The following is a 41,783-nucleotide window of genomic DNA, read 5'->3' as shown; positions in this document are numbered from 1 at the left end:
CCCGCCACAGCGGCTCGCCGCGCGCGTGGCGGGCCAGCGCCTCCAGGCCGAGCCGGTGCTCGCGCAGCGCCAGCCCGTTCTTGCGGCCGAGCCGGCGGTCGCGCAGCGCCGCGATCCGGTCGGGCTCGGTGTAGTCGGGCCCGTACACCAGCCGCAGGTACTCGCGACCCCGGACCTTGAGGCCGGGTTGGGCCAGGCCGCGCCGCGCCTCGGCCAGCGGGCCCGCCAGCGGCTTGACCACCATGCCCTCGCCGCCCGCCGCGACCAGCCCCTCCCACCAGCGGACGGCCGCCGCGGTGCCGTCCGGGTCGGTGGCGTCGACCACCAGGTAGCGGGTGGTGCGGACCAGGGGGCACACCTCGGCCAGCCGCTCGGCCACGCCCATGTGCCACAGGTGGTCGCGGCCGGAGAACTCGGCGCCCTCGGCCGCCAGCACCGTGAACGGGGCGAACCGCAGCCCGGCGGCGCCGTCGGTCGGCCAGGTGTAGCGCCGGTAGACCCGGCTGAACGCCGCGACGCCGGCGTCGAGCCGGGCGACGCGGTCGGCGAGCCCGGCGACGTCCAGCCCCCGGCCGGCCGCAGCCGCGAGCGCGGACGCGGCCTCGGGCAGCGCCGCGCGGGCGGCGGCGCCCACCGACGCGTACTGCTCGCGGATGAGCCCCCCGGCCTTGGCCGACCACGGCAGCAGCTCGCCGTCGAACGCCACCCAGTCGGTGCCGAGCCGCTCCCACAGGCCCGCCGCCCCGACGCCCGCCCGCAGCGCCGCCAGCACCTCCGCCTCGACCTCGGGGTCGGCGAAGAACGGGCGGCCGGTGCGGGTGTAGACCGCGCCGAGCGCACCGGGGGCGAACCGGCGTTCGGCGGCCTCGGCGTCGCGGCACACCACCGCGACGGCCCGCGACCCCATGTGCTTCTCCTGGCACACGACCTCGCCCACCCCGGCGCCCAGGTAGTGGGCGAACGCCTCGCCCGGGTGCTCCAGCAGCCCGGGGTCGGCCGAGGTGGGCGCGGGCGCCATGGTGGGCGGCAGGTAGAGCAGCCACCGGGGGTCGACGGCGAACCGGCTCATGACCTCCAGCGCGGCCCGCGCGTGGTCGGCCGGCACCTGCACCGGGCCGTGCGCGGTCTCGACGCGCAGGTGCGGCCGGCCGTCGGCGGGCAGCACGTCGCCGATGGCGGGCGAGGTGCGGCCGCCCGCCGGGGCGGGCGCGGGGCCGGCCGGGAACGGGCGCGGCGACGCGTGCCAGACCGCGCGCGCCGGCACGTCCACGACCTCGCGTTCGGGGTAGCGCAGCGCGGTGAGCCGGCCGCCGAACACGCACCCGGTGTCGAGGCAGAGGGTGTTGTTCACCCACCGCGCCTCGGGCACGGGGGTGTGGCCGTAGACGACGGCCGCCCGGCCCCGGTAGTCGTCGGCCCACGGCAGCCGCTCGGGCAGGCCGTACTCGTCGGTCTCCCCGGTGGTGGGCCCGTACAGGGCGAAGGCCCGCACCCGGCCGGAGGCGCGCCCGTGGAACTCCTCCTTGAGGCCGGCGTGCGCGACGACGAGGTTCCCGCCGTCGAGCACGTAGTGGCTGATGAGGCCGTCGCAGAAGGCGAGCACGCGGTCCCGGAACGCGCCGTCCTCGGCGCCGAGCTGCTCCAGCGACTCGGCCAGGCCGTGGGCGGTGCGCACCCGGCGGCCCTTGAGCGCCCGCACCAGCCGGTCCTCGTGGTTGCCCGCGACGCACAGCGCGTCGCCGTCGGCCGCCATGCCCATGACCAGCCGGAGCACCCCGGGGGTGTCGGGGCCGCGGTCGACGAGGTCGCCGACGAACACGGCGGTGCGGCCCTCGGGGTGGCGGGCGCCCACGGCCCGCCCCTCGGCGTCGCGGCGCAGGTCGTAGCCGAGCGCGCCGAGCAGCTCCTCCAGCTCCGCCCGGCACCCGTGGACGTCGCCGATCAGGTCGAACGGGCCGGTGAGGTCGCGCCGGTCGCACCACGCCCGGTCGAGCCGGACGGTGGCGGCCTCGGCGGCCTCGGGGCCGTCGAGGACGTGCACGGCGCGGAACCCCTCGCGGCGCATCCGGGAGAGGTGGCGGCGCAGGTCGCGGCGCTGCCGCGGCACGACGTGCGGCGGCAGGTCGCGGTCGGTCCGGGCGCGGTTGCGCGCGGCCGCCACGCGTTCGGGCACGTCGAGGACGACGGCCACCGCCGGCAGGTCGTGCTCCTTGGCGATCGCCACGAGCGGACGTCGGGACTCGGGGCGCACGTTGGTGGCGTCGACCACGGTGAGCAGGCCGCGCCGCAGCCGGACGCCGACGATGTGGTTCAGCAGGGCGAACGCGTCGGCGCTGGCGCCCTGGTCGTCGGGGTCGTCGCTGACGACGCCCCGGCAGTGGTCGGACGAGATCACCTGGGTGGGGCGGAAGTGGCGGGCGGCGAACGTGGACTTGCCCGAGCCGGACACGCCCACGAGCAGCACCAGGCCGGCCTCGGGCAGGCCGAGGACGGGCGCGGTCGCGGTATCGGCGGTCATCGGGTGAACACCCCCATCTGCGTGGCGGGCCCCAGGTCGGGGTCGTCGGCCCCCACGGGCAGGTACCGCACCCGGTAGCCGTGCGCGGCGGCGGCGCGCTCGGCCCAGGCGCGGAACTGCGCGCGGGTCCACTCGAAGCGGTGGTCGGCGTGCCGGGTGCGCCCGGCCAGGCCGTAGTGGACGTTGTACTCGGCGTTGGGCGTGGTCACGACCACCGTGCGGGGCCGGGCGCCGCCGAACACGACCTCCTCCAGCGCGGGCAGGCGGTGCGGGTCGACGTGCTCGACCACCTCCATGAGCACGGCGGCGTCGAACCCGGCGAAGCGCGGGTCGTGGTACACGGCGGAGCCGGTGAACAGGTCGACGCGGGCCCGCGCGGCGTCGGACATGCGGTCGACGCGCAGCCGCCGCCGGGCCTGCTCGACGGCCGCGGCGGACACGTCGGCGCCGGCGACGCGCTCGACGCGGCGGTCGTCCAGCAGCCGGGCGACCAGTCGGCCCGACCCGCAGCCGAGGTCGAGCACGGTGCGCGCGCCCTCGGCGGCGAGCACCGCCAGGACGGCGCCCGCCCGCTGCTCGGCCAGCGGCGGCGGCCGGTCGGCCGGGTCGGCGGGATCGGCCGCGCCGTCCGGGCGGGCCGGGCCGGGCACGCCGGCGGCGGCCTCCTCGTGCACCGGGTCGGCGGGCCGGTGGAGGACGGCCGGGTCGTCCGGCTCGTCGGCGCCGGCGAGGTCGTCGACCTCGTCCAGCCGGGCGGTGGCCGCCCGCACGAGCCGGTCGCGCCGGGCCAGGTAGCGGCGGGTGATCCAGGCGCGCTCGGGGTGGCCGGGCAGCCAGGACTCGGCGGCCCGCAGCAGCTTGTCGACCTCGTCGTCGGCCACCCAGTAGTGCTTGGCGCCGTCCATGGCCGGCAGCAGCACGTACAGGTGGCTCAGCGCGTCGGCCACCCGCGCCATCCCGCGCAGGGTCAGCCGCACGTACCGGGAGTCGCCCCACTCCGGCAGGTCGGGGTCGAGCGGGACGGGTTCGGCGTCGACCTCCCAGCCGAGCGGGGCGAACAGCGCGCGCACCCGGTCGGGGCCGCCCCGGCACGGCACGGCGGGCAGCCGCAGGGTGAGCGGCAGCGGTGTACCGGCCAGCCCGGGGCGGGCGTCGCAGCGGCCCCGCAGGGCGGTGCGGAACACCGCCCCCAGAGCCACGGCGAACAGCGACGACGCGGCGAAGGGGCGGTCGTTGACGTACTGCGCCAGCGCGAAGTCGGGGGTGCCCCCGGGGCGGCGGGCGCGGGCGAGCGCCCGGGGGTCGACCTCCAGCAGCAGCGCCGCCGTGCACGCGTCCTCGCCCGCCTCGGGGTAGAACACGTGCGCCGTCCCGTGGGCCTGGGAGAACGCCTGCACCCGGTCGGGGTGCTTGTGCAGCAGGAAGCCGAGGTCGGTGGCGGGCCGGCGGGTGGTGGAGATCGTCAGGAGCACGCCCACAGTGTGCGCCACCCGGGCCGCGCGTTTCGACCGGTTTTCCGGCGGCGGGGGCGGCCGGGCAGGCCGCCCCCGCGCGGCGTCAGCGCCGCCCGGCGGTCACCCGGGCCTCGGGGACGATGTCGGGGGCGCCGTGCTGCACGGCGTCGGCCTCGTTGTCGCTGTCCTGCTCCTGGGCGGCGCGCTCGGCCTCGATGCGCTTGCGGTAGTACTCGACCTCGCGCGCGACCTGCTCCTCGCTCCAGCCCAGCGGCCCGGCCATGAGCGCGGCGGCCTCCTCGGCGACGGCGATGCCCCGGTCCCAGGTCTCGAACGACACGCGGGTGCGGCGCGACAGCACGTCGTCGAGATGGCGGGCGCCCTCGTGCTCGACCGCGTAGACCACCTCGGCGCGCAGGTAGTCGTCGGCGCCGGTCAGCGGCTCCTTCAGGTCCTCGCGGTCGTCCATGTAGGCGAGCACGTCGTGGATCATCGACCCGTAGCGGCGCAGCAGGTGGACCACCCGCGACGGGTGCAGGCCGGCCTCGGCCGCGATGCGGCGCCGCTGGTTCCACAGCGCCGCGTAGCCGTCGGCGCCCACCAGCGGCACCCGGTCGGTCACCGACTCGGGGATGCGGCCGTCCAGGCCGTGGGCGACGGCGTCGACCGCGTCCTTGGCCATAACCCGGTAGGTGGTGTACTTGCCGCCCGCGATGAGCACCAGGCCGGGCACCGGGTGGGCGACCGTGTGCTCGCGCGACAGCTTGGAGGTCTCGTCGGACTCCCCCGACAGCAGCGGGCGCAGCCCCGCGTAGACGCCCTCGACGTCGTCGCGGGTCAGCGGCACCCGCAGCACGTGGTTGACGTGGTCGAGGATGTAGTCGATGTCGCTGCGGCTGGCCGCCGGGTGCGCCTTGTCGAGGTCCCACTCGGTGTCGGTGGTGCCGACGATCCAGTGCCGCCCCCACGGGATGACGAACAGCACGCTCTTCTCGGTACGCAGGATCAGCCCCGACGACGCCTGGATGCGGTCGCGCGGCACCACCAGGTGGATGCCCTTGGACGCGCGCACGTGGATCTGGCCGCGCCCGCCCACCATCTCCTGGATGTCGTCGGTCCACACCCCGGCGGCGTTGACGACCTGCTTGGCGCGGATCTCGACGTCCCGGCCGGTCTCCAGGTCGCGGGCGCGCGCCCCGGTGACGTGCTCGCCCTCGCGCAGGAAGCCCACCGCCTGGACCCGCGAGGCGATGCGCGCCCCGTAGGCGGCGGCCGTGCGCAGCACGGTCAGCACGTAGCGGGCGTCGTCGACCTGGGCGTCCCAGTACTGGACCGCCCCCACCAGCGCGTCGCGCTTGAGCGCCGGGAACACGCGCAGGGCGCCCGTGCGGGTGAGGTGGCGGTGGTGCGGCAGGCCGCGCGCCGTGCCCATGGTCGTGGCGAGGGTGTCGTACAGCGCCACGCCCGCCCCGATGTAGGGGCGCTCCCAGTGGCGGGTGAACGGGAACAGGAACGGCACCGGGCGCACCAGGTGCGGGGCGATGCGGTGCAGCAGCAGGCCGCGCTCGGTCAGCGCCTCGCGCACCAGCTCGAAGTCGAGCTGCTCCAGGTAGCGCAGGCCGCCGTGGATGAGCTTGCTCGACCGGCTGGAGGTGCCGGCGGCGAAGTCGCGGGCCTCGATCAGCCCGACCGACAGCCCGCGGGTGACCGCGTCGAGCGCCACCCCCGCGCCGACGATGCCGCCGCCCACCACGAGGACGTCGAGTTCGCCGCCCGCCATGGACGCGAGCGCCTCGGCTCGCTCGTCCGGACCCATCCGCGCTACCGCCATGTTCCGCCCTTTCCCCGACTGTGTCGCGCCCGGTTCGCCCCAACTATCCCCAGGCTAACCTGACGCCGCGTGAGCGGGCGGTCGACACGGCGGCGCCCGGCGGCCGCCCGGCGGGGCGGGCTGGGGTCAGCCGGCGTCGGCGACGAGGCGCGCGGCGACGTCCAGGACGTCGTTGGCGTACTCCTCGGACTCGTTGTAGGTGAGCACGGCGTCCCACCAGCCGTCGTCGTCGGTGAGGTCGCGGCCCTCGGCGCACAGGTAGCGGGCCGCCGTGTACGCGGCGTCGTCCATGTCGTGCGGGTCGGCCTCGCCGTCGCCGTCGGCGTCGGCGCCCCACTTGGTCCACGTCTTGGGGATGAACTGCATGGGGCCGACCGCGCGGTCCCACTCGGTGTCGCCGTCGTAGTCGCCGCCGTCGGTGTCGCGGATGGCCGCCGTGTTGTTGGTGCCGTCCAGCGGGATGCCGATGATGTCCTCGGTCGTGCGGCCGTCGGGGCCGAGTTCGCCGCCGGTGTAGGTGCCGTGGTGCGACTCGATCTCGCCGATGCCGGCCAGCGTGGGCCAGGAGACGCGGCACTCGGGCCGGTCCACCATCAGCAGCAGCTGCGCGGTGGCGTAGGCCTCCAGCGCCCGGCGGGGCACGCCGGTGGCCGCCGAGGTGGAGTCGAGCCACTCGGGGCTGGGCGCGGCCGCCTCCTCCTCGGGCGAGGGGCGGTCGTCGGCCGCGAGGTCGCGCACCCGGTCGGCCGAGGTGGCGGGCACGGTCTCGACGCGGGCGCCGGAGTCGTCGGCGCCGGGCGGCAGCGCGGGGGGCGCCGCGGAGCCGCCGAGGACACCCGCGCCCACCGCGAGCCCGCCCGCCAGGGCGAGGGCCGTCACGACCGCGGCCGCCGCGGCGACCGCGGGCCGGGGCGGTGCGGAGTCGGGGGTCGGGGAGGGGGCCGGCGTGTCTCGGCCGGGTGCGGGGGGACCGCTCACAAGGACCTCACTCGCGGGGATGGAGGGCGATCGTGACCACGTCATTACGCTGCGCCGGGCGCGCCGAGGAAACAACTTACCCGGCTTCGCCCCGGTTGGGCAGTGCCACGGGCGAAAAACAGCGGGGCGCCCCGCGGGTGTGCGGGGCGCCCCGGCGAGCCGGACCGCCGGTCAGCCGTGCGGGTTGACCACGACCTCGACCCGCTGGAACTCCTTCAGGTCGGTGTAGCCGGAGGTGGCCATGGTGCGGCGCAGCGCGCCCATCAGGTTCATCGACCCGTCACTCGTGGACGCCGGCCCGTGCAGGATCGACCGGAGGTCGCCGATGGTGCCGACCTGAACCCGCTCGCCGCGCGGCAGCTCGGTGTGGTGGGCCTCACTTCCCCAGTGGTAGCCGCGGCCGGGGGCCTCTTCAGCGCGCGCCAGCGGCGAGCCCACCATGACCGCGTCGGCGCCGCACGCCAGCGCCTTGGCGATGTCGCCGGCCCGGCTCATGCCGCCGTCGGCGATGACGTGCACGTAGCGGCCGCCGGACTCGTCCAGGTAGTCGCGGCGGGCGGCCGCGACGTCGCCGACGGCGCTGGCCATGGGCACGGCCACGCCCAGCACGGAGCGGGTGGTGTGCCCGGAACCGCCGCCGAACCCGACGAGGACCCCGGCCGCGCCGGTGCGCATGAGGTGCAGCGCCGCGGTGTAGGTGGCGCAGCCGCCCACCACCACCGGGACGTCGAGGTCGTAGATGAACTGCTTGAGGTTGAGCGGCTCGGCGCGCCCGGACACGTGCTCGGCCGAGACCGTGGTGCCGCGGATGACGAAGATGTCGACCCCGGCGTCGATGACGGCCTTGTGGTACTGCGCGGTGTTCTGCGGCGACAGCCGGGCGGCGGTGACCACCCCGGCCCGGCGGATCTCCTCGATGCGCCGGCCGATCAGCTCCTCCTGGATCGGCGCGGCGTAGATCTCCTGGAGCCGGCGGGTGGCGGCCTCGTCGTCGAGCTGGTGGATCTCGGCGAGCAGCGGCTCGGGGTCCTCGTAGCGGGTCCAGAGCCCTTCGAGGTCGAGCACGCCCAGGCCGCCGTTCTCACCGATGGCGACGATGGTGCGCGGCGAGGCCACGCTGTCCATGGGGCTGCCGACGAGCGGGGTCTCGAACCGGTAGGCGTCGATCTGCCAGGCGATCGACACCTCCTCGGGGTCGCGGGTACGCCGGGCGGGCACGATCCCGATCTCGTCCAGCTCGTAGGCTCGACGCCCGTTCTTGCCCAGACCGATCTCCACCTGCGCCAACGCTTCGTTCCCCTCTCACGACCCGCGCCGGTGCGACCACCGGCGCGTCCTGCCGCCGCGAGTTTACCCCGCGGCCCCCGCCCGCCCCCCTGCGCCCGCCGCGCCGGTGCGGGCGCGGGGCGGCGCGGTCAGCGCCGGCCGCTGTAGTTGGGGGCCTCGACGGTCATCTGGATGTCGTGCGGGTGGCTCTCCTTGAGGCCCGCCGACGTGATCTGCATGAGCCGGCCGTTGTCGCGCAGCTCGTCCACGGTGCGCGCCCCGGCGTACCACATGGACTGGCGCAGGCCGCCGACCAGCTGGTGGGCGACCGCCTGGAGCGGGCCGCGGAACGGCACCTGGCCCTCGACGCCCTCGGGGATGAGCTTCTCCTCGGTGGCGACGTCGGCCTGGGAGTAGCGGTCCTTGGAGAACGACCGGCCGCGCATGGCGCCCAGCGACCCCATGCCCCGGTAGGACTTGTACTGCTTGCCGTTGATGAAGATGAGCTCGCCGGGGCTCTCCTCGACGCCCGCGAGCAGGCTGCCGACCATGACCGTGCTGGCGCCCGCGACGATGGCCTTGGCGATGTCGCCGGAGAACTGCAGGCCGCCGTCGGCGATCACCGGGACGCCGGCCGGACCGGCGGCCTTGGCGGCCTCCATGACCGCGGTGACCTGCGGCGCCCCCACCCCGGCGACCACCCGGGTGGTGCAGATGGAGCCGGGCCCCACCCCGACCTTGACGGCGTCGGCGCCCGCGTCGATGAGCGCCTGCGCGCCCTCGCGGGTGGCGATGTTGCCGGCCACGATGTCGGCGGTGGTGTTGGCCTTGAGCGTGGCGACCATCTCGGCGACGCCCGCGGAGTGGCCGTGGGCGGTGTCGACCACGATGAAGTCGGCGCCGGCCTCGATGAGCGACTTGGCCCGGCGCTCGGACTCGGGGCCGACGCCCACGGCGGCGCCGACGACCAGGCGTCCCTCGGCGTCCTTGGTGGCGTCGGGGAACTGCTCGCTCTTGATGAAGTCCTTGACGGTGATCAGCCCGCGGAGCCGGCCCTGGTCGTCGACCAGCGGCAGCTTCTCGACCTTGTGCTCGCGCAGCAGCCGGAACGCCTCGTCGCGGGCCACCCCGACCGGCGCGGTGACCAGCGGCATGGGGGTCATGACGTCGCGGACGCGGCGGTCGCGGTCGTCCTCGAACCGCATGTCGCGGTTGGTGACGATGCCCACCAGGCGGCCCTCGGCGTCGGTGACCGGCGCGCCGGAGATGCGGTAGTGGGCGCTGAGCCGCTCGACGTGGGCGAGGGTGTCGTCGGGGCCGCAGGTGACGGGGTCGGTCACCATGCCGGACTCGGACCGCTTGACCAGGTCGACCTGGGCGGCCTGGTCCTCGATCGACAGGTTGCGGTGGAGCACCCCCGCGCCGCCCTGGCGGGCCATGGCGACGGCGGTGCGCGCCTCGGTGACGGTGTCCATGGCCGCCGACAGCAGCGGGATGCGCAGCCGGATGTTGCGTGACAGGCGGGTGCCGGTGTCGGCCTCGCCCGGCTGGAGGTCGGAGTACGCCGGAACCAGCAGGACGTCGTCGTAGGTCAGGCCGGGAGGCAGCACCTTGCCCTCGGTGCCCGTGAAAAGCTGCGTCATGAACCCATCCAACCACTCGCACGTGTGGTTTCATCCTAGGGCCCTGACCGGCGGCTTTACCGCCGGTCCCGCAATCCGCCAGCTCAGAGCGGGGCCGCCGTGGGCAGACTCACAGCGCACGGGGGCGCCGGCACCCGGTCCCGGGGCCGCGCCCGGGCCCCCGGTCCGCCGCAGGGGTCGGCACGCCCTAGCGGCGGAAGGCGCAGTGGGTGCGGGGGCGGAGGCGGGACGGGCAGCGGCGGCCCCGGGGGCCGGGGACGATCGGGGCGTGGCGCGGGCCGCTAGAAGAGGCGGTTCGCCACGGCCACCTGCCGAAGCCGAGCAAGAGCTCGGTGCTGGGCAACCCGTACCGCACCCGCCGACATCCCAAGGACATGTCCCGTCTCGTCTGCTGATAGTCCCGCGATCACGCGCATGAGGAGCAGTCTCCGCTGCTGCTCGGGAAGCTCGTCGAGCAGGGCGCGCGCCCGCTCGGCCTCGACGGAGCGGACCGCCGCCTCCTCCGGTCCCGGGCCGTCGTCGGGGCGGTCGGGGACGGCGTCGGTGGGCACGTCGGCCCTGGTGGAGGTGCGCAGCGCGTCGGCCACCTTGTGCGCCGCGATGCCGAACACGAACGAGGCGAAGGGGCGGCCCATGTCCTCGTAGCGGGGCAGCGCGGCCAGCAGGGCGATGCAGACCTCCTGCGCGACGTCGTCGGAGTAGTGGACGTAGCCGGAGACGCGGGCGAGCCGGGCCCGGCAGTAGCGGACCACCATCGGCCGGACCTCGCGGATCAGCGAGTCCACCGCACCGTGGTCGCCCTGGACCGCCAGGGAGGTGAGGTCGTTCAGTTCCGTGTCGCTCGCTCTGCGCGGGGCACCGGGCCGCCGTGCGAGCGCGCCCCCCGAGACGCGTGGATCCGTCACGTACGAATGATGCCCCGCCACGCGGACTTACACGTCACGAACTCCGGATACAGAATGATCACATTTGGTAGAAATGCCGGATAAGACCGCGCGTGCCCCGGGTGGGAACCCGGGGCACGCGTGGTAATGGGGCGAGCGCCCGGCGGACCTGGGTCAGTGCCCGTGGCCGTGGCCGTGCCCGGCGCCGTCGGCCTCGTCGTCCTCGGGCTTGTCGACGACCAGGACCTCGGTCGTCAGCAGCATCCCGGCGATGGACGCGGCGTTCTGCACGGCGGAGCGGGTGACCTTGACCGGGTCGATGATGCCCTGCGCCATCAGGTCGCCGTACTCGCCGGTGGCGGCGTTGTAGCCGTGGCCGGTCTCGAGCTCGGCGATCTTGTACGTGACGACGTAGCCCTCGGCGCCGGCGTTCACGGCGATCCAGCGGGCCGGCTCGACCAGGGCCTTGCGCAGGATGGCGACACCGGTGGCCTCGTCGCCGGTGCGGCCGAGGTCGTCCAGCGCCGTGGCGGCGTGCACCAGGGAGGCGCCGCCGCCGGCGATGATGCCCTCCTCGATCGCGGCGCGGGTGGCCGAGATCGCGTCCTCCAGGCGGTGCTTCTTCTCCTTCAGCTCGACCTCGGTGGCCGCGCCGACGCTCAGCACGGAGACGCCGCCGGCCAGCTTGGCCAGGCGCTCCTGGAGCTTCTCGCGGTCCCAGTCGGAGTCGCTCTGCTCGATCTCCTTGCGGATCTGGGAGATCCGGTCGTCGATCTCGGACTGCTCACCGGCGCCGTCGACGATGGTCGTGGCGTCCTTGGTGACCGTGATCCGGCGGGCGCTGCCCAGGACGTCCAGCTCGGCGTTCTCCAGGGTCAGGCCGACCTCCTCGGCGATGACCTGGCCGCCGGTGAGGGTGGCGATGTCCTGGAGCATGGCCTTGCGGCGCTCGCCGAAGCCCGGCGCCTTGACCGCGGCGACGTTGAGGGCGCCGCGGATCTTGTTGAGCACCAGGGCGCCCAGGGCGTCGCCCTCGACGTCCTCGGCGATGATGAGCAGCGGCTTCTTGGTCTGGACGACCTTCTCCAGCAGCGGCAGCAGCTCGTTCAGGGTGCTGATCTTGCCCTGGTTGATCAGGATGAGGGCGTCCTCCAGCACCGCCTCCTGGCGGTCGCCGTCGGTGACGAAGTAGGGCGAGACGTAGCCCTTGTCGAACTGCATGCCCTCGGTGAAGTCGAGCTCCAGGTTGAAGGTCGGCGCCTCCTCGACGGTGATGACACCGTCCTTGCCGACCTTGTCGAACGCCTCGGCGATGAGGTCGCCGATCTGCGCGTCCTGGGCGGAGTTGGTGGCCACGTAGGCGATGTCGGCGCGCTCGCCGACCTCGCGGGCGCGCTCCAGCAGGATCTCGGAGACGCGGGCGGCCGCGGCGTCCACGCCCTTCTTCAGCGACATGGGGGAGGCGCCCGCGGCGACGCTGCGCAGGCCCTCGCGCACCATGGCCTGCGCCAGCACGGTGGCGGTGGTGGTGCCGTCACCGGCCGCGTCGTTGGTCTTGGTGGCGACCTCCTTGACGAGCTGGGCGCCCAGGTTCTCGTAGGGGTCCTCCAGCTCGACCTCGCGGGCGACGGTCACACCGTCGTTCGTGATGGTCGGCGCGCCGAACTTCTTGTCGATGACGACGTTGCGGCCGCGCGGGCCCAGCGTCACCTTGACGGCGTTGGCGAGGCGGTCGACACCCCGTTCGAGGGCGCGGCGGGCGTCGTCCTCGAACTCCAGGATCTTCGGCATGGTGAGCGTTCCTTATCCGTGCACGTACGGTGGTGCCCGCGCGCCGTACGGGCGCTCGGGACGGACGCAGACCGCCCCGTCCGGCAGGCTGCCGGCCGGGGCGGGATACCTCTGCGGGTGGCTGGATGCCGGCCGAGGCTACTTCTCGACGACCGCGAGCAGGTCGCGGGCGGAGAGGACGAGGTACTCCTCGTTGTTGTACTTGACCTCGGTGCCGCCGTACTTGCTGTACAGGACGATGTCGCCGACCTTGACGTCCAGCGGGATGCGGTTCTCGCCCTCGTCGTCCCAGCGGCCCGGACCCACGGCCAGGACCTCGCCCTCCTGGGGCTTCTCCTTGGCGGTGTCCGGGATGACCAGGCCGGAAGCGGTGGTCTGCTCGGCCTCGAGCGTCTTGACGACGACGCGGTCCTCAAGCGGCTTCAGCACGGTCTTGGTGGCGGTCGACACGGTTGTGACCTCCCCCTTCGGGTTCGCGTATTCGAAACGGCATGCTCGGTAAAAGGGGCGACCACGGCGGCCTGTCGTCGCGGGTGCCAGACCGGCCTCGTCGCGATTAGCACTCTATCGTTGAGAGTGCCAGAATGGAACAGTAGTCGCGGCCGGGAGGCTCGTCAAACAACAGGTCACGGGGGAACACGTTGGTGACTAGCGGGCGAACGGCGGCCTTCGACGCGCTGCGCACACCCGCCGGCCGGCGGCTGCTCGGCGCGATCGCCCCGGCCGAGGCCGCCGCCGATCCGCTGGCCGCCGCCACCCGCCTCCGGCGGGTCGCGGCCGAGGGCCCCGCCGCGCCCGGTGTCGCACCCGACGAACTCGCCGCCGCCGCCCTCACCCAGGTGCGGCTGCGCGGCCGCGCCCGCGCCAAGTTCGGCGACTGGGCCGACGCCATGTTCTTCACCCCCGACGGCCTGGAGCAGGCCACCCGCCGCCCGCTCGCCGAGTACCGCGCCCGCCGGTTCGCCGCCGCCCTCGCCCCCGGCGCCCGGGTCGCCGACCTGTGCTGCGGCATCGGCGCCGACCTGCTCGCCCTCGCCCGCGCCGGGTTCACCGTCGACGGGGTCGACACCGACCCGCTGACCGCCGCGGTCGCCGCCGCCAACACCGAGGCGCTGGGCGTGGCCGACCGCACCCGCGTGCACGTCGGCGACGCCGCCGGCGCCGGCACCGGGCCGCGCGACGCCGTGTTCTGCGACCCCGCCCGGCGCGGGCGGCGCGGCCGGGTCTTCGACCCGCACGCCTACTCCCCGCCGTGGTCCACCGCCGTCGGCCTGGCGAGCGGGGCCGCCGCCGGCTGCCTGAAGGTCGCCCCCGGCATCCCGCACGAGCTGGTGCCCGAGGGGGTCTCCGCCGAGTGGATCTCGGTCGGCGGCGAGGTGAAGGAGGCCGCGCTGTGGTTCGGCGCGCTGAGCGGGGCGCCGCGCCGGGCCACCCTGCTGCGGGGCGACGGCACCGCGCCGGCCGTCCTCGACGCCGACCCCGGCCTGGGCCCGCCACCCGTCGCCGCGCCCCGCCGCTACCTCTACGAACCCGACGGGGCGGTGGTGCGGGCGCACCTGGTGGCCGAGGCCGCCGCGCGGGTCGGCGGCGCGCTCCTCGACCCGCGTATCGCCTACGTCACCTCCGACCGCCTGGTGGCCGACCCGTTCAGCCGCGCCTACGAGGTGACCGAGGTGCTGCCGTTCTCGCTGAAGCGGCTGCGCGCGGCGGTCCGCGCCCGGAACGCCGGAACCGTAACGATTAAGAAACGCGGCTCGGCCGTCGACGTCGAGAAGCTCCGCCGCGACCTCCGCCCCTCGGGCCCGGAGTCGGTGGTGGTGGTCCTCACGCGCGTGGGCGACCGGCCCTTCAGCCTGCTGTGTTCCGAGGTCACGGCGGTGCCGCCGGACCCCGGCGGCGCAACGGGCGGTGAGCCCGCCCCCGCAAGGGATGACGGACCGGGCCATCCGTACTAACGTGACGGCGGCGGGCACGTTACGAACTCCCCGTATGACCCCGGTTTTCTGCGACTTCGACCCGGTGAACATGGCTGATGTCGGTAAACTGACCCCGCTGAATCCTTTCCCCTTCTCACGGATCTCCCGGGCGGTGTCCAGGGTCGACCTGCGCTGCGCCGACAACGTCCGCCCTTTCGCCATGCGTCCCCCGCTCACGGCGAGTAGGCGCGGAGCGTCCGAGCGTCACGGCCAGGCGCCGGTGCCACCCCTCCCCCTATGCATCCGTCGAGAACACCGCCCATCCGCCGGCGTTCGGATGGCGGCGCCAGAGATGAAGGAGCACCTCGGTGGAACAGACGAACCCCAACTTCCTCAACGGGGGAGGGCAGACCGGGATCTCCGACCGCATGCGGGACCTCCTCTCGCGGGCCGCGCAGGACCAGATGTCCGAGCAGAAGTCGCAGGGCGCGGTCAGCGAGGAGATGCGCCAGCGGCTGGAGGGCATGGAGTGGCTGCTGCGCGAGTTCCGCGAGCGCGAACTCGCCTCGCTCGCCGAGTCCGTGGCCGGCGTGCAGTCCCGGGTGGACGAGCTCAGCTCGCGGCCGCCCGAGTGGGCCGAGACCCTGGCCGAGCACATCGCCCTCGTCGGTGAGCGGGTCAAGCCCCTCGGCGAGATGCCGTCGCTGCGCAGCGACATCCGCGCCATCAGCGGCGACCTCGACACCGCGCTGGCCCGGCTGCAGAGCCTCGCCGACAACGGCGAGCGCACCGCCGCCCGCGTCGACTCCCTGACCGAGCGCCTGGAGGGCCTGGCCGCCGGCATCGAGGCGCGGTTCGCCCAGGTCGACCAGGCCATCGAAGCGCTCGCCGGCCGGGCCGCCGGCCTGGACGACGCGCTGGCCGCCGCCGGGGCGCGCGCCGAGGAGCGCCACGACACCGCCATGGGCCGCGCCGACGAGCGCCACGACGCGCTGGCCGCCGCGGTCGCCGAGGGCCGCGCCGCGCTGGAGCGCACCGCCGCCGAGGCGCGCGACGCGCTGAGCACCGCCTTCACCGAACGCCACGACGCCCTGGAGGCCGCGCTCGCCGGGCGCCACGAGCAGCTCACCGCGGCGCTGGACGAACGCCACGAGGCCGCCGTCGCCCGCGTCGACGCCCTCGCCGAGGAGCTGCGCGGCGCCGCCGAGGACCTGCGCACCACCGCCGAGGAGCGCCACACCGCGCTCACCGCCGCCGTCGAGGACGGGCTGCGCGGACTCACCGAGGCCGCCGAGGCCCACCGCACCGAACTCCGCACCACCGCCGACGACCACGCCGCCGCCCTCACCACCCGCATCGACGAAGGGCTGCGCGGCGTCACCGAGGCCGCCGACGCCCGGCACGCCGAGGCCGCCGAGGCCGCGGCCGAGCGCCACGCCGCCCTCACCGCCGCCGCCGAGGAGCGCCACACCGCGCTCACCAGCACCGTCGCGGACGGGCTGCGCGGACTCACCGAGGCCGCCGAGGCCCACCGCACCGAACTCCGCACCACCGCCGACGACCACGCCGCCGCCCTCACCACCCGCATCGAGGACGGCCTGCGCGACCTCTCCGCCGCGGTCGACGCCCGCCACAGCGAGGCCGCGGCCCGCCTCGCCGACGGGCTGGCCGGGCTCGGCACCCAGGCCGAGGAGAACCACGCCGAGGCCACCGCGGCCGTCGCCGACGCCAACAGCGCGGTGGTCAAGCTCGCCGACTCCACCGCCGAGCGGCTGGACGACCTGCGCTCGCACCTGCGCCAGCGCCTCGGCGAGCTGCACGAGCAGCTCGAACTGCACCGCGCCGAGCTGCGCGAGCGCGACGACCAGCAGCGCGAGCACCTCTCCGAGCGGCTCGACGCCACCGCGCAGGCCCTGCGCGCCGCCGCCGACGAGGACCGCGCCGCCGCCACCGGGGCGCTCGACGCGCTGCGCGCCGCCATCGACGACAGCGCGCGCTCCCTCACCGCCACCGCCGACACCCGGCACGCCGAGGCCATCGAGGCCGCGGCCGAGCGCCACGCCGCGCTGACCGCCGCGGTCGAGGAGCACCGGGCCGCCGTCGACGCCCGCCTGGAGCAGCGGCAGCGGGAGCTGTCCGACCGGGTCGACCAGCACCTGGCCGCCATCTCCGGCCGCTTCGAGCACGGCCTGGGCCGGCTCGCCGACCGGTTCGACACCTTCGAGGGCCACTTCGAGGGGAGCTTCGAGGGCGTCGAAGGCAAGATCGACGGGGTCGACGGCCGTATCGACGGCATCAACGGGCGGCTCGACGGCATCGAGGGCCGCGTCAACGGGGTCGAGGGCCAGTTCGAGGGCGTCAACGGCCAGATCGACGGGGTCGACGGCCGCCTGGAGGCCGTGGACGACCGCCTGGAGGCGCTCAACCAGCGGCTCGCCCAGCTCCCCGTGGCCATGGAGGTCAGCGAGGTCCACCGCCGCCTCACCGAGCTGGTGGAGCGCCCGGTCATCGACCCGACGCAGCGCCTGGAGGCGCTCGACGGCCGCCTGGTCGACTCCCTGGACCCGCTGCTGCGCGAGGTGCAGGCGCGCCCCGACCGGCACGAGTTCGAGGAGGCGCTGACCGAGGCCGTCGAGACCTCGCACGACGACGTCACCAAGCGCCTGGCCGCCCTGGAGGAGACCATGCTCGCCCTGGCCGAGGCGCTGCTGCGCCCCGGCCGCGACGGCAAGAAGAAGCGCCGCCGCGACGACGACGAGGACGACGACGAGTAACCGCCGCCCCGTTCGGTGAACCCCCGGTGCCGGGGCCGGTCCGCCGGCCCCGGCACCGCCGTGTGCGGCCCCGGGACGTGCCGGCGGGGCCGGTCCGGGGCCGCCCGCGCGGGCGGCCCCGGACCGGCCGCGGTCAACCCGCGAGTGGCCGGTCGACCGGCAGCGAGGTGTCGGTGGCGAGGTCGAGGGCGGACGGCGGCAGGCCGGCCGCGACGACCTCGGCGCCCAGGGCGGCGATCATCGCCCCGTTGTCGGTGCACAGCCGGGGCCGGGGCACCCGCAGTTCGACGCCGGCCGCCGCGCACCGCTCCTCGGCGAGGGCGCGCAGCCGCGAGTTGGCGGCCACCCCCCCGCTGATCACCAGGTGCTCCACGCCGTTGGCCGTGCACGCGTCGACGGCCTTGCGGGTGAGCACGTCGACCACGGACTCCTGGAACGCCGCCGCGATGTCGGGCACCCGCAGCGGGCGCCCGGCGCGGTCGGCGTCCTCGACCCAGCGGGCGACGGCGGTCTTCAACCCGGAGAACGAGAAGTCGTAGGTGCCGTCGCCCCACTTGCCGCGCGGGAACCGGATCGCCTTGGGGTCGCCCTCGCGGGCGGCGCGGTCGATGGGCGGCCCGCCCGGGTAGGGCAGGTCGAGCAGGCGGGCGACCTTGTCGTAGGCCTCGCCCGCGGCGTCGTCGACGGTGTCGCCGAGCGACCGCACCTTGGTGGCGAGGTCCTCGACCAGCAGCAGCGACGTGTGCCCGCCCGACACCAGCAGCGCCACGGTGGGCTTGGGCAGCGGGCCGTGCTCCAGCTGGTCGACGGCGACGTGGCCCACCAGGTGGTTCACCCCGTACAGGGGCTTGCCGAGCGCCATGGCGTACGCCTTGGCGGCCGACACCCCCACCAGCAGGGCGCCCGCCAGGCCGGGCCCGGCGGTGACCGCGATGGCGTCGACGTCGGACATGCGCACCCCGGCGGCGTCGAGCGCCCGCCGCACGGTGGGGGTCATGGCCTCCAGGTGGGCGCGGCTGGCGACCTCGGGGACGACGCCGCCGAAGCGGGCGTGCTGGTCGACGCTGGAGGCGACCTCGTCGCCCAGCAGCTCGCAGCCGCGGACCAGGCCCACCCCGGTCTCGTCACAGGAGGTCTCGATGCCCAGGATCAAGGGCTGGTCACGGCTCATCGGGCGGTCTCCTCGTCGGCGGGGGCGCCGGGCGCGGCGGGGCCGGGCGCCGTCCGGCGCATCACGATCGCGTCGGCGTCGATGTAGTACCTGCGCCGCACCCCGATGCGGGTGAACCCGAACCGGCGGTACAGCTCCTGCGCCCGCGGGTTGTCGGAGCGCACCTCCAAAAACACGTCGCGGGCGCCGCGGCGGTCGGCCTCACCGAGCAGCTCGGTGAGCAGCAGCGCGCCGATGCCGCGCCCCCAGTGGTCGGCGGCGACGGCGATGGTCTGCACGTCGCCCTGCGGGGGGACGGCGCGCAGCCCGGCGTAGCCGACGATGCCGCCGGGGCCGGGCGCGGCGGGATCGTGGGCGACCACGTAGTGGCGGGAGGGCTGGGCGAGTTCGGAGCGCAGCACCCCCTCGCTCCAGGCGTCGGAGGGGAACAGCGCCTCCTCCAGGCGCATGACGGCGGGCACGTCGGCGTCGGTCATCGGCCGCACGTCGGGGGTCACGCCGACCACTGCCGGACCTTCTTGGGGGCGCCGGGCACGGTGGCGTCGGGGCGGCGCAGGTAGAGCGGGCGCGGTTCGGGCAGGTCGGCGCCCGCGGCCAGGCGGCGCAGCGCGACCTCGCCGAGCGCGGCGGCGGAGGGGTGCAGCGGGTCGGCGGCGGCGGGGTCGGCGCCGAGCACGTCGGCGTACATCCGCGCCCCGTGCCCGATCACCGGGAGCCCGCCGGTGTCGATGTCGGCGGGGCGGTCGACGGCGATGTCGCCGGTGCGGGTGGCGGCGTCGGCGTAGCGCGCCCAGAACACCTCTTTGCGCCGGGCGTCGGTGGCCGCGATGAACGGGCCGGTGCGGCCGGAGGCGAACGCGACCGCGTCGAGGGTGGCCACCCCGTGGCAGGGGACGCCGAGCGCGTCGGCGAGGGCGTGCGCGGTGGCCAGGCCGACGCGCAGTCCGGTGTAGGGGCCGGGGCCGATGCCGACCGCGATGTGGGTGAGGTCGCCGAGGCCGCACCCGGCGTCGGCGAGCACGTCGCGGATGGCGGGGGTGAGCAGTTCGCCGTGGCGGCGGGCGTCGACCGAGGAGGAGGCGGCCCGGACCCGGACGCCGTCGCCGTCGAGGGCGCAGACCGCGGCCGTGACGGCCGGGGTGGCGGTGTCGAAAGCCAGAAGGAGCACGGTGGACCAGCCTATTCCGCGTCGAGGGGGACCCCGGCCCAGCGGGGGCCGACCCCGGTGAGCCGGACGGTGCGGGAGTCGTCGGAGGCGCGGTCGATGGCGACCTCCAGCCGGTCGTCGGACAGCTCCTCGGCGACGCCCTCGCCCCACTCCACGATGGTGACGGAGTCGGGCAGGGTGGTGTCGAGGTCGAGGTCGTCGACCTCGGCGGCGTCGCCCAGCCGGTAGGCGTCGACGTGCACCAGGTCGGGCCCGCCGACCAGCGACGGGTGGATGCGGGAGATGACGAACGTGGGCGAGGTGACGGGGCCGCGCACGCCCAGCCCTTCGCCGATGCCCTGGGTGAGGGTGGTCTTGCCGGCGCCGAGCGGCCCGGACAGGATCAGCACGTCGCCCGCGCGCAGCAGCCCGCCGAGGCGGCGGCCGAGCGCGCGCATGTCGGGACCGGTGGCGGCGGTGACGACCGCGGTGGACGCGGGTGTGGTGGTGTCAGTGGTGTCGGTCATGGCTCGCAGGCTCGACGGGTCGGAGGCGGCGGTCGGCGGCAGCGGACCGCCCTCCCACCAGGGTAGGCACTCCCGGGGCCGCTCGTGACCCGTTGCGCGGGTCGGCGGCGCGGGTCGGGGCTTAGCCGGCGTCGACCCCGGTGCGGGCGCCGGTGTAGACGCGCGGGACGCGCGGGCCGACGCGGGTGACGATCTCGTAGGGGATGGTGCCGAGCAGGTCGGCCCACTCCTGGGCGGTGGGTTCGCCGCCGTCACCGGGGCCGAACAGCACCGCGTAGGAGCCGGGGTCGGCGGTGTCGCCGTCGAGGTCGACCATGAACTGGTCCATGCACACCGTTCCGGCGATGGTGCGGCGCCGCCCGGCGACGAGGACCGGGCCGGTGTTGGTGGCGGCGCGGGGGACGCCGTCGGCGTAGCCGAGCGGGACGAGCGCGAGGTCGGCGGGCCCGGGGGTGGTGTAGCGGTGGCCGTAGGACACCCCGCTGCCCGCCGGGACGCGCTTGACCAGGGCGATCCGGGCCCGCAGGGTCATGGCGGGGCGCAGGCCGCGCCCAGCGGGGGCGTCGGGCACGGGGTTGATGCCGTACGCGGACACCCCGGGGCGGACCAGGTCGAAGTGGGTCTCGGGCCGGGTGAGGGTGGCGGGCGAGTTGGCGAGGTGGCGCACCTCGGGTCGGAGCCCGGCCCTCTCGGCGACGGCCAGCGCGTCGTGGAACACGGCGGTCTGCGCGGCGATGGACGGGTGGCCGGGTTCGTCGGCGCAGGCGAAGTGGGAGAAGACGCCGGTGACGCGGAGCAGCCCCTCGGCCTCGGCGCGGGCGGCGGCGGCCACGGCCTCGGGCCACCGGTCGGCGGTGACGCCGCCGCGGGTGAGCCCGGTGTCGGCCTTGAGGTGGACGCGGGCCGGGCGGCCGGCGGTGCGGGCGGCGGCGGCGATCTCGCCGACCAGTTCGGGGGTGCTGACCCCCAGGTCGATGTCGGCGGCCACGGCGGCGGCGAGCGGGGCGCCCGGCGGCAGGATCCACGCCACAACGGGCACCGTGAGCCCGGCGGCGCGGATCTCCAGGGCCTCCTCCACGAACGCCGTCCCCAGCCAGGTGGCGCCGCCCGCGAGCATCGCGCGGGCGGCGGGCAGCATGCCGTGCCCGTAGCCGTCGGCCTTGACGACGCCCATGGCCTGGGCACCGGGGGCGGCCCGGCGCAGCAGTTCGACGTTCTCGCTGATGGCGCCCAGGTCGATGCGGGCTTCGGCGTGGCTGGAAGGCATGGGTCAAGTCTGGCACGCGCCCCGGCGGCGGGCGCCGGGGCGCGGTCGGGCGGGGCCGTCAGTCGATGAACTCGGCCTGCGGGTAGCGGGACGGGGTGTCGAAGGGGTCGCCGGGGCCGCCGCGCAGGTGGTGGTCGAACAGCGCGGTGACGTAGGTGCGCTGCACGGCGACCGAGCGCATCGGGGAGATGGTGCCGATGGCGCCCTCCACCGCCTCCGGGTCCATGCCGGCGGGCCGCCGGATCTGCGGGAAGACCGCCTGGAAGTCGGTGAAGGACATGTGCTCGGCGTCGGCCAGGTAGAGGTCGCGCTTCCAGCCCGGGGAGTTGGCCCAGAAGTCGTTCCACTCGGGCGTGGTGAGGTGGTGGTGGGGCTGCCCCTCGTCGCCGTTCTCGCCGCCGCCCATGAGCAGGAACGGGCGGTCGACGCCCTCCTGGGACGCGCGGCCGTACTTCGGGCTCATGCTGCCGTCGAGGTCGGCGCCGACGTCGATGCGGGGGTCGTCCAGCATCGCCTCGGCGGTGGCGAACCCGCCCATGGAGTGGCCGAACACGCCCACCCGCTCGGGGTCCAGGGCGCCGGCGAGCCCGTCGGGCAGGGGGCGGCCCTCGGCGTCGGGTTCGGCCCCGGCGGCCAGCTCCTCGATGGTGTCGATGACGAACGACAGGTCGTCGGCCCGGTCGGCGAGCATGGCGGCCATGTCGGGGTCGGGGGCGGGCATGGTCATCCGGTCGGGGTACTCCACGGGGGCCTGGTGGGGGTGGTCGACGGTGACGACCACGAACCCGTGCGAGGCCAGCTCTTCGACCAGCGTGGTGCCGAGGAACCGCGGGCTGCCGCCGCCGGGCGAGTAGACGACGACGGGGGCGCCGGTGAGGCCGTCGGCGACGGGGGCGCGGGTCTGCGCGTGGGTGCGGGCGCCGGCGAAGTCGACCTCGCCCGGGTCGATGCCCATGTGGCCGGAGGTCTGGTCGTAGATGCGCGCCACGCCGTCGCTGAGGTAGGGGGTGGCGGGCTTCCCGCGCCGGTGCTCCGCCGGGTACCAGACGCTCGCCATCAGCTCGCGGGGCTCGCCGTCGGCGAGGGGGTCGGGGCGGTCGGCGTCGACCAGGTGCAGGTCCAGGGTGCCGACGTCGTGCGGGCCGGTGGGCTCGGGCAGGCGGAATGTCGCGGGCGGTCCGGTGTCGGCCCCGCCGTCGGCGAGCGCGGGCAGGCCGACGGCGGACGCGGCGGTGACGGCGGCCGCGACGGCGGCCCCGAGCGCGGCCCGGCGGCGGGCGAAGGGATGGCGCAGTGCTGTCATACCCGCCAGCGTCGCCCCGGGCCGGGCCGCCCGGCATCCCACCATCGCGTCCACCCCCGCCTGCCGAAGGGCATAGCCCGCCCGGCGATCCGGAGCACGGCAGCGGGCCGGGAGGGACCGGCGGGCGGGCCTCGGGTGTCGGTTGCACGGCGTCACCCGAAGCCGTGCCGGCCTCAGTGCAGGGTGTCGACCAGGCCGGCCTCGTAGGCGATGATCGCCGCCTGCACCCGGTTGCGGACGTCGAGACTGCGCAGGATGGCACTGACGAACACCTTCACCGTCCCCTCCACCACGTGCAACCGCCGGGCGATCTCCGCGTTCGACGCGCCGGCGCCCACCAGGGCCAGGACCTCGCGCTCGCGCGGGGTCAGCGCGTCGACCTGCTCACGGGCGCGGGCCGCCCGCGTCATCCGGCCGCCCGCGCCACCGGTGGTCAGCGCCCGGATCACCCGGTGCGCGATCTGCGGCGACAGGAACGCCGCCCCGTCGGCCACCGCGCGCACGGCGGCGTGCAACTCCGCGGGGGCGCCGAGCTTGAGCAGGAATCCGCTGGCCCCGGAGCCCAGGGCGCGGGCGATGTACTCGTCCTCCGCGAACGTGGTCAGCATGAGCACCCCCGTCGAGGGCACCCCGGCGCGGATCTCGGCGGCGGCGGACAGGCCGTCCATGCGCGGCATGACGATGTCGAGCAGCGCCACGTCGGGTCGGTGGGAGCGGACGCGCTCGACCGCCTCGCGGCCGTCGGCGGCCTCCGCGACGACGTCGATCTCCGGGTCGGCCGCCAGGACGGCACGCACCCCGGCGCGGATCAGCGGTTCATCGTCGGCCAGCAGTACTCGGATCACGGACGTCTCTCGTTCTCGGCGGACAACGACAGTGGGCGGACGCGACCGGGCACGGAACGGACCCGACCGGGCACGGGCCGACGGGCACGGACGACCCCGGCCCGGGACGACCACCGGGAGCAGCGTACGGGTGACGGGCCGCACCCGTCTCCCGCCGAGGACACCGCACCACCCACGCACCGGAACACCACACACCGGGCACCCATAACCGGCCACACGCCACCGAGCGCTGTCTCCGCTGACAGCGGGCGGAGGACCGGGCACAGGGGAACGGGCACGGCCGGCCGGACGCGGGCCGCCGGGCGCGGGAGTCCCGGCCCTCACCGAGAGCAGCGTACGGGCGGCCGACCGCGCCCGCCTCCCGACGAGACGACCACCCTCCCCCACCCCCGCCACGCACCGGGGACTCACAACGGCCGCACACCACTGGGCACCGTCACCGCTGACAGCGGCCGAACCCGACCATGAACGGAACAGTCCCCACCGGGCACGGGGCGGCCGGACGCCGGGCACGGGGCAGCCAGCAACCGGACGACTCACAACAGCCGCACGCCCATAGGCGCCGTGTCCGCTGCCGGGTCCGGCCGGGTGTCGGCGCTGGGCGACAGGGCCGCGCGCGGGAACACGTCCTTGGTCGCCAGCCGACCGTCGACGAAGCAGAGCCGGTAGAACAGGCGGTCGTCGGTCTGCTCCTCCGTCCAGTAGGAGACGCAGTCGGCGCCCCGGGGCGGCGCCGGGGCCAGGTCGGAGTGGTCCTCGAAGGTCTGCAGGAACGGGAGCCGGGGCGTGACCGCGTCGCGGTCGTCGCCGATCCGCAGGTCCGCGTAGACCGCGCCGTCGAGGTCGTTGCCGGTCGACAGGGCGCCCTCCACCGCCAGCAGGACGAGGCCGATCGCGGCGACGGCACCCAGCGGCACGGCGAACACCGAGGTCAGACGGCGGCGTGTCAGCCGGGCGCGCTCCCGGTGCTGGCGGGCCGACGCCGACGCGGCGTGCGCGCCGGATGCGTCGACGGGGCCGCCGCCGACCGCCGCCGCGTCGTCGGCGCCCGGCGGAGCGTCGTGCGGCAGCACGGCGGTGACCGTGAACCCGCCCTGACCACCGTGGCCGCCGTTCCCGGCGGGTCCGGCCCGGAGCGTGCCGCCGAGCAGCCGCACCCGCTCGTGCAGCCCGACCAGGCCGTACCCGCCGGGAGCGGGTCGGTCCGGCGCGGCGCGTCCGCCGCCGGGGGCCGGTCGGCCGGGCCCGGCGTCGGACGGCACCGCGCCGGACGGGGCGCGAGCGGGCTCGGCGGTCGGCGCCGCGTCCACACTGCCGCGGCCCGGCCCTCGGCCCCCCACCCGCCCGGCGGCGACCGGGACCCGTGCGGTGGCCCCGCGCCGCGCCGCCGGGGCGGTGTCCCCACCGGGCGGCGGCCCGTTGTCGACGACGACCTCGGTACGGTCCGGCAGGTGCCGGACGCGCACGGCCACGTCGGCACCGGGGGCGTGCTTGGCGGCGTTCGTCAACGCCTCCTGGACCACCCGCGCCGCCGCCCGCAGCACCATCGGCGGGACGTTCGCAGCGGGGTCGGCAGTGGAGTCATGAGTGGGGTCATCAGTGGAGCCGGAGCCGGGATCATCAGTGGAGTCGGCGACGGGGTCGGCGGCGCCGCCCGGCGACGCCGTATCCACGCGGACGCCGTCGCGAGCGCCGGTGGGAAGCGGGTCCCCGCCCGCGCCCCCGGCGACGGGGCGGGCAGCGGAGCGGACGGTGCCAATCCTGGAACCGGTGCCAGCACCGGAGCCGGTATCGGCGGTGATGTCGACCGTGACGGGCACGCCCGCCGCCGCGGCCCGTTCGACCAGTTCGCTCACGCCGACACGGGTCGGGTCCTCCGGCGCCGCGCCGCCGTCGGGGCGCAGCACGCCGATGACGTCGCGGAGGCGTTCGGCGGCGGCCGCCACGTCGGCGCGCAGCTCGGCCGCCGCCGACCGGTGGGCGGGGTCGAGGCCGGGGGCGACCTCCAGCGCGGCGGCGCGCAGTGCGATCAGGCTGAGGTCGTGGCCGAGGGAGTCGTGCATGTCCTGGGCGATGCGGCCGCGTTCGCGCAGCCGGGCGCGGTCTTCGCTGATGCGCTGCTGGGCCTCCAGCAGCCCGGCGCGCTCCCACCCGGCGCGCGCCAGGTCGACCGCCTGTCGGCGGTAGCGGCCGACCAGCCACGGGAGCAGTACGACGACCGCCATGGCGACCAGCAGCGTGAGCCAGTCGAGTACACCCGCGACCGCGCCGAACGCGCCGCGCCGCGCGGTCTCGGCGGCGACGCGCGCGACGAGCCCGGCGAGGGCGGCCACCGCCAGCAGGCGGATGAAGCCGTCCGTGTCGGGGAGCCGCCGCCCGGCGAGCAGGGCGAGCACGGCCGTCGCGACGGCCGGGGTGACGAAGGCGGGAGCGAGCACGTCGGCCGGGTGGACCAGCGGTTCGGCCAGGAGCGCGGTCAGCGGCACCGCCAGCGCGGCGAGCGGGTGCCGCCGGGCGAGCACGGCCGTGGCCGTGACGAGCGGGACGCCGACGGCCACCACGAACGGGGCGCGGCCGCCTGCGGGGCCGCCGAAGGCGTCGAGCAGCAGCGGCAGTAGGAGGACCGCGGTGAGGACGGCGTCCTCACCGCGGACATCGCCCGACCGGAGCCGTGACCGAAAGAGGGGTGGAATCATCGTCGACCGCCATATGCGCCGCTGACCGTGCCGTTCCTAGGTTCACCTTAGGACGAACGGGAGGAAGGCACGCGATGCGGATGTTCGGTGGCAGCAGACGCCCCACCTCGGCGGAGGGGGACCACGACCGGCGTCGAAGGGGCGGCCGAGGCCGGGACGGCACACGCCCCGACCGCAGCGGCGGCATACCCGCCGATCACAGGGACGGCATACCCACCGATCGGGCGGACGGGGAGCCCGCGGCCGCCCCGACACCGACCCCCGACGACCGGCCGGGCACTCCCCCGTCCCGGCTGCGGCGGGCGGCGGACATCACCACACCGGGGGAACACGGCCGGCCCTCCGCCGGCGAGCGGGAGACCGCAGCGGCCCCGACAACGGACCCGGCCGCCGGCGGCCCACCGACCGGTCCGGCCGCGCGGGCACCGGCGCCCGATCCGGCCGCCGCATCGGCCGCGACGCGGGTGCCCACTGCCCCGGACCCGCACACGCCAGCGGCACCGGCCCCCGCCGCACCCGGGCGGGTGGCAGTGGCGCGTCGAGCGATGGCGTCCGGCGGAGAGGGTGACGGGCGCGGGGGCGCGGCCAAGGGCGGTGGGCTCGCGGGGGCGGTGGCGGCGGAATGGCTCAAGGCCGCGACGGTCCGGTCGACGTGGTGGCTGCCCGCCGTGGCCGCCGTGCTGATGGTGGCGGCCGGCGGACTCATGGCGGGTTCGGCGGCGGCCAGCGCGGCCAACGGATTCGACACGGCCATGCCCGCCCCCGCCGCCGCAGCGGGGGCGCTGCCCATCGCGCAGCTCCCGCTCATCGCGTTCGCGGCGCTGATCATCACCGGCGAGTACGGCAGCGGGGCCATCCGCTCCACGCTCGGCGCGGTCCCCCTGCGCGGGCGGATGCTGGCCGCGAAGGTGGCCGTCGTGGTCCCGATGCTGTTCGGATGGGGCCTGGTGCTGGCGGCCGTCGGCACGGCGACGGCCGCCGCGCTGCTCGGCGACGCGGGCGACTTCACCTGGGCCCAGGCGCGCGACACCGCCGTCGGGACGGCCGCGTACCTGGCGCTGTCCGGGGCACTGGTGGTCGCCGCCGGGACCATGCTGCGCAGCACGGCCGGCACCCTCGTCGCCATGGTGCTGCTGCTGGTGGCGGTGCCGCTGCTCGGCGCCGAGTTCGGTGCCCCGTGGCTGGTGGCGGCGCTCGACCTGCTGCCGACGGCGGCGGGCATGCACCTGATCACGGGCGCCGAGGAGCCCTACGGCGCAGCGGGGGCGCTGACCATTCTCGCGGCCTGGCCGACCGCCGCCCTCGCGGCGGCCTACGCCCTGCTGTGGTGGCGCGACGCCTGAGGCCGGCCGAGGCGATGGGCGGTCGCGCGCGCATAGCGGCTGACCGAGCCGATCAGCGGACGCGGCACAACGGCCGACCGAGCCGAAGGGCGGTCGCAGCACACCGGCCGACCGCGTGCGGCCGCCCGCCCCTGAGCCTCGGCTGCGGGACGGGACGCCGGACCCCCGCACACCCTGGCACGGGCACCCACGCCCCGCCCCCGGCAGCGGGACCGAGGCCACCGGCCCCCTTGTCCGCGCCCTCCCCCACCGATATCCTGCAAGGCTTTCCCCGCACCGGGAAGGCGTCCCGCGCCGCTGTCGGCGCGGGGGGACGGGCTGCCCCTCGGCAGGACACCGGCCGAGGGGCGGGCCCGTCTCGGCGGGCACCGTTCCCGCTGATCACCGTCGTGACGATGAAGGAGGTGTGGCGCATGAAGCGGTTACCCCCGCCGCCCGCCCGGAGGTACCGGGAGTCCGGGCGGCGGTTCCGAAAGGAACGAGATGTCCCGTACGGACAACACGAAACCGCTCTGGGTGCGCCACGCGGAACACGACCCCCGTCCCATCCATGACCACCGCTACGGCGACTGCGACCTGCCGCCGCGCCCCGAGCGCGACGCACCCGACACCCGCTGCCGCTGGGAGCCGCCGGGCGCGCACATCTTCTTCGGCACGTGCTGCGCGGGGTGCCAGATCCGCTCCCACCGCGCGGAGTGGCAAGAGATCGTCCGGGCCGCCAACCGCCGGGACCGCTACGCGGCCCGCCGCGAGACCCGCCGCCTGCGCGACATCCCCGGCGACGACACCTGACCCACGCCACCCCTTCCGCCCCCACCCCTCGCCCGCTCGGGGGGCGGGGCCGTCGGGCTACTCCTCGATGAAGAAGCAGAACGGGTGGCCGTCGGGGTCGAGGTAGACGCGGACGCCCGCTTGGGGCTGGAACTCCGCGAGCACGGCGCCGAGCGACTCGGCGTGGGCGCCGGCCTCCTCCAGGTCGTCCACCCGGAAGTCGAGGTGGGCCATCATCTGCTGGGTCCCCGGCTCGGCCGGCCACGCGGGGCGGGTGTAGAGCGGCTCCGTCTGGAACGACAGGCCGGTCCCGCCGCCGGGCGGTTCGAGCTTGACCCAGTCCGCCTCGTCCTGCGTGACCTCCCAGCCGAGGAGCCGACGGTAGAAGTCGGCCAGCCGCTGCGGGTCGGGGCAGTCGAGAACGGGGGCGGCCAGGGTGGGGCGCGGCGGGTTCGGCATGGCGGCTCCTCAGAGGCGGCGGCGTTCGCGGCCCGCGCGGCACCGGGCCGCGTGGTCCTTCCGGAAGCACTTCCCCGGCGCCGACCGCGTATGCCCCGCCGATCGGCCGCTCGGTCGACCCGTCAGCCGGTTGACGGTCGACCATCGAGCGGCCGGTGGCCGGTGGCCCGTCCGGAGGTCCGTGCTCAGCCGTCGGGCGGCGGTCGGCCACCGGGCGTACGGCGACGGAGGCCGCCGTCCGGGCGGTCGCCCGACCGCCCGCTCGGCGGTCGGTGCTCCGTGCACAGCCGTCAGCCGATCGGCCGGAGTGGTCAGCCGGCCGGGGCGGTCGATCGGCTACCAGCGCGCGGTGGTCAGCCCCGCTCGGCGGTCGGTGCGCCGCCCGCTCGGCGGCCGGTCAGGAATCGCCCTCGATGAGGTGCTTGAGGCGGGTCAGCGAGCGCTCGATGCTGCGGGCGTTGCGCGGCGGGATTCCGAGGAGGATGTACGCCCCGGCCCCCGGCCCCGCGTAGTCGAAGGTCTCGGTCACCCGGGTGCTGCCGTCGGCCAGGGGCTCCAGCTCCCACCGCCACCGGTGCGGGCCCATGTGGCGCCAGGCGATGAGCCGGTTCTCCACGTACTCCACGACCCGGTTGCCCATCGTGTAGGCGACGCCCATCTTCATGTCCATGCCGAAGCGGGCGCCGGGCCCGAGCCGCGCCGGGCCGGTCACGGCGGCGCGGACGGTGCCGGAGCCGTCGAACTCCGGGTGGCGGCGCGGGTCGGCGAGGATGTCGAAGATCTTCTCGGCGGGGGCGTCGATGACGACGCTGCGGGAAATCCGTCGTTCAGCCATGGCGGCATCCTCTCAGCCCGCACCGCCGACAGCGGACCTCCCCCCGGTCCCGGGCGGGGGCGCGCTCCGTTCGCGGTCAGCCGCGCGGGGTGTGGCGCTCGGCGGCGGCGAGGGTGCCGTCGGGGCCGACGTGCAGCACCCAGAACCCGCCCTTGCGCAGGGCGAGTTGCTGCGGCGCCGGCGCCCCCAAGCGGTCGAGGGCGTCGCGGACGAGGTCGCCGACGAGTTCCCCGTGCGTGCAGACGAGGGTGGGCCGCCCGGCGAGGACGCCGCCGAGGAGGTCGGCGAACGCTGCCCGCGCGGCCGCCCGGTCGATGCCGCCCGCACCCCCGTTGCCGGCGGTGAGCGCCGGGCGGGTGCGGACCTCGGCGCCGCAGGCGGTGGAGAACGGCAGCAGGGTGTCGACGCAGCGGGCGGCGGCGGAGCTGACGAGGCGCGGCGTCCCGTAGGCGGCGAGGACGCGGGCGAGTTCGGCGGCGTCGGCGCGCCCGGCGGCGTCGAGCGGGCGGAGCAGGTCGTCGCCGTCCCAGGTGCGCTTGTCCCCCGCCGAGGCGTGCCGGAGCACGATGAGGGGGGTCGTGCGGGCCGGACCTCGGGCGAAGTCGTCGAGGACGCGCACGTCGTGGGCGTAGGTGAGGCGGGCGCGGGCCTGCGGCAGGGGCAGCCACGCCATGCGGTCGACCTCGTGTCCGGCGACGAACGGGGTGGACGCGGCGGGGGTCCCCACCCACCAGTCGACGCGCTTGGGCCACCCGTTCTTGAGGTAGTGCTGCGGGGGCAGGCGGCGGCCGAGGACGGGCGCCGTCCCGGTCTCCTCGCCGACCTCGCGGACGGCGGCCGACAGCAGGTGCTCGCCGTTCTTCAGCTTGCCCTTGGGCAGGGACCAGTCGTCGCCGATGGGCCGGTGGATGACGGCGATCTCGCGGTGGTGGACGGCGGGGTCGTCCGGGTCGGCGCCGGGGGCGGGCCGCCAGAGCACCGCCCCGGCGGACCGGATGGGGTCGAGGTGGCCGCCGGGCGCGGTGGGGCCGGACGGGGGCGCGTGCCCGCCACCGCCAGGGGCGCCGGGGGGCGTTCCGGCGGCGGGACGGTCCGGGCCGCGGTCACCGCCGGGCACGGCCGGGCGCCCACCGCCGAAGGCGTCGGGGCCGCCCCCGGCGCCGGAGGCGGTCGCGTCTCCGGCGGGGGGCGGTTCCGGGCTGGGGCGGTCAGGCATCGACGACCCGCAGGTGCCGGTCGCCGCGCAGGACGGACTGGAGGTCGCGGAGGGGGTGGCCGTCGGCGTCGTGGGTGGCGCGGGTCCAGCCGCCGTCGGCGTCCATGCGCCAGGAGGTGGTGGTGTCGGACATGGCGAGGTCCATGAGGCCGACGAGGCGGGCCACGTGGTCGGGGTCGGCGACCCGGATCAGGGCCTCGACGCGGCGGTCGAGGTTGCGGGGCATGAGGTCGGCGCTGCCGATCCACACCTGGGGGTCGCCGCCGTTGTCGAAGACGAAGATCCGCGAGTGTTCCAGGAACCGGCCGAGGATGCTGCGCACGCGCACCGTCTCGGACAGGCCGGGCACACCGGGGCGGAGCACGCAGCTGCCGCGGACCCACAGGTCGACGGGGACGCCGGCGCGGGACGCCTCGTACAGGGCGTCGATGATCTCCTCGTCCACCAGGGAGTTGACCTTGATGCGGATGCGCGCGGAGCCGCCGTCGGCGTGCCGGTCGATCTCGGCGCGGATGCGGCGCAGCAGTTCGCCGCGCAGGGCGGTGGGGGCGACGAGGAGGCGCCGGTAGTCGCGTTTGCGGGTGAACCCGGTGAGGTGGTTGAACAGGTCGCTGAGGTCGGCACCGACAGCGGGGTCGGCGCTGAACAGGCCGAGGTCCTCGTAGGCGCGGGCGGTGCGCGGGTTGTAGTTGCCGGTGCCGACGTGGCCGTAGCGGCGCAGCGACCCGTCGTCCTCGCGGCGCACGACGAGGGCGAGCTTGCAGTGGGTCTTGAGGCCGACGACGCCGTAGACGACGTGGCAGCCGGCCTGCTCCAGCTTGCGGGCCCACTGGATGTTGTTGTGCTCGTCGAAGCGGGCCTTGATCTCGACCAGGGCGACGACCTCCTTGCCGGAACGGGCGGCCTCGATGAGGGATTCCACGATCGGGGAGTCGCCGCTGGTGCGGTAGAGGGTCTGCTTGATGGCGACGACGCGCGGGTCGGCGGCGGCGTGCGCGAGGAAGCGCTCGGTGGTGGAGGCGAACGACTCGTAGGGGTGGTGGACGAGGACCTCGCACTCGCGGAAGACGGCGAACAGGTCGTCGCCGGTGAGTGCGCGGGGTTCTGCGGGGACCATGGGCGGATACCGGAGTTCGGGCCGGTCGAGGTCGGCGAGCTGGTCGAGTCCGGCGAGGTTGAGGGGCCCGGGGACCCGGTAGACCTCCTCGGTCTCGGCGCCCAGTTCGTGGCGGAGGATGTCGAGGACCTCCTCGCTGATGGAGTCCTCGACCTCCAGCCGGACGAGGGGGCCGAACCGGCGGCGGAGCAGCTCGTTCTCCAGGGACTGGACCAGGTCGTCGGTCTCGTCCTCGTCGACTTCGAGGTCGGCGTTGCGGGTGACGCGGAAGGCGTGGTGCTCCTCGACCTCGACGCCCTCGAAGAGGTCGGGCAGGTGGGCGGCGATGACGTCCTCGACGGGGACGAACCGGCCGCCGGGCAGGTCGATGAAGCGGGGCAGCACCGAGGGGACCTTGACGCGGGCGAACATGCGCCGCCCGGTCTCGGGGTCGCGGACGGTGACGGCCAGGTTGAGGGACCGGCCGGAGACGTAGGGGAAGGGGTGGGCGGGGTCGACGGCGAACGGGGTGAGCACGGGGTAGACCGACCGCTCGAAGAAGCGGTGCATGCGGTGGCGCTCGGTCTCGTCGAGCCCGGACCAGCGGACGATGCGGATTCCGGCGCGGTGCAGAGCCGGGGCGACGGACTCCTCGAAGCAGCGGGCGTGGCGGCGCATGAGGTCGTGGGTGACCTCGGAGACGCGTTCGAGCAGGGCGCGCGGCTGGTGGCCGCTGGAGGAGGCGACGGCCAGCCCGGTGGCGAGGCGGCGCTTGAGCCCGGCGACGCGGACCATGAAGAACTCGTCCAGGTTGCTGGAGAAGATCGCGAGGAACCGGACGCGTTCGAGGAGGGGGAGGGAGGTGTCCTCGGCGAGTTCGAGGACGCGCTGGTTGAAGCGGAGCCAGCCTTCCTCGCGGTCGAGGAAGCGGTCGGCGGGGAGGTCCCCGCCCGGGGTGGTGTGTACCGGTTCGACGCTCACGGCCCGAAACCTCCCCCATTTCGGTTAATAGCCGGAGACGCGATCTTGGCCGCGCCGTTACGGTCGCGGGTTATCCCTACCCGGATTCGGCCGGAAGAGGCGCTTCGACCTCGGTCGGCGCCCGCGCGCCCCGCCGGGCGGCGACCGGGCGCCGCGCGCTCCACCAGGTGCCGCGCACCCCGCTGCCCGGCGCCCAGCTGCCCGGTCGGCGGGCGCGCGCCCGCCGCGGCCTCAGCTCCCGCCGCCCCCGCCGTCGCCGCCGCCCCCGTCGCCGCCCGAGGAGATGGCGTTGACGGTGGCCGCCTCGATCGACTGGATGACGGTCCGCACCGCGCGCCCGATGTCGTCGCGGGCCACCGCCTCCTTCACCATCCGGCGCCGGTCGCGCGCCCCGAGGTCGGGGAACAGGGCCTTGTCGACCCGCATGGCGGCGGCGATGGCGAGCAGCGCCACGAACCGGGGGTCGACGTTGTGCCCGCCGGCCAGGGCGCCGCGCAGCCGGTCGACCAGCTCCGGCCGCGCCGCGGGCCGGGCCGGGCGGTAGTCGTTGGAGGGGAACACGCCGAGGACGCGGCCCTTCTGATGCACGAGGACGCCCCGCTCCACGGCGCGGTCGAGCATCGCGCGGCGGAGTTTCTCGGTCGCCGTCTTCTGCACCCACCACTTGACCTTGCGGGGGCGCCGCTCGGCGGAGATCCGCCGGGCGAGGCCGTCCAGGTCGGGGTCGCGGACCGGGGCGGGGGCGTCGGCGGGGTGCAGCACGTCCTTGTCGATGCGGACCCGCCCGGCGAGGGCGAGGTCGGCCACGAGCGCGCCCGCCAGGCCGCACTTGACGCGGGTGCCGTCGGCGGCCGGGCGGCCGGTCTCGGGGTCGTAGGTGAGGAGCAGCAGATCCTCGGCGAGGATGGCGGCGGTCATGGAGGTCCCCCTGGGGTGTGCGTGCGGGAGCCGCGGTCGTGTGCCGACCAGCTTCCCGCGCGAAACCCCCGAAATCCACATCGGGGCCGTTCCGGTCACCCGCCGGTGATGGGCGCGGTGAGCACGAACACGGTCGTGGCGGTGTGCAGGAGCAGGTTGAGCCACATGTTGCGGTAGCGCGACCACAGGTACCCGTACATGAGCCCGGCCGTTCCCTGCACGCAGACGGCGGTGGCGACGGCGGTGGCGGCGCCGTTCGGGGCGGTGCCGCCGATGAGGCCGGCCGCGGCGTACACGCCCGACGCCAGGACGATGCCGGGCCAGCGGCCGACCACGTACTCCAGGCGGGTCTGGAGCATGCCGCGGAAGAAGACCTCCTCCAGCACCGGGGACCAGAGCAGGGTCACGATCAGGACGCCCGCCACGGTGAAGCGGTCGGGCAGGATCTCCCCCGCTGCGGGCGTGCGCGCCGCCCACGGCGTCAGGACGACGAGGACGTACCCGGCGACCGCGACCAGCCCCCACCACCGCCACGGCTCGACCACCTTCAGCGAGAGCCGGGTGACGTCGGGCCCGCTGGCGTAGCGCATGACGCCCACCGCTCCGACGAGGACGACCGGGACGAGGAAGAGGAAGAACGCCTTGGAGATGAAGTACGACAGCGGGGTCAGGGTGGGGTCGACCAGGCTGAGCACCGCCGACAGCAGCAGGTCGAGCACGTAGAACAGCACCACGCAGCCGAGCAGGACGGCGACGTCGCGGCGCGGGGAGCGGCCGGACATCTTCCGGTTCAGCCGTTCGGCGATGTGGCCGGTCTCGGGGATGGTCCACGGCAGCAGCCGGACCAGCAGCAGCGTGACCAGGATGGGCGGCCACAGCCGCCACAGCTCGCCGGGCCGGTGGTCGGTCGACGCCGGGACGGTGGTGTGCCCGGTGGCGTACAGCAGGGCGGCGGAGGCGGCGAGCAGGACGGCGCCGCCTGCCGGGATCGCGCGCCGGACGGTCAGGCTGGGCATGGGCGGGTCCCCGTTCGTCGGTGGCCGCGGCCGGGGCGCGGGCGGCGCCCGCGTCGCACCGCCATCACCCGATGAGCCGCAGCGTGGGGGCCACGGCGAGGGTGAGGGTCCCGCCGCGGAGCAGGACGTTGAGCCAGATGTTGCGGTAGCAGGACCAGGTGTAGCCGTAGAGCACGCCGAGGACGCCGTACGTGGCGAACGAGGTGATCAGCGGGTGGTCCACGTGGCGGATGCCCCGTGGCGCCACCTCGACGTAGTCCTTCATCACCGCGTAGGTGAAGGCGAACACGGCGGCGCCGACCGCGATGCCGCCCCACCGGCCGAGCAGCAGTTCCAGCCGCGTCTGGAGCATGCCGCGGAAGAAGATCTCCTCGGGGATCGCGATGGCGGTGAACGCCACCACGGCGACGAGCAGCAGCAGCCGCGGATCGGGCACGTCCAACGGGTGCATGGTCCGCGCGCCCAGGACCAGCGCCACCCCGATGGGGACCAGGCCGATCCACCGCCACCGCTCGCCGACGCCCATGGCGAGAGCGGGCATGGCGGTGCCGTGCCCGTCGAGGGTGAACCCGGCCCGGTCGACGAAGAAGACGGCCATGACGAAGAGGAAGAGCACGCGGACCGCCGGCACCGCCATGACGAACGGGATGTCGGTGCTGACGGCGCGGAACAGCAGGGACAGGGCGACGGTGCCGCCGATGAAGCAGAGCAGGAAGACCACGAGCCAGACCAGTTCGCGGACGATGGGGTGGCCCTTCATCGCGTCGCGGGTCCGCACGTCGATGGCGTTCCGGCGGTCGGGCGGGGTGACGGCCCACATGACGATCAGGCCGGCGGCGACGGGCAGCCACACCGTCTCGGGGGCGGTGGTGCCCTCCCAGAGCGGGGCGATGGCAGGCAGGGTCGCCAGCAGGGCCAGCACGACCAGCGCCACCCCGGCCACGCTCACGCGCGGTAGCCATCCGTACGACCCGTACGACTTCGTCACCGGATTCCCCCCAGTTCAGGACTTAGTCTGCCCCGAGAGAAACCAAAAGTGACGTAATGACCTCGGTATGTCGTTACTCTCCGCAACGGGTGTCCGGTGGAGCGGGGGGACGGGACCGGCGCGGACCGACCGTCAGGGGGGCGAGTGCGGTCGGGGGCCGGCCGTCGGCAGGGAGAGCGCGGACCGACCGTCGGGGGGCCGGGGGCCGGCCTGGGGTCCCGGTCAGCCGTCGGCGGGGGGTGCGGCCTCCAGGGCGGCGAGGGCCATCAGCGCGCCGAGGTTCCAGCACGCCTCGCGGTCGTCGCGGCCGGGGGCGCCGGCGACGGACACCGGCGGGTGGTGGCGGCGCCAGGACAGCCCGGTGGTGACGGTCTCGACGGCGCGGACCGCGCCGGAGGTGTCGTCGTTGCCGTGCACGTAGAGCCCGTAGCGCAGGCCGGGCGTCTCGGCCAGGCAGGGGTAGTACACGGTGTCGAAGAAGTGCTTGAGCGCGCCGGACATGTACCCGATGTTGGCGGGCGTGCCGAGGACGACGGCGTCGGCGGCGAGCACGTCGGGCACCGTGGCGCCGAGCGCCGCGCGGGTGGCGACGTCGACCCCCTCGATGTCGTCGTTCCGCGCCCCCTCCAGGACGGCCTCCAGAAGCTCCTGCGTTGCGGGCGACGCGGTGTGGTGCACGATCAGCAGTCGGGCCATGCCCCCACTGTCGCACGCCGAACGCCGACACGGTGGTGATGGTCGTCCAGCGCACCTACACGACCGCGACCGGGCCGATCGAGACGGCGGACATCGTCGTCCCGGTCTACCGCTACGAGCTGGCGTACGAGTTTCCGGTCAGCGGACCACGCGGTAGCGCTGGTAGGTGATGTGGGAGGGGAGGACGCGGTTCTCGACCAGGGTGAGGTCGACCCGGCGGTCGTTCCGGGGGAAGAACGGGATGCCGCCGCCGACCAGGACCGGGGCGACCCGGGTCCGGTACTCGTCGATCAGGTCGAGTGCGGCCGCCTGGGCGGCCAGGGTCGCGCCGCCGACCGCGATGTCGCCCTCCCCCGACTCGGCCCGCAACCGCTCCACCTCCTCCGCCAGGCCGCCGGAGGCCAGGCGGGCGTTGCCCTGCACGGACGTCAGCGTGGTGGAGAAGACCACCTTCGGGAGCGCCCGCCAGAGGGCGGCGAACTCGCGCGTCGAGTGGTCGTGCGACGGGTGCTGCTCGGCGGTCTCCCAGTACAGCATGGTCTCGTACAGCCGCCGTCCCAGCAGGTAGGCGCCGGTCCCGCGGATCTCCTCGGTGGCGAGGTCGAAGACCTCCGCGTCGTCGGGCGACGTCCAGTCGAAGGAGCCGTCCGGCCCGACGATGTAGCCGTCCAGCGACATGATCATCGAATAGGTCACGCTGCGCATCGGAAGTCCTCCTCGGTGACGGGTTCGACGGTACGACCGCCGGACCCCGCAGCCCCGCAACGGCACGCGCGGTCCCGGACCGCATCCCCCACACCCCACCATCCGGGTGAGACAGCCGAAGAGCGGCGCCCCGCGACGCGGCACCATCCGGGCGAGACGACCGGAGAACGGCGCCCCCACGACGCGGCACCACCCGGAGAGACCCGCTCTTCCTCTGCCGGGGCCGTGACCGGGTGGCCCCGGCACGCGGCGCGGCCCGCTCCCTTGTGGGGGGCGGGCCGCGGGGCGAAAGGGGGTCAGCCGGTTTCGAGGACGGCCTTGAGGAAGGTGCGGGTGCGCTCCTCGCGGGGGTCGCCGAAGATCTGCTCCGGGGTGCCCTCCTCGGCGATGCGGCCGGCGTCGAACATCAGCACGCGGTGCGACACGTCGCGGGCGAAGCCCATCTCGTGGGTCACGCACAGCATGGTGATGTCGGTCGTCTGGGCCACGTCGCGCAGCACGTCGAGCACGCCGGCGACCAGCTCGGGGTCGAGGGCCGAGGTGACCTCGTCCAGCAGCAGGATCTCCGGGCGCATGGCGAGCGCCCGCGCGATCGCGACCCGCTGCTGCTGCCCGCCGGACAGCTGCGTCGGGTGGGCGTCGATCTTGGCCTTGAGCCCGACCAGCTCGAGGAGGTCCTCGGCGCGCTGGTTGGCCTCCTCCTTGGACACGCCCAGGGTGTGGACGGGGCCCTCGGTGATGTTCTTCCGCACGCTCATGTTGGGGAAGAGGTTGAACTGCTGGAAGACCATGCCGATCTTCTTGCGCACGCGGCGCAGGTGGGCCTCGTTGGCCGGGACCAGCTTCCCGTTGCGCTCCATGTGGCTGAGGGAGTCGCCGTTGACCCAGATGACGCCGTCGTTGACGGTCTCCAGGGTCATCAGCAGGCGCAGGATGGTGGTCTTGCCCGACCCGCTGGGGCCGATGAGGGTGACGCGCTCGCCGGCGGCGACCTCGAAGTCGAGTTCGCGCAGGACGACGTTGTCGCCGTACCTCTTGACGACCTTCTCGAACCGGATGAGGGGGCCGCCGGCCGCCTCCGGCCCGGGGGCGCCCGTGGTGTCAGACAGCGGCATAGCGTCGCTCCAGTCGTCGAATCAGGATGGCCGAGGGCACACTGACCAGCACGAAGAGCAGCCCGACCAGCGTGATCGCCTCGAAGTTGCGGAAGTACTGGCCGCCGAGGCCGCTGGCGTGGAACATCATCTCCTGCACGGTGATGGCGTACAGCAGCGGCGTGTCCTTGAACATGGCGATCAGGTAGTTGCCCAGCGCCGGGATGACCTTGCGGATCGCCTGCGGCAGGATGACCGCGCCCCACACGCGCAGCGGGGGCAGGCTGAGCGCGCGGCACGCCTCCCACTGGCCCTTGGCCACGCCCTCGATGCCCGACCGGTAGACCTCGGCGGTGTAGGCGGCGTAGTGCACGCCGAGCACGGTGATGCCGACGGTGAGCGCGGTCATGCCGGACGGCGCGAGGAAGAACACGAACAGCAGCTGCACGAGCAGCGGCGTCGTCCGGATGAACTCCATCACGGCGTGCACGATGGGCCCGATGATCCGCACCCGGCGGACGATGGCGACGGCCAGGCCGAGCGCGAGGGCCACGAGGTAGCCGATCAGCGTCGCCAGGACGGTGATGACCAGCCCGTCGAGCAGGCGCGGGACGACGACGGCGGTGAACTCCCAGTCCCACATCATCGGGCACCCCCCGTCGCCGTGGCGCCGACGGTCGGCGGGCGCAGCAGCGCGAGCAGGCCTCCGCCGGCGGGCGGGGTCCGGCCCAGCCGCCGGTTGGCCCGGCGCTCCAGCAGCCGCACGCCGACGATGAGGACCTGCGCGATCACGAAGTACATGACCAGGGCGCTGCCGAAGGCGAGGATCGTCTGCCCGCTGGCCTGCCCCTGGAGGCGGGCGACCTGGGTGAGGTCGGTGACGCCGATGAGCGAGACGATGGCGCTGGCCTTCATCAGCTCGATGACGAGGTTGCCGAAGGTGGGCAGCATCTGCGCCCACGCCTGCGGCAGGATGACCAGCCGCATGCGGCGGGCCCAGGTCATGTTGAGGGCGATGGTGGCCTCGGTCTGCGCCTTGGGCACGGCGTTGATGGACGCGCGCACCACCTCGGCGCCGTAGGCGCCGACGTTGAGGCCCAGGGCGAGGACGGCCGCGAAGGTCACGTCCAGCTCATAGGGCGTGATCTGCGGGATGGAGAACGCCATCCAGAACATGAGGACCAGGGCGGCGATGCCGCGGAAGGTCTCGGTGTAGAACGACGCGACGCCGCGGGCGACGGGGTTGCGCAGCGTGCCCAGGACGCCGATGACCATCGCGAGCACGAACGCGAGCGCCGTGCCCAGGACGGTGATGGTGAAGGTGGTTCCGGCCCCTTCGAGGTACAGCGGGAACCGGTCGATGAAGAAATCCACGGGGATAGACCCCACCCCTGTCCTATTCCGCCGGTTCCGCGCAGAGCTGCTCGGTGGTCAGGTCGCCGGGGTGGGCCGCCTCGTCGAAGCCGAAGGGCTCGCCGATCTCGGTCAGCCGCCCGTTCTCCTTGAAATCGGCGAGGACCTGGTTGAAGGCCTCCAGCAGCTCGGTGTCGCCCTTGCGGAACGCGAACCCGCCCGCGGGGATGACCTCCTCGCCGTCCACGACCGGGGTGAAGCCCTCGGTGACCTCGTACTCGTCGCCGGTGCCGCGCTGCTCCAGCTGGTAGTTGAGCGAGAACGTGCTGAGCGCGGCCGCGTCGACGCGGCCGTTCTCCAGCAGGTCGATGGCGGCCGCTGCGTCGCCGACGACCTCCATCTGCTCGGCGGGCACGCCGGCGCCCTCGGCGTAGCCCTGCTCGACGGAGGCGTTGAGCACGGCGATGGTGATATCGGCGTCCTCGGCGACGGTGTCGAAGGTCTCCAGGCCCTTGGGGTTGCCCTTGGGCACCATGAACGCCTGCTGGACCTTGTAGTCGGGCTCGGAGAACGCGACCTCGGCGCACCGCTCGGGGGTGATGTACATGCCGGCGGCGACGACGTCGAAGCGGCGGGCCTTGAGGCCCTCGATCAGCCCGTCCCAGGCGACGGCCTCGGCCTGGATCTCCTCGACGCCGAGTTCCTTGAAGACGGCGCGGAGCAGTTCGGGGGCCTCGCCGGTGGCCTCGCCGTTGTCGTCCATGTAGCCGAACGGGGGCTCGTTGTTGATCGCGGCGCGGATGAACCCCTGCTCACGCAGGGAGTCGAGGGTGGTGGCCTCGTCGGTGCGCGAACACGACGCCAGGGTCGGACCCAGTGCGACCGCGGCCAATCCGACACCGCCCACGCGGAATAGACCGCGCCGGTCCATTCGTCCGAGAATGCTGCTGTCGACCATTGTTCTCTCCTTATCGGGGGGCTAAGGGAAAAAGGCGGCGCCCCCTCCCGCGCCGGGAGGGGGCGCCGTACGACGAGACCGGACCAGTGCGGCCGTCGGGACACCCGTGGTCAAGGGGCAGGTCACCGGCACACCACCGTGGTCGCTCGGTCGTCACCCGGCGCCCGGACAGTAGGTGCCCCATGATCGTCCGCGTCTAACTCCAGCGGAATAGCACGTTACGCAGTGGTTATACCTATCGTGGCCTAAACCGGCCCCGTAACGATTTCATTGCGTCATTCGTGGGACGATTAACTGATTCGCACCTATTCGATCGGGGTGAAATCCCGGGCCGCGCGGTACTCGGGCCGGGGACGCGGTGCGGTGAAGGGGTCACCGCACGTGTTCTCCACGCTGTTGAAGACGACGAAGACGTTGGCGCGCGCGTGCGGCGTGATGTTGCCGTTCGACCCGTGCATGGCGTTGCCGTCGAGCACGGTCACCCCGCCCTCGGGCCCGGACAGCACGTCGATCCCGTGCATCTCGGTGAGGATCGACAGGCTGCCGTGGTCGGGCAGGCCGTCCTCCCCCAGGCACGAGACGAACGTGCGGTGCGACCCCGGGATGACCATGAGCGCGCCGTTGTGCGCGTGCTCCTCGGTGAGCGCGATGGAGATGCCCACCGCGCGCATCCGGGGCATGCCGTCCTCGGCGTGCCAGGTCTCGAAGTCGGAGTGCCAGAACAGGTCGGTGCCGGAGAACCCCGGCGCGTGGTTGACCCGGCTCTGGTGGACGTAGACGTCGGAGCCGAGGATCTGGCGGGCGCGGCCGACGATGCGCGGATCGCGCACCAGCGCGTCGAACACGGCGCTGACGCGGTGCGCCGCGAACACCGTGCGGACCTCGCCGGTCCCGGGGTCGGTGACGACGCGCTCGTCCCCGCGCAGGTCGGGGTCCGCGCGCAGCCGGTCCAGCTCGGCGCGGTAGGTCGCGAGTTCGTCGGGGGTGAGGAGGGGGTCGCTCTGGAGGTAGCCCTTCTCCTCGAAGCGGGCCAGCTCCGCACCGTCGAGGGGGCCGCCGTCGGCGTCGCCCCACACGGTGGGGTCGCGGCGGAACAGCAGGGCCGGCGACGGGTCCTTGCGGGTCGGGTAGTCGTCCATGGTCGGCTGCTCGAAGTCGGTCGTCAACACACTCATGGGCACACCCCTTGGGGGTCGTCTCCTCTGGTCGTGGTGCTGTGGCGGCTCTCGTCGGCTCGTGGGCAGGGGTCGTCGCGGACGGTGGATCGACGGCGGGGGCGGGGGAGCGAGCGAGCGAGGGGGGAGCGAGCGGGGGATGTCGGGAGGGGCGGGGGGGGGGGGGGG

35 protein-coding genes are annotated in these 41,783 nt (G+C 74.9%); 4 read left to right on the top strand and 31 right to left on the bottom strand.

Annotated features, from left to right (window positions below; all coding sequences use genetic code 11):
• From NT8_RS08700 to groES, 9 genes are all read right to left on the bottom strand, one after another.
• Positions 1 to 2,518, bottom strand: a 2,518-nt coding sequence (locus tag NT8_RS08700; RefSeq protein ID WP_067966114.1) for a polynucleotide kinase-phosphatase, incomplete at its 3' end; no start/stop codon positions are given.
• Positions 2,515 to 3,990, bottom strand: a complete 1,476-nt coding sequence (locus tag NT8_RS08695; RefSeq protein ID WP_174549545.1) for a 3' terminal RNA ribose 2'-O-methyltransferase Hen1 — start codon at positions 3,988 to 3,990, stop codon at positions 2,515 to 2,517. The genes NT8_RS08700 and NT8_RS08695, both read right to left, overlap by 4 nt.
• Positions 3,991 to 4,075: 85 nt before the next feature.
• A complete protein-coding gene (locus NT8_RS08690) occupies positions 4,076 to 5,803 on the bottom strand; it encodes a glycerol-3-phosphate dehydrogenase/oxidase (RefSeq protein WP_067966109.1) in 1,728 nt (575 codons plus the stop codon).
• 126 nt (positions 5,804 to 5,929) lie between these two features.
• Entirely contained in the window at positions 5,930 to 6,682 is a 753-nt protein-coding gene (locus NT8_RS08685) for a lytic transglycosylase domain-containing protein (RefSeq protein WP_245646089.1), read from the bottom strand.
• A gap of 270 nt (positions 6,683 to 6,952) precedes the next feature.
• Complete coding sequence (locus NT8_RS08680) at positions 6,953 to 8,059, bottom strand: GuaB3 family IMP dehydrogenase-related protein (RefSeq protein ID WP_067966106.1); 1,107 nt, start codon at positions 8,057 to 8,059, stop codon at positions 6,953 to 6,955.
• Positions 8,060 to 8,196: 137 nt separating this feature from the next.
• Entirely contained in the window at positions 8,197 to 9,690 is a 1,494-nt protein-coding gene (gene guaB, locus NT8_RS08675; RefSeq protein ID WP_067966103.1) for an IMP dehydrogenase, read from the bottom strand.
• 281 nt (positions 9,691 to 9,971) lie between these two features.
• Positions 9,972 to 10,595, bottom strand: a complete 624-nt coding sequence (locus tag NT8_RS08670; protein ID WP_067966121.1) for a sigma-70 family RNA polymerase sigma factor — start codon at positions 10,593 to 10,595, stop codon at positions 9,972 to 9,974.
• A gap of 153 nt (positions 10,596 to 10,748) precedes the next feature.
• Positions 10,749 to 12,365: a chaperonin GroEL gene (gene groL, locus NT8_RS08665; RefSeq protein WP_067966102.1), complete on the bottom strand. Its 1,617-nt coding sequence runs from the start codon at positions 12,363 to 12,365 to the stop codon at positions 10,749 to 10,751.
• Positions 12,366 to 12,503: 138 nt separating this feature from the next.
• A complete protein-coding gene (groES, locus tag NT8_RS08660; protein ID WP_067966100.1) occupies positions 12,504 to 12,815 on the bottom strand; it encodes a co-chaperone GroES in 312 nt (103 codons plus the stop codon).
• A 194-nt stretch (positions 12,816 to 13,009) separates the two neighbouring features.
• Between groES and NT8_RS08655 the strand changes: the two genes are divergently transcribed.
• Together NT8_RS08655 and NT8_RS08650 are read left to right on the top strand one after the other, a co-directional pair.
• Entirely contained in the window at positions 13,010 to 14,320 is a 1,311-nt protein-coding gene (locus NT8_RS08655) for a class I SAM-dependent methyltransferase (RefSeq protein WP_169805201.1), read from the top strand.
• A gap of 329 nt (positions 14,321 to 14,649) precedes the next feature.
• Positions 14,650 to 17,055 carry a coiled-coil domain-containing protein gene (locus NT8_RS08650; RefSeq protein ID WP_067966098.1) on the top strand — a complete coding sequence of 802 codons (2,406 nt, stop codon included), beginning with the start codon at positions 14,650 to 14,652 and terminating at the stop codon, positions 17,053 to 17,055.
• 133 nt (positions 17,056 to 17,188) lie between these two features.
• Here NT8_RS08650 and tsaD read toward each other — a convergent pair whose 3' ends face one another.
• From tsaD to NT8_RS30730, 8 genes are all read right to left on the bottom strand, one after another.
• Positions 17,189 to 18,226 (bottom strand): tRNA (adenosine(37)-N6)-threonylcarbamoyltransferase complex transferase subunit TsaD, encoded by a 1,038-nt coding sequence (gene tsaD / locus NT8_RS08645; RefSeq protein WP_067966096.1) that lies wholly within the window; start codon positions 18,224 to 18,226, stop codon positions 17,189 to 17,191.
• Positions 18,223 to 18,702, bottom strand: a complete 480-nt coding sequence (gene rimI, locus NT8_RS08640; protein WP_067966118.1) for a ribosomal protein S18-alanine N-acetyltransferase — start codon at positions 18,700 to 18,702, stop codon at positions 18,223 to 18,225. Before rimI ends, tsaD begins: the two co-directional genes overlap by 4 nt.
• 17 nt (positions 18,703 to 18,719) lie before the next feature.
• Complete coding sequence (gene tsaB, locus NT8_RS08635) at positions 18,720 to 19,394, bottom strand: tRNA (adenosine(37)-N6)-threonylcarbamoyltransferase complex dimerization subunit type 1 TsaB (RefSeq protein WP_067966095.1); 675 nt, start codon at positions 19,392 to 19,394, stop codon at positions 18,720 to 18,722.
• A gap of 11 nt (positions 19,395 to 19,405) precedes the next feature.
• A complete protein-coding gene (gene tsaE / locus NT8_RS08630) occupies positions 19,406 to 19,900 on the bottom strand; it encodes a tRNA (adenosine(37)-N6)-threonylcarbamoyltransferase complex ATPase subunit type 1 TsaE (RefSeq protein WP_067966093.1) in 495 nt (164 codons plus the stop codon).
• A gap of 121 nt (positions 19,901 to 20,021) precedes the next feature.
• Positions 20,022 to 21,167 (bottom strand): alanine racemase, encoded by a 1,146-nt coding sequence (gene alr / locus NT8_RS08625; protein WP_067966091.1) that lies wholly within the window; start codon positions 21,165 to 21,167, stop codon positions 20,022 to 20,024.
• Positions 21,168 to 21,225: 58 nt separating this feature from the next.
• The gene (locus tag NT8_RS08620; protein ID WP_067966090.1) at positions 21,226 to 22,470 is read right to left on the bottom strand and encodes an alpha/beta hydrolase family protein; all 1,245 of its coding nucleotides are present in this window, start codon (positions 22,468 to 22,470) and stop codon (positions 21,226 to 21,228) included.
• 173 nt (positions 22,471 to 22,643) lie between these two features.
• Positions 22,644 to 23,315, bottom strand: a complete 672-nt coding sequence (locus NT8_RS08615) for a response regulator (protein WP_067966088.1) — start codon at positions 23,313 to 23,315, stop codon at positions 22,644 to 22,646.
• Between the two features lie 536 nt (positions 23,316 to 23,851).
• On the bottom strand, positions 23,852 to 26,011 hold the full coding sequence (locus NT8_RS30730; protein ID WP_067966085.1) for a sensor histidine kinase: 2,160 nt from the start codon (positions 26,009 to 26,011) through the stop codon (positions 23,852 to 23,854).
• A 545-nt stretch (positions 26,012 to 26,556) separates the two neighbouring features.
• On the opposite strand from NT8_RS30730, the gene NT8_RS08605 reads away from it, so the two are divergent.
• Both NT8_RS08605 and NT8_RS08600 read left to right on the top strand, forming a co-directional pair.
• The gene (locus tag NT8_RS08605; protein WP_067966083.1) at positions 26,557 to 27,354 is read left to right on the top strand and encodes a hypothetical protein; all 798 of its coding nucleotides are present in this window, start codon (positions 26,557 to 26,559) and stop codon (positions 27,352 to 27,354) included.
• Positions 27,355 to 27,837: 483 nt separating this feature from the next.
• Positions 27,838 to 28,146 (top strand): hypothetical protein, encoded by a 309-nt coding sequence (locus NT8_RS08600; protein ID WP_067966081.1) that lies wholly within the window; start codon positions 27,838 to 27,840, stop codon positions 28,144 to 28,146.
• A gap of 57 nt (positions 28,147 to 28,203) precedes the next feature.
• Here NT8_RS08600 and NT8_RS08595 read toward each other — a convergent pair whose 3' ends face one another.
• The 14 genes from NT8_RS08595 to thpD form a co-directional block, all read right to left on the bottom strand.
• A complete protein-coding gene (locus NT8_RS08595; RefSeq protein WP_067966079.1) occupies positions 28,204 to 28,584 on the bottom strand; it encodes a VOC family protein in 381 nt (126 codons plus the stop codon).
• A 397-nt stretch (positions 28,585 to 28,981) separates the two neighbouring features.
• Complete coding sequence (locus tag NT8_RS08590) at positions 28,982 to 29,419, bottom strand: SRPBCC family protein (RefSeq protein ID WP_067966078.1); 438 nt, start codon at positions 29,417 to 29,419, stop codon at positions 28,982 to 28,984.
• A 76-nt stretch (positions 29,420 to 29,495) separates the two neighbouring features.
• Positions 29,496 to 30,398 (bottom strand): NUDIX hydrolase, encoded by a 903-nt coding sequence (locus NT8_RS08585; protein ID WP_394326569.1) that lies wholly within the window; start codon positions 30,396 to 30,398, stop codon positions 29,496 to 29,498.
• A 229-nt stretch (positions 30,399 to 30,627) separates the two neighbouring features.
• Complete coding sequence (locus NT8_RS08580) at positions 30,628 to 32,712, bottom strand: RNA degradosome polyphosphate kinase (RefSeq protein ID WP_067966077.1); 2,085 nt, start codon at positions 32,710 to 32,712, stop codon at positions 30,628 to 30,630.
• A gap of 231 nt (positions 32,713 to 32,943) precedes the next feature.
• Positions 32,944 to 33,630: a GOLPH3/VPS74 family protein gene (locus tag NT8_RS08575; RefSeq protein ID WP_067966075.1), complete on the bottom strand. Its 687-nt coding sequence runs from the start codon at positions 33,628 to 33,630 to the stop codon at positions 32,944 to 32,946.
• A gap of 95 nt (positions 33,631 to 33,725) precedes the next feature.
• Positions 33,726 to 34,646 carry a CPBP family intramembrane glutamic endopeptidase gene (locus tag NT8_RS08570; RefSeq protein WP_067966073.1) on the bottom strand — a complete coding sequence of 307 codons (921 nt, stop codon included), beginning with the start codon at positions 34,644 to 34,646 and terminating at the stop codon, positions 33,726 to 33,728.
• 64 nt (positions 34,647 to 34,710) lie between these two features.
• A complete protein-coding gene (locus NT8_RS08565) occupies positions 34,711 to 35,595 on the bottom strand; it encodes a CPBP family intramembrane glutamic endopeptidase (protein ID WP_067966071.1) in 885 nt (294 codons plus the stop codon).
• A gap of 261 nt (positions 35,596 to 35,856) precedes the next feature.
• Complete coding sequence (locus NT8_RS08560) at positions 35,857 to 36,330, bottom strand: flavodoxin family protein (protein ID WP_067966069.1); 474 nt, start codon at positions 36,328 to 36,330, stop codon at positions 35,857 to 35,859.
• 138 nt (positions 36,331 to 36,468) lie between these two features.
• Positions 36,469 to 37,035, bottom strand: coding sequence for a dihydrofolate reductase family protein (locus NT8_RS08555; RefSeq protein ID WP_067966067.1), 567 nt, complete (start codon positions 37,033 to 37,035; stop codon positions 36,469 to 36,471).
• Between the two features lie 296 nt (positions 37,036 to 37,331).
• On the bottom strand, positions 37,332 to 38,150 hold the full coding sequence (gene ehuA / locus NT8_RS08550; RefSeq protein ID WP_067966065.1) for an ectoine/hydroxyectoine ABC transporter ATP-binding protein EhuA: 819 nt from the start codon (positions 38,148 to 38,150) through the stop codon (positions 37,332 to 37,334).
• A complete protein-coding gene (gene ehuD, locus NT8_RS08545) occupies positions 38,137 to 38,775 on the bottom strand; it encodes an ectoine/hydroxyectoine ABC transporter permease subunit EhuD (RefSeq protein WP_067966063.1) in 639 nt (212 codons plus the stop codon). Before ehuD ends, ehuA begins: the two co-directional genes overlap by 14 nt.
• The gene (locus NT8_RS08540; RefSeq protein ID WP_067966061.1) at positions 38,772 to 39,503 is read right to left on the bottom strand and encodes an amino acid ABC transporter permease; all 732 of its coding nucleotides are present in this window, start codon (positions 39,501 to 39,503) and stop codon (positions 38,772 to 38,774) included. Before NT8_RS08540 ends, ehuD begins: the two co-directional genes overlap by 4 nt.
• A 22-nt stretch (positions 39,504 to 39,525) precedes the next feature.
• Positions 39,526 to 40,440, bottom strand: a complete 915-nt coding sequence (ehuB, locus tag NT8_RS08535; RefSeq protein WP_067966059.1) for an ectoine/hydroxyectoine ABC transporter substrate-binding protein EhuB — start codon at positions 40,438 to 40,440, stop codon at positions 39,526 to 39,528.
• 305 nt (positions 40,441 to 40,745) lie between these two features.
• A complete protein-coding gene (thpD, locus tag NT8_RS08530; protein WP_067966057.1) occupies positions 40,746 to 41,615 on the bottom strand; it encodes an ectoine hydroxylase in 870 nt (289 codons plus the stop codon).
• Positions 41,616 to 41,783: the final 168 nt, after the last annotated feature.

It is taken from the genome of Nocardiopsis trehalosi NBRC 14201, from assembly GCF_001552555.1.
Classification (GTDB): domain Bacteria; phylum Actinomycetota; class Actinomycetes; order Streptosporangiales; family Streptosporangiaceae; genus Nocardiopsis_B; species Nocardiopsis_B trehalosi.
The sequence above is the reverse complement of the archived record's forward strand: the minus strand, read 5'-3'. Positions and strand labels throughout refer to the sequence as shown.

Excerpts from the sequence above, each read along its gene's own strand:
- ehuD (WP_067966063.1), bottom strand. The coding sequence starts at position 38,775 with ATGATGTGGGACTGGGAGTTCACCGCCGTCGTCGTCCCGCGCCTGCTC.
- rimI (WP_067966118.1), bottom strand. The coding sequence starts at position 18,702 with ATGACCGACGCCGACGTGCCCGCCGTCATGCGCCTGGAGGAGGCGCTG.
- NT8_RS08595 (WP_067966079.1), bottom strand. The coding sequence starts at position 28,584 with ATGCCGAACCCGCCGCGCCCCACCCTGGCCGCCCCCGTTCTCGACTGC.
- NT8_RS08560 (WP_067966069.1), bottom strand. The coding sequence starts at position 36,330 with ATGGCCCGACTGCTGATCGTGCACCACACCGCGTCGCCCGCAACGCAG.
- NT8_RS08620 (WP_067966090.1), bottom strand. The coding sequence starts at position 22,470 with ATGACAGCACTGCGCCATCCCTTCGCCCGCCGCCGGGCCGCGCTCGGG.
- tsaD (WP_067966096.1), bottom strand. The coding sequence starts at position 18,226 with ATGAGCCGTGACCAGCCCTTGATCCTGGGCATCGAGACCTCCTGTGAC.
- NT8_RS30730 (WP_067966085.1), bottom strand. The coding sequence starts at position 26,011 with ATGATTCCACCCCTCTTTCGGTCACGGCTCCGGTCGGGCGATGTCCGC.
- NT8_RS08690 (WP_067966109.1), bottom strand. The coding sequence starts at position 5,803 with ATGGCGGTAGCGCGGATGGGTCCGGACGAGCGAGCCGAGGCGCTCGCG.
- guaB (WP_067966103.1), bottom strand. The coding sequence starts at position 9,690 with ATGACGCAGCTTTTCACGGGCACCGAGGGCAAGGTGCTGCCTCCCGGC.
- NT8_RS08570 (WP_067966073.1), bottom strand. The coding sequence starts at position 34,646 with ATGCCCAGCCTGACCGTCCGGCGCGCGATCCCGGCAGGCGGCGCCGTC.
- groL (WP_067966102.1), bottom strand. The coding sequence starts at position 12,365 with ATGCCGAAGATCCTGGAGTTCGAGGACGACGCCCGCCGCGCCCTCGAA.
- thpD (WP_067966057.1), bottom strand. The coding sequence starts at position 41,615 with ATGAGTGTGTTGACGACCGACTTCGAGCAGCCGACCATGGACGACTAC.
- NT8_RS08575 (WP_067966075.1), bottom strand. The coding sequence starts at position 33,630 with ATGACCGCCGCCATCCTCGCCGAGGATCTGCTGCTCCTCACCTACGAC.
- NT8_RS08605 (WP_067966083.1), top strand. The coding sequence starts at position 26,557 with ATGGCGTCCGGCGGAGAGGGTGACGGGCGCGGGGGCGCGGCCAAGGGC.
- ehuB (WP_067966059.1), bottom strand. The coding sequence starts at position 40,440 with ATGGTCGACAGCAGCATTCTCGGACGAATGGACCGGCGCGGTCTATTC.
- alr (WP_067966091.1), bottom strand. The coding sequence starts at position 21,167 with ATGCCTTCCAGCCACGCCGAAGCCCGCATCGACCTGGGCGCCATCAGC.
- ehuA (WP_067966065.1), bottom strand. The coding sequence starts at position 38,150 with ATGCCGCTGTCTGACACCACGGGCGCCCCCGGGCCGGAGGCGGCCGGC.
- NT8_RS08600 (WP_067966081.1), top strand. The coding sequence starts at position 27,838 with ATGTCCCGTACGGACAACACGAAACCGCTCTGGGTGCGCCACGCGGAA.
- tsaE (WP_067966093.1), bottom strand. The coding sequence starts at position 19,900 with ATGACCGACACCACTGACACCACCACACCCGCGTCCACCGCGGTCGTC.
- NT8_RS08590 (WP_067966078.1), bottom strand. The coding sequence starts at position 29,419 with ATGGCTGAACGACGGATTTCCCGCAGCGTCGTCATCGACGCCCCCGCC.
- NT8_RS08555 (WP_067966067.1), bottom strand. The coding sequence starts at position 37,035 with ATGCGCAGCGTGACCTATTCGATGATCATGTCGCTGGACGGCTACATC.